This window comes from Collimonas sp. OK307 (assembly GCF_900113705.1).
Taxonomy (GTDB): Bacteria; Pseudomonadota; Gammaproteobacteria; order Burkholderiales; family Burkholderiaceae_D; genus Collimonas.
Genome location: NZ_FOQI01000003.1, coordinates 57235 through 114905, shown reverse-complemented (window position 1 = coordinate 114905; position 57671 = coordinate 57235). Strand labels below are relative to the sequence as shown.

Below are 57671 nucleotides of genomic sequence, written 5' to 3'. Positions count from 1 at the left end.
GACCAAGCTCGACACCACCGACATGGATGTCAGTGAAATCTCCCGCATCGCCGTGGAAAAGGCGCTGATCACCACGCATCGCCATGTGTTCGGCGTGTTCTTCTGGTTCCTCATGCCGGTTGGCCCGGCATGTGCCGTGATGTACCGCATCGCCGAGTATCTGGCGCGCGGCTGGAATGAACCGGATCACATGCACAATGAAGCTTTTGGACGTTTTGCGGCCCAGGCATTTTATTGGATAGACTGGATTCCGGCGCGTATGACAGCAGCGGCCTTTGCGGTAGTCGGTAATTTCGAAGATGCGATCTACGCCTGGCGTAATTTTGCCGATCGCTGGAAAAATGAGACGGACGGCATCATTTTGTCTACCGGCGGCGGCGCCATGGGCGTGTTGCTGGGCGCACCACCGGAAACCGCGATTTCGATCCTGCCGGCCGATGCGTCGACAGTGGATTCGACCGCCATGGAAAGCGAAAGCCCGCCGGGCGATATTCCCACCCCGCGCGCCTTGCAAAGTACGGTAGGCCTGGTTTGGCGTGCCCTGTTGCTGTGGATGTTCTTGTTGCTGCTGTTGTCGGCCGCAGTGTGGCTCGGGTAAATCAACGATGCAGGGTGGGCACAAAGGCGTGTCCACGCTACGCGAGATGGTGCGTAAGTCTTCTATAAGATATAATACGTAAGAATCACTTACGCAAAACTAGTAGCTTGCTTCTACCCGAGGCAAAGCAATGTCTGTAGCAAGCGTTATAGAAGAAACGAGCTGTACGCATGGCAGAACCTATCCAATCCCCTGACACCCCCTCCCGCGAATTTTTTATTCAAGGTATCACCAGCGATGGCAGGCAGTTTCGGCCCAGCGACTGGGCCGAGCGCTTGTGCGGCGTCATGGCCTGTTTTCGCCCGGAAGGATCGGGCGGCCGCAACGCGCATCTGCAGTATTCGCCCTACGTCCGGCCGGTGCTGCTGAATGGTGTGCGGTCGGTAGTCGTCAATGAAGATCTGCGCCAGATCGAACCTTTGGCCTACCATTTTGTAGTCAATTTCGCGAAAGACAACGATCTGCAAATTTTGCAGGGTTGCTTGTTGCCTGAGGCCGAAACACCGAAATCGCCCTGATTTCTCATCTGCGACGGCTGCGATTCTTTCTCTGTGGCTTTTAGTTGTCTTGTGATACTAAAAAGAAATCCTCGAGCGACGTTATCGGGTAATAAGACCGTGTAATATTTCGCCTATTGTTCGCAGTGGAGTAGAAATGTTTCGTCGTGGTTCGTCAATCTTCATACCCATTGCTTCTTTGTCCAGTTTGATATTGGGCTTGGCGATTACTCTCGGCTTGTTTGTTTCCGTTCGTCACCTCGAATACGAGAAGATGGATGCCGAATTCCGACGTCTTGCCAGTGGCCATCTTAAGTCCGTGGTGGATGGCCTGGATGGCCTGGTGCATGAACTGGAAACCGTCAATCGCCTGTTCGTCACTGTGGACGGCGTCACTCGCGAACAATTCCACACTTTTACTGCACCGATGCTGGTCCGCGCTCCTTATATCAAGTCGCTGGGTTTTCAGCGCCTGGTGAGCGCGGCCCAACGACCTGCTTATGAAGCAGAGATACGTAAACATTATCCTGATTTTTCGATTCGGCAATTAAGCGACGGCAAGCCGGAACCGGCAGCTGGGCACGATGAATATCGGGTGGTCGAATTTCTTGAGCCGATGGCCGGCAATGAAGGTGCGTTTGCCATGGATGTGGCAACCAGCAAAGTTCAGAGCGAAGCCGCGAACCGCGCACGCGATACCGGTTTGCCGGCTTCTACCGATCTGTTTGAGCAAAAGCCTAAGAACGGCAGCAAGCTGATCATGATGGTCCTGATGCCGGTTTATCAGCACGGTGCGGTCTTGGATAGCGTCGACGATCGCCGTCGTGCATTGGTCGGCTTTACCAGTGCGGCATTGCGCGCCGATGCTTTCGTCAACAATATCCTGGCCCGCGACGGCGTGCAGGCGCGTGAAGATTTCAATCTTCGGGTCTATGCCAGCGCCAAGCCGGAGGACGACACCCTGGTTTATCGCCAGGGTAACCTGGCCAAGCCGTCAAATACCAGCGACTGGCTGCCTGCCTGGTTGCTGTATGACGCGCCGCAAGACATGTCGCAAACGTTTGAACTTGCCGGCAAATCCTGGTTTATAGAGGCCTCGGCGCCGGCGCGCGTATTCACCAAGAAGAATGTCGGATCGCTCCTGGTATTGCTGCTAGGTAGTTTGCTGAGCTGGATGGGAGCCGCCTATCTGTATTTTCTATCGACGCGCTCCAAGCGGATCGAGCGGCTGGTGGACGCCCGTACCCAGCAAGTCAAGCTGGCGACGCAAATGATGAAAGAGGACATCGTCGCCCGCAAGCGCGCCGAAGATGCCTTGCAGCTGCGCGAGCGCGCCATCGAATCGAGTGCGAACGCCATCATCATTTCCAGCGCCAAATTGCCGGATTATCAGGTGGAATATGTCAATCCCGCATTCGAACGGATTACCGGTTATTCCGCCAGGGATATGATCGGCCGCAACCTGGAAATGCTGCATGGCGACGACCACGACCAGATCGGCCTGGAAGAAATTCGCGCCGCCCTGCGCGAAAAGCGCACTGCGAATACCGTGTTCCGCAGTTATCGCAAGGACGGCACCTTGTTCTGGAACGAGCTTTACGTTGCGCCCGTGAAGGATAGTTCCGGCCGCGTCAGCCACTTCGTCACGTCTCTGTACGACATCACGGAAATGAAGAGTTACGAGGCCGAGCTGGAGCATCAGGCTCGCCACGACACCTTGACCGGCCTCGCCAATCGCAATGTGCTGAGCGATCGCCTGAGCCAGTCGATTGTCTATGGCGAGCTATACGGCCACAGGGTGTGGGTGTTGTTCGTCGATCTGGACCGCTTTAAATTCGTCAACGATACGCTCGGGCACAATGCCGGCGATCTGTTGCTGAAAGAGGTCGCCAGCCGCCTGAAAGCGTTCACCCGCGAAGCTGACACCATAGCGCGGCTGGGCAGCGATGAATTTGTCTTGATCTTGCCGGAGCGTCTTGATGAAGAGCTGAGCGTGGGCTTGATTCAACGGATGATGGATGCGATTGCGCGTCCCTTGCAAATTGAAGGCTATGATTTTTTCCTGAGCTGCAGCATCGGCGTGGCAGTCTACCCGAATGACGGTACCGACCCTGACAGCTTGCTCAAGCATGCCGATATCGCCATGTATCGCGCCAAGGAAATGGGAAATAACAATTACCAGTTCTACACGGCGGCGATGAATGAACGCGCGCTTGAACGCCTGCGGATCGAGGGTGATTTGCGCAATGCGCTGGAACGTAAGGAATTACTGCTCTACTACCAGCCGCAAGTGGATTTGCGTACCGGCCGCATGGTCGGCATGGAAGCGCTGATTCGCTGGAAACATCCGCAACTGGGCATGATTTCGCCCACGCGTTTCATCGACCTGGCGGAAGAAACCGGCCTGATCGTACAGATGGGCGCCTGGGTGATGCACACCGCTTGCGAGCAGAACAAGGCGTGGCAGCGCATGGGCCTGGGGTATTTGCGGATGTCGGTGAACCTGTCGACGCGCCAGTTTTTCCAGCAAAACCTGGTGCAGCAGGTTGCCGAGATGCTGGAAGCTACCGGACTGGCGCCGCACTATCTCGAAATCGAATTGACCGAAAGCCTGGTGATGACGGATGTCGAGCTGGCCGTGGGTATTCTGAACGACCTGAAATCGATAGGCGTGCAATTGTCGATTGATGATTTTGGCACCGGCTATTCGAGCCTGGCCTATCTGAAGAGTTTCCCGATCGATGCATTGAAGATCGACCAATCCTTTGTGCGCGATATCACGGTCGACCAGGACGATGCTGCGATCGTCGCCTCGATCATCTCTCTGGCCCACAACCTGCGTTTGCAAGTGATTGCCGAGGGGGTTGAAACGCAAGAGCAGCTGTCTTACCTGCAACGTCATCGCTGTGATGAAATGCAAGGTTTCTATTTCAGCGAGCCGGTATCGGCTGCCGACATCGAAATAATCCTGCGCGAAGGAAAAGTATTACCATAAGACTTTGTTGACGGCCTGAATGTTACTTCAGTGACTGCAGTGACTGCAGTGACTGAAGTATCGCAGTGTCGGGCCTCGCCACTTTTATGGAGCTGAAATGACTACCAGCAGAATCGAACGCGATACCTTTGGCAAGATCGAAGTCCCGGATGAGAGGCTGTGGGGCGCACAGACCCAGCGCAGCCTGCATCATTTCCATATTTCCAGCGAGCGCATGCCGCCCGAGCTGATCGTGGCGCTGGCAGCCGTCAAGCAAGCCTGCGCGCAAGTCAACCTGGATCTCGGCAAGCTATCGAAAACCCAGGCCGCCGCCATCATGCAGGCGGCGCAAGAGGTGGTGGCGGGGCAACATCCGGATGAGTTTCCATTATCCATCTGGCAGACCGGTTCCGGCACCCAGAGCAACATGAACATGAACGAGGTGCTGGCCAATCGCGCTTCGGAAATTCTTGGCGGCGTGCGTGGCGAATCACGTCTGGTGCATCCCAACGATGCGGTCAATCTTAGCCAGTCATCGAACGATATCTTTCCGACGGCGATGCATGTCGCCGCTGCGCTCGGCATCGCCAACGCATTATTGCCCGCGCTGCAAAAACTGCGTGCGACCTTGCATAAGAAATCGGTGGATTTTGAGGATATCGTCAAGATCGGCCGCACCCATCTGCAAGATGCGACGCCGCTGACATTAGGCCAGGAATTCTCTGGCTATGTTGCCCAACTAGACCATGCAGAAAAAATCATCAAGGCCACATTGGAGCCTTTGTGCGACCTGGCCGCCGGCGGTACCGCGGTAGGCACCGGACTCAACGCGCCTAAGGATTTCGGCAGCCGGGTTGCCGCCCAGTTAGCCAAGACGGAAGGCTTGCCGTTCCGCACTGCCGACAATAAATTTGCTGCGCTGGCAGCGCACGATGCCTTGGTTGCGGCGCACGGCACCTTGAAAACATTGGCCGCTGCCCTGATGAAGATTGCCAACGATGTGCGCTGGCTGGCATCCGGTCCGCGTTCCGGCCTGGGCGAAATCAGCATTCCGGAGAACGAACCTGGCAGCTCCATCATGCCCGGCAAGGTTAACCCGACCCAATGCGAAGCGTTGACCATGTTGTGTTGCCAGGTGTTCGGCAACGATGTGGCGATTAATTTCGGCGGTGCTTCCGGTAATTTCGAGTTAAATGTATTCAAACCTCTGATTGCGCATAATTTCCTGCAAAGCGTGCGCCTGCTGGCCGACGGCATGGCCAGTTTCGAGCAGCATTGCGCCGACGGTATCGGCGCCAATCGCGACCGGATTGCCGAATTGATGGAGCGCTCGCTGATGCTGGTGACCGCGCTGGCGCCACACATCGGTTACGACCGTGCGGCGCAAATCGCCAAGCATGCGCACCATGACGGCAGTACGCTGAAGCAGGCGGCCCTGGCGCTCGGCTACGTGACGGAACAAGAGTTCGCCGAATGGGTGCAGCCGGCAAAAATGACTTACCCCGAGTAACTGTTGGCTGGATAACCGATGGCCGATGTACCCTGATTAATCGAGGTTAAATCATGTTACATCGCGCCATGGGAACGGAGCATCCAATACAATGACGTTAAAGGGGTAATGTCGTTTTTGCAATACAAAAACAATGTTTGTTAAAATGATCCTCCGCTACCGTTGCTTCTGCCATTTCGTCTGCTTATGCTCTTACTGGTTTTCCTGATAAAAACTGACATGCAGTGTTCATCTGCAGGTTGCCACGCATGCTGAAATGTATCCGCATGTCCTCAAGCTGGTTGAAACCATCTGCCTGTGGCGTGGTTTTAGGCTTGCTCTGCCTGAGTACGATTAGCGCCAACGCCACGTATCGGGTCGAGATCGAAGCCCCGGCTGAATTAAAGGCCTTGCTTGAACAGCATCTGGATCTGTCGCGTTACAAGGATCGCCAGGATTTGAGCGAAGATCAATTGAAATTCCTGATTGACACGGTGGACGAGCACGTCACCCAACTGACTTCGACCGAAGGTTATTTCTCACCTAAAACCACCGTTACGGTAGTGCCAGGCGAGATCAAGACGATCCACCTGAAAATCGATCCGCAACAACGCACCATGGTGTCCGCCGCCACCATCAATGTGATCGGCAGCGCCGCTACCGAGGTGCCTGAGCGTGTGCTGCAGATACAGCAGAACTGGCGTTTGCCGGCCGGCCAGCCGTTTCGCCAGGCTGACTGGGCGACCGCCAAGGAGAACGGCTTGCAGGTGCTGCTCAAGAAGCGCTATCCGGCAGCCAGGATCGCCCGTTCGGAAGCCCGGATCACGCCTGAAGACAACGACGCCGAACTCTCGGTGCAATATGACAGCGGCCCCGGATTTACATTGGGAGCGTTGCATATCACCGGCACCAAACGTTATCCGGCCAGCATTATCGAGAACGTCAATCCCTTGCAGGTGGGAGAAGAATACAGCGTCGACCGTTTGCTGTTGCTGCAGCGGCAGATCCAGAACACCCCATACTTCGGTAATGTAATCGTCAGCATTGACGATGATCCGGCGCATGCGCAAGAAACGCCAGTCAATGTCCAGGTAACCGAGTTCCCGACGCAGAGGCTGCGCACCGGGCTTGGCTATGCTTCCGATACCGGGGCACAGGTGCAGGGCCGGTACACCAATTACAATGTTTTCGGCAAAGCGTGGGTGTTCGACGCCCAGACCAAGATTGAACAGCGCCGGCAATACGGCTCGCTTGATTTGTCGATGCCGCCGGATACGCGCAGTTTCGTCAACGGCGTCAACGGTTCGTATGACAGGACTACCTTGCAAGGCGTCGATTTGCGCAGCATGAAAATCGGACTCAAGCGTGCGCGCTCGCTGGAGAATTATGATACTGCCTTGACCCTGGATTATTATCGCGACCGCCTGCAGCAGATTGACGGTGCAACCCTGCCGCCGAATACCGTGGTTCGGCCGGGAGAGCATCAGGCCCTGGTTCCCGGTTTTGCCTGGGTCCGGCGAGCTGTCGACGATCCCATTTTCCCGCGCAGCGGCCATATCTTTTCGATACAAACCGGCTTCGCCTTGAAGGGTTTGCTGACCGACCAGACTTTTTTCCGTGCTGATGGCCGTTATAAACAATATTTCCCTGTCGCAAAACGCGACGTCGTGATTTTGCGTACGGAACTGGGTGGCGTATTTACCGCCGGTTCCAGCGCCTCGGTGCCGGCTTCCTTGCTGTTCCGCGCCGGCGGCAATGAATCGGTACGCGGTTATAGTTATGACAGCATCGGCAATTCGCAAAACGGTACCGTCTATCCGACCAAGTACATGGTGACCGGCAGCGCTGAATATCAGCACTGGCTCACCCAGCAATGGGGCGGCGCCTTGTTTTACGATATTGGCAGTGCTACCGATAGTTGGGGAGAAAGGTCTACCAAGGTCGGCACCGGCGTCGGCGTACGCTATCGGAGCCCGGTCGGCACTGTGAATCTCGACCTTGCCTATGGCGTTCAGGCCAAACAATTCCGGCCCCATATTTCGCTCGGCATCGCCTTCTGATTTTTTCTTTTTTAAGCTCAAACGCAAGAGATTGAACGCATGACTCAGGCAGCAACCAACTCTCCAGAATCAACCAGCCTGCCGCCAGGTCCCGACGGCGGCCGCAGCCGCTTGCGTTGGTTGTGGCGCTCGCTTGCGGCATGCCTGATGCTGTTGATTTTGCTTGTTGCTGCGGTAATTTTCGGCGTCCGTTCAGAATCCGGCACACGGGCCTTGTGGCAGTTAGGCACCTGGGCAATGCACGGTAATTTATCCGGTCAGCTGGCCGGTGGCACTGTGGCAGACGGTTTGCAGTTGCGCAATCTGGTGTACCGTGATGCTACCCAGCAGTACACGATTGACCGCATCGATGCCAGGTGGCAGCTTAGCCGGTCACCGTTCAAGCTGACGGTCGCTTATCTGCATGTCGGTAATGTCGATGCCCGGCTAGAGCCGACACCACCGCAGCCGACCGTCATGCCGACCAGCCTGGAACTGCCGCTACAACTGGTTCTCAACGATATTTCGCTGAACAAGCTGTCTTTGCACCAAGGCCTGACCACGACCGAACTGAGTCATCTGCAATTGCACGGCGAGTCGGACCGGATACAGCACAATCTGTTCCTGGAACGGCTGGACACGCCGTATGGCAAGGCCAGCGCGAAACTCAGCTTGAACGGTGTGCAACCGTATGCGCTGAGTGGCGGAGCCGAGTTGAGCGGTGAATACCAAAAAGAAAAATATCAACTGGATGCGATCTTATCCGGCGACCTGGCGGCGCTGAATATAGACTTGAACGCGCGCGGCGACAAGTTAAGCGGCACTGCCAAGATTGCTGCAACACCGTTTGCGCCCATTCCGTTTCAGCAGCTTGAATTGAACGCGACGCACATCAATCCGAAACTGTTCAGCAGCGGTGCGCCGCAAGCCGATTTGAGCCTGCAGGTGGCGCTGAAGCCATTGGCGCCGCCAGCTGACGCTGCTGGGAGCGCATCAGCCAGTATAGATCTGGCGGCGCTGACGGTGAGTGGCCCGATCACGATTACCAACGCAATGGCAGGTGCTTTGGATCAGGATCGTTTGCCGCTGGTCAGCGCCAGCGCTGAGTTGCAGCTGGACACCCGGACCCAGCAGTTATCCCGCCTGCAGTTGAAATTATTGAAGAACGCTAGCATCAGCGGCCAAGGTGAATACCACAGCGACGGTAAAAATAAAAACAACGGTGAATTCAACTTCGACATCGCCGGCCTGGATCTGCAAGCCTTGCATGGCAAATTGAAGCCGTCGCAACTGCGCGGGCCAGTCAATATCAAGTTGATGCCCGAAAGCCAGCAAATCAGCTTGAATCTGGCAGACGCCACCTACCAGGCGAAACTGGAAACGCTGATCGACGCCAAACAGATTGCCGTCAAGACGGCGCAACTGGCGGCCGGACCGGCACATCTGGATATCAGCGGCAATTTGAGCCGCGATGCGGACATGGCTTACGCTGTGAAAGGAAATTTGCGCGATTTCAATCCTTTCCTCTGGATCAACAGCAATGCTGCCACGCAGCCGAAAGGCGCCAAATCCCACCCGCAGGCGACGACGGCAAATATCAATATGGATATCGACGCCAGCGGCAACCTGGCGCCCGAACTGAAACTGAAGCTCAAGTTCGTCATCAAGGATAGCCGCTACGATCAATTGCCGATGACCGGTAATGGCGTGCTCAATCTGGCCGGGATGCGCTTGTTGCCCAGCGACGTTGCATTGTCGGTGGCCGGTAACGAGTTGCTGGCCAAGGGCAGTTTTGGCGCCGCCGGCGATCGCCTCGACCTGAAAATCGATGCTCCGCAGTTGCAGGGCCTGGGCATCGGCCTCTCCGGCGCCGTGCATCTGGACGGCCAGGTCAGAGGCACCATGCAAAAACCGAATATACAAGCTTCGTACCGTGCCGAAAAATTAGCCTACGGCGAACATCGGATAGACAGCCTTTCAGGGCAGGCCGATGTGCAGGCAGACTTGAACGCCGGGCTGAATTCAGCCAATAACCGGCTGGCTGTCAGCGTCGAGGGGCGTGGCTTGCACAGCACCGACATGGCGCTGGATAAATTGAACCTGAACCTGGCCGGTACCTATGGCGCGCATACCTTGAAACTGGACACTAGCGGCGCACTGCGTGGCAAGCCTTTGCATCTGACCATGGCCGCGCAGGGACAACTGAGCGAGAGCAATGCAGGTTACGGCTGGCACGGGCAGCTCAGCGAATTGCAAAACCAGGGAGCGCCGCGCATCAGTCTCGCGGCGCCGTTGACGATTAATGCCGAGGCCGGCCGCCTGGTGCTTGGTGCGACGCGTTTGAATGTGGCAGATGCGCAAATCGATTTAAAGAATTTCAATTACGATAATGGAAAAATTCGTTCGGCCGGCGCCATCAACGCGCTTAATGTGGCAACCATACTTGGCTTGGTGCGCGAATTCGGCGGTCCGGAATTACCTTTGAAGACGGATCTGGTGCTGGATAGCAGCTGGGACTTTTCGCTGGCTGAGAATCTGGCGGGCTATCTGCAGATCGCCCGCCGCAGCGGCGATTTACGGATCAATCCGGGGCGCGGCGATATCAGCCTGGGTTTGTCTGAGTTGAAACTGCGTGCAGACCTGCAGTCCGGACAGGTCAAGCTGGATAGCCAGCTGGCGGCATCCAGGATCGGTACCTTGAATACGCAATTGCAGCTGGCTTTGCAGCGTAACGGCAGCAGCTGGACTGTCAGCGACAGCTCGGCTTTGTCCGGCCAGGCTAAATTGGAGGTGCCGCAGCTGAAACCCATCGGCGCGCTGATCGGGCCACAGGTGGCGCTGGACGGCAGCCTTGCGCTGGATCTGAATCTGGCCGGCCAGCTCGGCAAGCCGATGTTGTCAGGCAAAGTCACAGGCGACAAGCTTGCCGTCACCCTGTTCGACCAGGGAATCAAATTGAAAGACGGTACTGCGCGCCTGAATCTGGCCAACAACGTGGTCGATTTGCAGCAATTGGAATTCCACGGCGGCGACGGCACCATACGCGCCTCCGGCAGGCTGCAGCTGGGCCACGACAATCCCGATCTGACCGCCAGCGTGATTGCCGATCGCCTGCAACTGTTTGCCAGCCCGGATCGCCAGCTGATGGTGTCCGGTCAGGCCAAGATTGCCAACGTCAAGGAACAGTTGCACGTGGACGGCAAATTCACCGTTGACAGCGCCTTGTTCGATTTACCGAAGAGTAGTGCGCCGGTGCTGGGGGATGACGTGGTCATCGTGCGTAAGGATGTCAAAGCGCGCGCGACGCCGTTGACGGAACAGGAACGTTTAGCCAAAGCCGCAGAGAAACCGGCCGGCGGCGCGACGCCGGTGATGAATGTGGAGGTCGATTTCGGCAACGATTTCCGTTTCCGCGGCAGCGGCGCCGATATCCTGTTGCGTGGCGCGATGCAGGTTCGTAGCGAGCCTTACCAGCCGCTGCGCGCTACCGGCACGATTCGGGTGGCAAGCGGAAGCTACGAGGTATTCGGCCGCAAGCTGGCGATTGAACGCGGATTGATCAATTTCCACGGGCCGATCGACAATCCGAATATCAATATCCTCGCCATGAAGCGCAACCAGGAAGTCGAGGCTGGGGCGGAGATTACCGGCAATCCATCCAATCTGCGGGTCAAACTGGTGTCGGAGCCGAATGTATCGGATGAGGAAAAACTGTCCTGGCTGATGTTTGGCCATGGCAGCGACAGTTCCGCGCTGGGACAGCGTCAGGCCGCCGGGCAAGCGCTGGCGCTGCTGGGGAATTACGGCGGCAAGAAGATTGCTCAGGGTATCGGCTTTGACGAATTCTCGATCGGTTCCAGCGATTCCGGCATCGAGAACGAGCAGGTTGTGAGCCTGGGCAAGGCCATCACCGAGAAAATCAACCTGGGTTACGAGCAGAGCCTGACCAGCGCTGCCAGCATCTTGAAAGTGACCTGGCAATTTTCACGGCGCTGGTCGATGGTGATGCGCGGCGGCACCATCAACGGCCTTGAAGTCTTGTACAACTTGCGTTTCGATTAGGTTCTGGCCCGGGTTTTAACCCGGGCTCTACTGGATCAAGCGCGGCGGCCTGACAATTCCGCGCCGGCATCCGGCTGCAGTTTCAAGGCAAACGGCAGCGAAGCCAAAGCGATCAGGGCGATCAGCAGGAACGCCGGCCAGAAATCGGCGCTGACCAGCGTCGCGTGGCCCTGAACCTGATTCGATACCTGCAGCGCAAAGCCACCGACGGTAACGCCCAGGCCAATCGCCAGTTGCTGGGCGACGCTAGTGAGACTTGTGGCCTGGCTCATCTGGCGCTGGTCGATCTCAGCGTAGGCAATGGCATTCAGGCTGGTAAATTGCATCGAACGCACACAGCCTCCCAATAGCAGCATGAGGATGATGAAGATATGCGGCGAATCGACTTTCAACACGCCGAACAATGCCATCGACAGCGCGCCAAGCAGCGTGTTATAGACCAGCACGCTCCTGAAGCCGAATTTTTTCAGCACGGTCGTTGTCATGGTTTTGACAAAAATGGCGCCTGCTGCCGAAGCACAAGTCAGCAGGCCGGACTGGAACGGCGTCAGGCCGAAGCCTAGCTGGAACAGCAGCGGCAGCAAGAACGGCAACGCACCCACGCCGATGCGGAACAGAGAACCGCCGAAGACGTTCATGCGCAGTGTAGGGATTTGCAGCAGCCGCAGGTTGATCAGCGGATGCGGGGTACGGAACGCATGCCACACGTACGCCAGCAAACTGACCGTGCCGACCACCACGCAAATCAGCGAAACATCGCCGGCGACCAAGTGGCGGCCGGCGCTGGCCAGGCCGAACATCAGTGTCGAACAGCCGATGGCAGACAGCAGGAAGCCGATCCAGTCGAGCGGAACGGTGTCGTCGCTGCGCAGGTTCTCGATATAGCGGGTAGCCAGGTAAATGCCGAGAATGCTGATCGGAATATTGATGAAGAAGATCCAGCGCCAGTGAAAATAGGTGGTGATGAAGCCGCCCAGCGGTGGCCCGATCACCGGGCCCAGCAAAGCCGGGATAGTCAGGTAGCTGAGGGCGCGCACCAGTTCCGCCTTGGAGGTAGTGCGCAAGATCACCAGTCGTCCGACCGGCACCATCATGGCGCCGCCCACCCCTTGCAGGAAACGGGCTGAGACAAATTCTGCCAGCGTGTTGGATATGCCGCACAGGATCGAACCGAGCATGAACACTCCGATCGCACTGCGGAAAACCGTGCGCGCGCCAAAGCGGTCGGCCATCCAGCCGCTGACGGGGATGAATACCGCCAGGCTGACCAGATAGGAAGTCATCGCCAGCTTGAGCGCAATCGGACTCTCTCCCATATCATGCGCCATCATCGGCAACGAGGTGGCGATCACGGTGGAGTCCATGTTTTCCATGAACAAGGCGCAAGCCACGATCAGTGGCGTGAGGAAGACGCGGGATATGGCCATGAGGGACGGTAGGTGGGCCGGGTGGGCAGGAAAGCCTGCCAACCCTGCTTAAAAGAGCATAATTATAGCGGTTTAGACTATCCCTCACCGATCAGGTAGCATGCAGGCTGTTCCGCTGGCTATCCATCGTATTTTTCAAGAATCATGATCAACACGTCTCTCTCATCGACCGAGTGTTTCGCATTGCTGGATGACAGCAGTGCGACGGCTGCGCAGTCGCAATCATCCCGGTTGTCGTGCCTGTCGCGTTTGTATACTGGCAACGTCCGCAGTCTGCATTGTTTTGAGGCGGATCAGCTGCCGGTGCTGATCGAACAAATGCAGCAAGCCTTGCGGGAAGGTTTGCACGCGGTGACCTTGTTTACTTACGAGCTGGGGATTGGTCTGCAGCATGTCCGGCCTCGGCAGCAAGTTGTGCAGGCGCTGCCTTTGGCGCAAATTCTGTTATTTTCCAACTGCGAACATTTGAACGATGCCGAGGTAGATGCGTGGCTGGCACAGCGCCAGGCAGCGGAATCAAACCAGGCTGAAGCCGGCGCCGGCATCGCGAACCTGCAGCCCAATGTCAGCGCTGAGCAATTTGCTGCCGCCATCGCCAAGATTCACGCCTACATCGAAGCCGGCGATACCTATCAGGTGAATTACACCTACCGCCTGCGTTTCGACGTCTACGGCAGTCCTGTCGCCCTGTATCGACAACTGAGGCTGCGCCAGCCGGTGCCGTACGGCAGCCTGATCCAGCTAGCCGACGGCGCTGCGGTTGTGTCGCTGTCGCCGGAACTGTTCGTACGGCATGCTGCAGGCGTGTTGACTGCGCGTCCGATGAAAGGAACCGCCGCCGCCAGCGGCAACGCAGAGCAGGATCGCCTGGCTGCCAAGGCGCTCGCCGCGGATCCCAAGAATCTGGCGGAAAACCTGATGATTGTCGATTTGCTGCGAAATGACCTGGGGCGCATCGCCGTCCCGGGTTCGGTGCGTGTACCGCAATTATTCGAGGTGACGCAGTTCAATACCGTGCTGCAAATGACTTCCACCGTGCAGGCGCAGGTGCGTGACGATGTCAGCCTCAGCGCGGTGATCCAGGCGCTGTATCCCTGCGGTTCGATTACTGGCGCGCCTAAACATCGCACCATGCAAATCATTGATGAACTGGAGCCCGATCCGCGCGGCCTGTACACCGGTGCGATAGGCTGGTTCGATGCGGAGCAGGCGGGCCATCGGTTTGGCGATTTCTGTTTGTCGGTACCGATCCGGACCTTGTGGCTGCAAGCGGCCGCGCGGGATGGCTTATATGGCGCCAGCATTCGCCGAGGTGAGATGGGCGTCGGCGCCGGTATCGTGCACGACAGCGTGGCAGCCGAGGAATATGACGAATGTGCATTGAAAGCAAAATTCCTGACCGGCATGGGCGGCGATTTTTCCTTGTTCGAAACCATTTACGCCACCCACGCGGACGGTTGCCGTCATCTGGATTTGCATTTGCAGCGTTTGCAGGCTTCCGCGGTCTATTTCGGTTTTCCCTATAACGACAAAATATTGCGTGCGGCGCTGCAGGCGCATTGCGCGAGTTTGCCGGCCACAGGCCCTCAGCGGCTGCGGCTGACCTTGTCTGCAGATGGCAATTGCAACCTGCAGAGTGCGGAGCTGGGAAGCCTTGAAACGCCTGTCAGTGTATTGATCGCACCGGTGCCGATGCAATCCGGCGACTTGTTTCTGCGGCATAAAACCAGTGTGCGGCAGCGCTATGATCAAGCCTGGCAACAAGCGCAACAGCTGGGCGCTTTCGATATGCTGTTTTTCAATCAGGAAGGCGAGTTGACGGAGGGCGGCCGCAGCAACGTTTTCCTCAAACTGGACGGGCGTTGGTATACGCCGCCGCTGACATCGGGATTGTTGCCGGGAGTGATGCGCGGCGTGGTGCTGAACGATCCGGCATGGAATGCCAGCGAACGCAGTTTGCGCATGGAGGATTTGCTGGCCGCCGAGCAGATCATGGTGTGCAACGCCTTACGCGGAACCATGCCGGCAAGGCTGTTGCAGCTAGCTTGAATTTTTAGTTAAAAGGCGATAATCACAACCGATCCGGCCACAATCAGCGAGCCGCCGATGGCTACCGGCCAGGTCAGCTGTTCGCCGGCAAACAGCAAGCCCAGCACGATGGCGAAGGCGACGCTGAGTTTGTCGATCGGAGCCACCTTCGAGATCGGGCCGATTTGCAGCGCATGGTAGTAGCACAGCCAGGACAAGCCGGTGGCGATTGCCGACAAGACCAGGAACAGCCAGTTGGTGGGACTGACCAGCGCCGGCTTTTGCCATTCGTCGCGCAAGGTGACGATGCCGGCGATCACGAACAGGATGACGACGGTGCGGATGAAGGTGGCAAAGTTGGAGTTCATGCCGGTCACGCCGAACTTGCCGAAGATCGCCGTCAAGCCGGCGAAAAATGCAGAGCCAAGGGCAAATAGCTGCCAGCTGGAGCCGAAGTTCATGTTTTCTCCCTGAGTGGATGGTGGGTAGGCGAAAAAGTTTGCCCACCCTGCAGTTATTTCGCAGCCGGCTTACTGTCTCCGGTGGCGTCACGATCATTTAGCATGGCGTTGTCAGGCAGTTCAGCCTGATTCCAGCCGCCGCCGAGCGCCTTGATCAACAGCACACTTGCAGCATAGCGCCGATTCTGGATATTCAACGCTGACAAATCCGCACTGAATGCGGTTGCCTGTGCCGTCACCACACTGGTGTAGTTGACGGTACCCGCCTTGTACTGATTCAAGATCAGCTCCAGCGCATGATGGGCAAACTGGACGGTTTCGCCCTGGACCACGGCTTCCTGCTCCAGGATGCGCAAGGTTGCCAGGTTATCTTCGACTTCCTGGAAGCTGGTCAGCACCGCTTGTTTGTACACCGCAACGCTGGCGTCGTAGGCGGCAATTGCCTGATCGCTTTGAGCGCGTCGTGCGCCGCCGTCAAACAGGGTGGCTGCCAAGGCCGGTCCGAGCGACCAGATGCGGTTGGGGACGGTCAGCCAGTTGGCGAAACTGTTGCTTTGAAAGCCGCCCGAAGCCGACAAGGTCAGGTTGGGGAAGTAAGCGGCCTTGGCCACGCCGATCTTGGCATTGGCCGCCGCTGCCAGCCGCTCTGCCGAGCTGACATCGGGGCGACGTTCCAGCAACGAAGAGGGCACGCCGATCGGAATATCCGGCAGCACTGCAACCAACGGCGCAGGTGTAATCGAAAAGGTGGACGCCGCTTGCCCGGTCAGCAGGGCGATCGCGTGTTCCAGCTGCGCACGCAGTACGCCATTGTCCAGCGCTTGCGCCTGGGCGCTTCTGAGCTGGGTCTGAGCCTGAATCACGTCAGACCGGGCAACCACGCCGACGGCGTACTGGTTTTGCGTCAGTTGCAGCGATTTTTGATAGGCAGCTACGGTGTCGTTGAGCAGGTTTTGCTGCTGGTCGAGTACCCGCAACTGCAGATAGTTTTGCGCCAGGGTGGATTGGGCGCTGAGCCTGGCCACTTGCAAGTCGGCGGCGCTGGCCTGGGCTGATGCCTGATTGGATTCCACCGTACGGCTTATGCGGCCCCACAGATCGGGTTCCCAGCTGGCGCTCAGGCCGAGCGAATCGCTGGTCGTTACCGAACCGCTGCTGGCACTGCTGCCACTGCTCAATGAGCTGCCGCTATTGCGTCCGCCTGAACGCGTGGATGAGACGTTAGCTGAAACTGTCGGGAAATAAGACGATCTTGCCGACTCTACCAATGCTTTAGCCTGCCGGTATTGCGCTTCGGCTTGCGCCAGATTCTGATTGGAGATGTTGACTTGTTCGACCAGTGCATTCAATTGCGGGTCCTGGTAGATTTCCCACCATTTTCCGTGTAGTTCCTGGTCTTGGGGGGTAGCGGTCTTCCAATCCTTCATCTCTTTGAAGGCGGCCGGTGCAACTGTGGCCGGCCGTACGTAATCCGGGCCGACAGCACAGGCGCTTAACAGCAGCGCCGTGGCCGTCGCCGCTAACAAGGTTTTATGCATGGGTGCTTGCGTATGTTTCATATTGAATCCGTTGAATCCGTTGAGTTCGCTGTGTCCGCTAAGTAAAGTTTTTCGCCGACAATGATTTTTGCGTCTTCACAAAGCTAAGGCTACATCCATCCGTCATGCTTCGCTTGGGTCAGGCAGCGGCCGACCGCCGCGCCGTTGCCATTTGTCCGAGCTCCACAGGCGGAAGCGATCCATGTACAGATAGACCACCGGTGTCGTGTACAGCGTCAGCAACTGGCTCACGATCAAGCCGCCGACGATCGCAATACCCAGCGGCCGGCGCAGCTCGGCGCCGTCGCCATGGCCCAACGCCAGCGGCACCGCCCCGAGCATCGCCGCCATGGTGGTCATCATGATCGGTCGGAAGCGCAGCTTGCACGCTTCAAAAATCGAGTCGCGTGGCGACAGGCCCTGGGTGCGTTCAGCCTCCAGGGCGAAATCGATCATCATGATGGCGTTTTTCTTGACGATACCGATCAGCAAGATCACCCCGATCAAGGCAATCAGGCTGAAATCGGTGCCTGTCGCCAGCAATGCCAGCAGGGCGCCGACGCCGGCCGAAGGCAGAGTTGAAAGGATGGTGATCGGATGGATATAGCTTTCGTACAAGATGCCCAGCACAATGTACACCGCCAGCAGCGCCGTCAAGATCAGCACCGGCTGGCTGCTCAAGGATGACTGGAATACATTGGCGGTGCCCTGGAAACTGCCGTGCACCTCGGTCGGCACGCCGAGCCGGGCCAGCGAATCGTTAATCGAAGCTGTCGCATCGGATAAGGAAACACCTGCCGGCAGGTTGAAAGAAATAGTGGAGGCAATGAACTGGCTTTGGTGATTGACCCCGAGCGAAGTATTGGTCGGCTGGAAGCTGGAAAATGCCGCCAGCGGCATCTGCTGTTCAGCCGTGGTCGAGAGCGTCAGCGCCAGCGAAGTATTGGAGGCCAGCTGACCGCCCGCGGTCAATGCCGGCGGTTTGCCGAGGGCCGAAGTGGTGGGCGACAGGTTGGCCGTGCTGGCGGGAATGCTGACGTAAGTGTTGTGCAGGATCTGCGGGCTCTGCAGGTATTGCGGGCCCGCTTCCATCACCACATGGTATTGATTCATGCCGCTGTAGATGGTTGATACCTGGCGCTGGCCAAACAAGTCGTTCAAGGTCGCGTCGATCAGCTGCGGCGTGACGCCGCTGCGTATCGCGGTTTCACGGTCGATGGTCAAGGTGGTTTGCAAGCCCTTGTCCTGCTGGTCGGTATTGACGTCGGTCAGTTCCGGCAAGACGCTGAATGCCTCGCGGATCTTCGGTTCCCAGGTACGCAGCAGGTTCAGGTCGTCGGATTGCAAGGTGTACTGGTACTGGGCATCGCTGGAGCGGCCGCCAACCCGGATATCCTGCACCGATTGCATGAACAGGTTGGCGCCGGGAACGTGGCTGAGCTTGCCGCGCAGGCGTGCAATCACCTGGTCTGCCGTGAGCTTGCGTTCCGACAGCGGCTTGAGGGTGATGAACATGTTGCCGCGATTACTCTGGCCGCCGCCGGTGAAGGCGATCACGCTCTGCACGTCGGGGTCCTTGCGGACGATATCCACAAACTCGTTCAGCTTGACCTTCATCGACTGGAATGAAATCGCCTGGTCGCCCTGGATGCCGCCGATTACCAGGCCGGTATCCTGCTGCGGGAAAAAGCCCTTGGGAATGGCGGTGTACAGATAGACGTTGAGCACGATGGTGCCGAGCAGGATCAGCATCATCAATGGCGAAAAGCGCAAGGCCCAGGCCAGCGAGCGTTCGTAGCCGCGCAGCATGGCATTGAAGGCGCGTTCGGTGGCAGTGAAGAAACGTCCTTGCTTGCGGTGCGGTTCGTGCTTGAGCAGGCGTGCGCACATCATCGGCGTGGTGGTCAGCGATACCATTAGCGATACCAGGATCGCTACCGACAAGGTGACGGCAAATTCGCGGAACAGGCGGCCGACGATGCCGCCCATTAACAGGATCGGGATGAACACGGCGATCAGGGAGATACTCATCGACATCACGGTAAAGCCGACTTCTTTCGCTCCTTGCAATGCGGCGGCAAACGGTTTCATGCCCTTTTCAATGTGCCGTGAAACGTTTTCCAGGACCACGATTGCATCGTCCACCACGAAGCCGGTGGCAATCGTCAGCGCCATCAGGGATAGATTGTCGAGGCTGTAGCCAAGCAAATGCATGACGCCGAAAGTACCGATCAGCGAGACCGGGACGGCGACTGCCGGGATCAGCGTGGCGCGGCCGTTGCGCAGGAACAGGAACACCACCATGATCACCAGCGCGATCGACATCAGCAGCGTATTCTCGGTTTCACGCAGAGAGGCGCGAATCGTCGGTGTGCGGTCGAGCGCGACATCGAGATTGATGGCGGCCGGGATCGAGGCCCGCAGCTGCGGCAGCAGCGCCCGCACTTCATCCACCGTTTCAATAATGTTGGCGCCAGGCTGGCGGTTCAGGATCACCAGTACCGACGGCTTGCCGTTGGCGGAACCGGCGTTGCGCACATTGGCAACCGAGTCGATGACGTTGGCGACATCGCTGACGCGCACCGCCGCGCCGTTGCGATAGGCGACGATCAGCGGCATGTACTCGGCGGCGGTCTTGGCCTGGTCGTTGGCGTAAATCTGCCAGTTTTTATCGCCGTCTTCCAGCACGCCTTTAGGGCGGTTGGCATTGGTGGCGGCGATTGCAGTGCGTACATCGGCCGAGCCGATGCCGTACTTGTTGAGCGCGGTCGGATTCAATTCAACCCTCACCGCCGGCTGCGAACTGCCGCCGACGCTGACCTGGCCGACACCGGCAACCTGCGACAGCTTTTGCGCCAGGATGGTATCGGCGGCGTCGTACATCTGGCCTTGCGTCATGCTGTCCGAGGTTAGCGCCAGGATCATGATCGGCGCATCGGCCGGATTCACCTTGCGATAACTCGGATTGCTGGGCAGGCCGGTCGGCAGCAGGTTGCGGGCTGCATTCAGCGCTGCCTGGACATCGCGTGCGGCGCCGTCAATGTCGCGGCTGAGGTCGAACTGCATGGTGATGCGGGTCGAGCTGAGCGAGCTCGACGAGGTCATTTCGGTAATCCCGGCGATCGATCCGAGCGCGCGTTCGAGCGGCGTCGCCACGGTGGCGGCCATTGTTTCCGGACTGGCGCCCGGCAATGAAGCCGAGATCGAGATGGTCGGGAAATCTACTTGCGGCAACGGTGACACCGGCAGCAGCCGGAACGCCACCATGCCGGCCAGGGCAATGCCGATGGTCAGTAGTGTGGTGGCAATCGGCCGTTCAATAAAGGGACGCGAGATATTCATGCTGTGACCTGTTCTACCTTACGGCTGCGGCTGCGGTGGCGGCGTAGGGAGAAGCGTCGCGCCATCGTGGTCGTCATCGCCGTGGCTGTCGCCCTTGCTGCCGAAACGTGCCTTCATGCGGCGCGCCAGGTTGTCGAACCCCAGGTAGATGACCGGCGTGGTGAACAAGGTCAATACTTGCGATACCAGCAAGCCGCCAACCATGGTAATCCCCAGTGGTTGCCGCAGTTCCGAACCGACGCCGCTACCCAGCATCAACGGCAATGCGCCTAGCAGAGCCGCCATGGTGGTCATCAGGATCGGACGGAAGCGCAGCAGGCACGCCTGGTAAATCGCGTCACGCGGCGTTTTACCCTCGTTGCGTTCGGCGTCGAGCGCAAAGTCGATCATCATGATGGCGTTTTTCTTGACGATACCGATCAGCAGGATAATCCCGATGATGCCGATAATCCCCAGGTCGCTGCCGGCAATCATCAGCGAGAGCAGGGCGCCGACCCCGGCCGACGGCAGCGTCGACAAGATCGTAATCGGATGGATGTAGCTTTCGTACAGAACGCCGAGCACGATATACATCGTGATGATCGCAGCCAGGATCAGCATCAGGGTGTTGCTCAGCGATGCCTGGAAGGCCAGCGCGGCACCTTGGAAACTGGTCTGGATACTGTCCGGCATGCCGATTTCCAGTTCTGCCGCCTGGATCGCCTTGACCGCCTCTCCGAGCGAAGCGCCGGGCGCCAGGTTGAATGAAATCGTGGTGGCCGGGAACTGGCCGATATGGTTGATCACCAGCGGCGAAGTGCGTTCCTCAACCGTAGCGATGCTCGACAGCGGCACCTGATTACCGTTGCCGGCAACCAGGAAAATACTGTTCAGCGCCGCTGGACCTTTCTGGAACTCCGGCTTGACCTCCATCACCACCCGATACTGGTTCGATTGGGTGTAGATGGTCGAGATCAGGCGCTGGCCGAAGGCGTTATACAGAGCATTGTCGATTGCCGCGGTGGTGATGCCGAGGCGCGAGGCCGCATCGCGGTCGATCGCGATGTAGGCTTGCAAACCGAGATCTTGCTGGTTACTGGCGATATCTGCCAGTTCAGGGACCTTGCGCAGGCGCTCGATCAGCTTCGGCACCCAGATGCTCAATTCAGCAGCGTTGGCATCTTCGAGTGCGAACTGATATTGGGTGCGGCTGACGCTGTCTTCAATCGTCAGGTCTTGTACCGGTTGCATGTACAGCGTGATGTTGCCGACCTGGCGATCCAGTTCCGGCTGCAGGCGGCGGATGACGTCGCTGGCACTGATGCGTTGGTTGTGCGGCTTCAGGTTGATCAGCATGCGCCCGGCATTCAGGGTGGCGTTGCTGCCATCGACGCCGATGAACGACGACAGGCTCTCGACCGCAGGATCTTTCAGCACCACTGCAGCCAGCGCTTGCTGGCGCTCAGCCATGGCGGAAAATGAAATCGACTGGCTAGCTTCTGAAATACCCTGGATGACGCCGGTGTCCTGCACCGGGAAAAAGCCCTTTGGAATGAATATGTACAGCACCGCCGTCAGCACCAGCGTGCCGATGGCCACTATCAAGGTCGAGACCTGGTGGCGCAGAACCCATTCCAGCGCCACGCCGTAACGGGCAATGATCCGGTCCAGGAATGCGCCGCTCTTGCGATAGAACCAGCCTTGCTTTTCTTCTGGAATATGGTGCAGCAGCTTGGCGCACATCATCGGCGTCAGGGTTAGCGAGATGACTGCTGAAATCAAGATGGCCACTGCCAGCGTGATGGCGAATTCGCGGAACAGGCGGCCGACCACATCGCCCATGAACAGCAGCGGAATCAGCACTGCAATCAGCGAAAATGTCAGCGAAATGATGGTGAAGCCGATTTGCTCCGCGCCTTTAAGGGCGGCCTGCAACGGCTTCATGCCTTCTTCGATATAGCGCGAAATATTTTCGATCATCACGATCGCATCGTCGACCACGAAGCCGGTTGCGATGGTGAGCGCCATCAACGTCAGGTTGTTCACCGAAAAGCCGGCCAGGTACATGACGCCGAAAGTGCCGATCAGCGACAGCGGCACCGCCACGCTCGGGATGATGGTTGCGGGTACGCTGCGCAAGAAGATGAAAATCACCATCACCACCAGCGCTATCGACAGTAGCAGTTCGAACTGCACGTCCGACACCGAGGCGCGGATGGTGGTGGTGCGGTCGGTCAGAATCTGGACGTCGATAGCACCGGGCAGGGTTTCCTGCAGTTTCGGCAGGATCTTCTTGATGCTGTCGACCACGCCGATCACGTTGGCGCCCGGTTGGCGCTGGATATTCAGGATCACCGCGGGCGAGGTGTTGGCCCAGGCCGCCAGGCGGACGTTTTCTGCATCGTCAATCACGTCGGCGATATCGGAGACGCGGATCGGCGCGCCGCTCTTGTAAGCGATGATCAGGTTGCGGTATTCGTCAGCCGAGCGCAACTGGTCGTTGGCATCGATGGTCGAGGCGCGCGCCGGGCCGTCGAAGCTGCCTTTGGCCTGGTTGACGTTGGCATTGCCGATAGCGGTGCGGATGTCGTCCAGATTCAATCCCAGCGCTGCGACTGCGCGCGGATTCAGTTGCAACCGGACGGCCGGCCGCTGACCGCCGGACAAGCTGACCAGGCCTACCCCCGGCACTTGCGAAATCTTTTGCGCCAGGCGGGTGTCGATCAGGTCTTGCACCTTGGGCAACGACAGCGTTTTCGATGTAATCGCCAACGACATGATCGGCGTATCGGCCGGGTTGACCTTGTTGTAGATTGGTGGTGTCGGCAGATCGGACGGCAACAGGTTGCTGCCGGCATTGATCGCCGCCTGGACTTCCTGCTCGGCGATATCGAGGCTCAGGTCCAGGCTGAATTGCAAGGTGATGACCGAGGCGCCGCCGGAACTGGTCGAAGACATCTGGTTTAGGCCCGGCATCTGGCCGAACTGGCGCTCCAGCGGGGCGGTGACCGATGACGTCATGACATCCGGGCTGGCGCCAGGGTAGAGCGTCACGACCTGGATGGTCGGATAGTCGACTTCCGGCAACGCCGAAAGCGGTAATTGCTTGTAGGCGACGACGCCGGCCAGGAAAATGGCCAGCATCAACAGGGATGTGGCAACCGGCCGGAGAATAAACTGGCGTGAGGGATTCATGCGTTCTTCAGAGTCGTTTACTGACTGTTGCGGTTGGTGGCAGCGGCGGGCACGGGTGCGGTAGCCGGTGCGGTTTGTGTCGCAGGCGCGGTGGCGGCAGAAGCAGGAGCAGAAGCGGCAGGCACGGCACCGCCATTGGCGTCTTGCTGGTGGCGATGGCCGCCCTTATGGGCGCCGGCGGCTGCGTTGCCGGTGGCGGCGCCAGCCGTTGCTGCTGCAGCCGGGCCACCACGGGCCACCGGTTCGACTTTCGCGCCTTCCTTCAATTTGTCGAGGCCATCGATGACGACTGTTTCGCCTACGGCAATACCTTTTTCTATTGCGGTCGATTCACCTTCCACCGGACCTGCCGTTATCTGACGGATGGTGACGGTATGGTCGGCCTTCACCACATAGACGAAGTTACCTTGGGCGCCGCGCTGGATTGCCGCATTTGGAATCACCGTCGCGTCGCGCCGGGTATCGAGCAGCATGCGGATATTGACGAACTGGCTCGGAAACAGGGCGTAATTGGTGTTCGGAAATTCTGCCTTCAGCTTCACCGTGCCGGTGGTGCTGTCTACCTGATTGTCGATGGTCAGCAGAGCGCCGCTATCGAGTTTGTTCTTTTGGTCGCGATCCCAGACATCGGTCGCCAGCTTTTTGCCGGCCTGAATCTGTTTCATGACGCTCGGGATATTATCTTCGGGGATGCTGAACACACTGGTGATAGGTTGCAACTGGGTGATGATGACGATGCCGTTGGTATCGCTGCTTTGCACCACGTTGCCCAGATCGACCTGGCGCAAACCGAGCCGGCCGCTGATCGGCGCAGTGATGCGCGAGTAAGTGAGTTGCAGGCGGGCGCTGTCGAGCGCGCCTTGATCGGATTTGACGGTACCTTCGTATTGCTTGACCAGGGCCGCCTGGGTATCGACCTGCTGGCTGGCGATGGAATCTTGCGCCAGCAAGGTGCGATAGCGCTGTAAATCGATTTGTGCAGCCTTCAGCAGGGCAGTGTCTTTAATGAACTGGCCTTCAGCTTGCGTCACCGCCACCTGGTAAGGACGTGGATCCAGTTCGGCCAGCAACGCGCCGGCCTTGACTATCTGTCCTTCCTGGAAATGCAATTTGATCAACTCCCCGTTGACCCGGCTTTTGACGATGGCGGTGGCTTCAGGAGTGACGCTGCCGAGGCCTGAGATAAAGATCCTGATATCGCCGGTTTTGGCGACCGCTACGCCGACCGGCAATGGGCCGCCGGCGCCTGCAAATGCGCCGCGCTTGCCGCCTTTTCCACCTTTGCCGCCGCCATTGGCGGCTTGTCCCGACGGTTGCCCCGATGCTGCTGCAGCCGGATCGGCAGCGTTATGGCTGCGCCCCCAGATCAGGTAGGCCGCCAACGCCAGAACAATAACTGCAACCAGCCACAGCCAGCCGCGCTGGAATCCGCCCTGGTATTGGTTAGGACGAGCAGGACGGGGCTGGCTAGATTGGTCGATTCGAGGAGTCGGTGTAGTAGTCATCGCAGGCAGGAGGTCAGTCAGAATGTGGTCAGGTGCAATGCATGAACTTGCCGGAAACTTGCATTCGGCAAATTGTTGAAAAATAATCACATGAGTTTAGCGAGTAAATTTTACCGCCGCGTGTATTTATTAGAAATTGTTTCAAATTAACGAAAGAGCTTGTGAGGCAGTGTAGTCGCTAGCCAGATGGACGGCAATTGAGGCTGATCCGGGGGTGTAGCCGTGGAAGCCATGTCCGGCAAACGGCCAAATCGCCGAACTGCGCGTTGGTTTGAGGTTCAACCTGGCGCAGTTCGGCGATTTGGCCGTTTGCCGGACGCTGGCTCCGGCCCATGCGGGTGCCGGGCCGGGTTCAATTATGGACGACCGTCGGGGCCGCCATGATGAAAACCGCGATGACCGAAGCGGTGGTGCTCCATTTTTTTGAAGTGTTCGTCAAAGACCTTCTGCTGTACCGGTGTCAGCACAGCGTAGAATTCCTTGACGGCGGCAGTACGTTCGGCCAGACGTGTCTCGGCCCGTTTCAGGAATTCCATCTGGTGGTCCATGCGCTCAGGGGCGGTTTGCTTGGCCCATTCTTCCTTGCCAGGGCGTTGTTGCGGCGCACCAGCCGGTTTGATTTTACCCAGGAAGGTCTGCCATGCAGTTTCTTGCGCCGGTGTGATTTTCAGATCGTCGTGCCATTTGGCCTGGCGTTTTGCCATTTTCTCGGCGAATTTAGCCTTTTGCTCAGCTGTAGGGGCCTGGTGGCCGGGGGTGCCGTCGGCTTGCGCATAGGCAGTCATACCCATTGCAGCGAAGCTCAGTGCGGTCACGCCAATCAGCAATTGTTTGCGAAGCTTGAACATAGTGAAATCCTTCCATGAATGTAAGTGCAATCCGCACAGTTCGCATTGAAACGCGCTGGTGTATCGGTGGTTTTTCATGAAACAACGGCTTTGTATCGCCGTGTATGTCATCAAGTTTGCTTTGTATCTTAAAGTGTCTACATAGCTGGCAGATATGCCAATATACAAATTACTATCGTCTTTATCGCTGCGACTTGCCATAATCCTGAAAACCGCAGGCATCGCTGCTTCCAACTATCAGGGATCGATTGCATTGAATACGTTGTCATTCATCACTACTATTTTCTATTTCCGATTGGCCGCGCTTCCGGTCTCACCGCAATTGACTACCAAAAGGTCCTAGGATAATCACGCATATGGAAACTGCTGCTCATATATTGGTGGTCGATGACGACCACGAAATCCGGACTTTGCTGGCCGAATACCTGGATGCCAACGGTTTCCGCACCTTGATGGCGACCAACGGCAGCGACATGCGCAAAGTGCTGTCCGAAGCGCGGGTGGACCTGGTGGTGCTGGATCTCACCTTGCCGGGGGAAGACGGATTGACCTTGTGCCGCAACCTGCGTGCCGATTCGAATATCCCTGTGATCATGCTGACCGCACGCGGCGAGCCGCTGGACCGCATCCTGGGACTTGAGATGGGCGCCGACGATTATTTGTCGAAGCCGTTCGAACCGCGTGAATTGTTTGCCCGCATCCGCAGTGTCTTGCGCCGTACCCAGGCGCTGCCGCCGAACATGGTTTCACCGGAAGCCCAGCAGATCCAGTTCGGGCGCTGGACACTCGATCTGATCGCGCGCCACCTGGTCAACAGCGATGGTCTGGTGGTGGCTTTGTCGGGCGCCGAATATCGTATTCTCAAGGTGTTCCTGGATCACCCGAACCGGGTCTTGAACCGTGATCAATTGCTGGAGTTGACGCAGGGCCGGGAATCCGATCCGTTCGATCGCTCGGTGGATATCCAGATTAGCCGCCTGCGCCAAAAACTTGGCGATGACGCCCGTACCCCGGTGATCATCAAGACCGTGCGTAACGAAGGTTACGTGCTGGCTACTGCGGTGACGGTGGAGTCGTGATGCGTATGCCGGGTCGGGCAGCGGCAACCGTGCGCTAAAGCTTGAAAAAAGGAATTCTGTCTGTGAGAAATTTTCTTGGCTCGGTTGCGAACCGGGTATTCCTGATTCTGCTGGCGGGGATCCTGGTGGCGGCCGCCACTACCAGCTGGCTGGCCGACAATGAACGACGCAAGGCTTTCAAGGAGTTTTACGAGTTTCGCATTGCCGAGCGGGTCGAACAGATCGTTTTTTCGCTAGACAATGTCGGCCCTGACATGCGTTCCGTGGTGTTGCAGACCAGTGATAATTTTGGCATGGAAGCCAGCATGGTCAAAAATACCGAAAGTGCAATCAATGATAATCCTTCACTGACCGCGCTCCTGAAGGCCCGACTGGGCGGTGATCGCAGCGTGCTGGTGGATAAGCAAAGCAATTGCAAATTGCACACGCGCAGAGGTCTTGAATTTCGCAAGGTCGAAGAATGCCAGGTGGTCTACGTCAGCCTGAAAGACGGCGCGCTGCTGAAGCTGAAGCTGCGCATGATGCGTGGACCTGGAGGGCCGGCTGGTCGGCCGCCCGGCATACCGTACCTGTCACCTTATTTCGCATTGTTCCTGTTGTTGATCGGTGGCCTGGCTTTTTTTGTGGCCAAAATGACGGCGCGGCCGATCAAGCATCTGGCGGTTGCCGCCGGTGAATTGGGGCGCGATATCGACCGGCCGCCGCTGGATGAAACCGGGCCGACGGAAGTGCGCCTGGCTGCTACCGCATTCAACGCCATGCAGGCGCGGATCAAGCGGCAGATTCAGCACCGTACCCATATGTTGGCGGCGATTACCCATGATTTGCAAACACCGTTGACCCGATTGCGCCTGCGTTTGGAAAAAGTGGGTGAAGATGATTTGCGTCGCAAGTTGCTGGAGGATCTTGCTGTCATGCAGGGCATGGTGCGTGAGGGTTTGGATTTGGCGCGTAGCATGGATTCGGCGGAGGTGATGCAGAAGCTGGATATCGATTCCTTGCTGGATAGCGTTTGCGCTGATGCGGTCGATGCCCGACAGGACGTTACGCTGGAGGGGCGTACGCGCGCTTCGATCATGGCGCAGCCGAATACGTTGCGGCGTTGCCTGACAAATCTGGTCGATAATGCGACCAAATACGGCCGTTATGCGCGTCTGCAGGTGGCGCGTGAGGGGGCTGATATCGTGATCACTATTCGCGATGGCGGAACGGGTATTCCTGCGGAGTTCCTGGAGGCGGTGTTTGATCCGTTTTTCAGGTTGGAGACTTCGCGTTCGCGGGATACGGGGGGGACTGGGTTGGGGCTGACGATTGCGCGTAATATCGCCGAGAATCATCGGGCTACGTTGCAGTTGCGTAATCATCCGGAGGGTGGGCTGGAGGTTACTTTGCGGGTGCCGGCTTTGAATGGGATTTGAGGGTAGCTGATTGGGTTGCTGCTCCGTGGGTACGTGCGCCGGGGGTAGCCCGGCAGCTAGTCACTTTTTCTTGCTTCGCCAAGAAAAAGTAACCAAAAAGAAGGCGACCGCAAAGCCACTGCCTTCCCTTCGGTCAGGTCCCCAAATGTGTCGCGTGTCAGTCGGGTGGAAAGACCAACTCGCTGCGCTCAAACATGTCTTCCCACAATTCCCGACTGACACGCGCCACATTTGGCAGCGTCCCCATGCGGACTTCAAAGTCAAAAGCCGCGTCAAAAACAACCCCACGCAGTACACCCCGTCGCATTCGATCGGCGTCACACCCACATCCACATAAAAAAACGCCCTCCAAATGCACAAAGACATGCATAAAGCATGTCTTTGTACTGGTAGTGATCAACCGCGATCAATAAGGCACATAGTCCGGCGGTGGCCCATAGCTATTCCCCCGTTGCGGCGGATAATAATCGGGCGGCGCCGAGTACTGCGGAGGCGGTGCATACTGACGGCGATTATTCGCATAGCCACCCGAAACCGGTACCTGGTTACCCTTGGCGTACATGCATTGGGTATACACATTGTTGTACTGACGCTGCATGCCATAACTGCTGCGAGAAGCCGAGTCGCCTGCTACCGAACTGCCGGCCAGCAAACCGACGCCGCCGCCAATCGCCGCACCGGCGCCGGCACGGCCGGTTGCTGCACCGATCAAGGCGCCGGCCGCTGCGCCGATCACGGTGCCTGCTGCTGCCGTACCTACTGCATTGTCAGCTGCCGCTTGCGGTGCATACGGTCCTACTCTGTCTTGCGCTGCGCGCTGGCAGACCGCTTCATCGTTGCGGAACTGTTCATAGCTCTTGCCGGCGCCCGGCAGTGCCATTACGTTCGGGCCGGACGGCGCAGTTACGCAGCCGGTCAGCAAAACGGCCATCGAGGCCGCGATTACCTTGGTAGTTCCATTTATCATCACACACCGCCTTATTATCTAGGTTGAGCTTCGTCCGGCGTTACCTTCATCCAGCCTTTGGGACAGCGTGGAATCTGCGGGTAATAACCAGCCGGACTAGGACAGTAATACGCATAGTCCGGGGCTTTTTCTATATAGGTTTGCGGTTCAGGCGCTACATAGACCGGCGGCGGGGCGTAATAAACCGGTGGCGGATAGTAATAGGGGCCTGGACCCCAATATAACGGTCCGCCTATGGTTACGCCAAAACGCGGGCCGTAAAAGCCGCCATGGCCGTAATAACCGTAGGCAAAACTGGCCGAGCTGGTGACCATCAGGCCCGCAGCAGCAAGTACCAATAGAGCAATTTTTTTCATGATATGTCCTACGCATTTATCAGTTATCTAATAGTAATCCGGAGCGCGGCAACCGCCAAAAGGAGTTACTTCTGGTTGCAAATGTTGGCGTCAAGATCAATCATTTTAACTCTTTGATACAAACCGACAAATGCGGGTGCATTAATGTAGAGAATTGTTGCAGGTGAGCAGTAGCAGTAGCAGTAGCAGTAGCAGTAGCAGTTGCCGTCCTGCTGCCTACTTTATAATCTGCCTTAATCTGCTGATACGCAGTATGAACAGAATAGAGATAAAGAGACAGGTGACAGAAATGAAGCAGCCTTCAGCAGAACAACAATCTTCGCTCCAGGGTGTCAAGGTGATTGAACTCGGCACCTTGATTGCGGGGCCATATGCCGCCAGCCTGCTGGGCCAGTTCGGCGCCGAGGTGATCAAGATAGAAGCGCCGGGTGACGGCGATCCGCTGCGCAAATGGCGCAAGCTGCATAACGGCACATCACTGTGGTGGTATTCGCAGAGCCGAAACAAGAAATCGGTAACGCTGAACCTGAAATCGGAACAAGGGCAACAGATCGTGCGCGACCTGGTCAAGGATGCCGATATCGTGATCGAGAATTTTCGTCCCGGTACGCTGGAAGGATGGGGCCTGGGCTGGGAGGATTTGTCGAAGATTAATCCGAAGCTGATCATGGTGCGGGTATCCGGCTATGGCCAGGATGGCCCTTACCATGCGCGGCCGGGTTTTGCTGCGATTGCCGAATCGATGGGCGGTTTGCGTAACCTGGCCGGTTATCCAGACCGGCCGCCGGTGCGGGTTGGCGTCAGCATCGGTGACACGCTGGCTTCGCTGTATGGCGTAATCGGTGCGCTGCTTGCCATGCACCATCTGAACGCGAATGGCGGCAAAGGGCAGTTCATCGATATCGCTTTGTACGAAGCCGTGTTCGGCGTGATGGAAAGCCTGATTCCGGAATATGCCGAGTTCGGTTTCGTACGCGAGCGTACCGGCGCCAGCTTTCCCGGCATTTCGCCTTCGAGCACCTATCCATGCCTGAGCGACGCGCGTGGCGAGCACTATGTCATCATCGCCGGCAACGGCGACAGCATCTTCAAACGCCTGATGCATGCCATCGGCCGCAGCGACCTGGCGGAAGATCCGCGCCTGGCGCGCAACGACGGCAGGGCGCAGAATAACGACATGCTCGATGCAGCAATTACGGAATGGACCTCGCAACACGACCTGGAACATGTGCTGCAAGTGCTGGAGCAGGCTGAAGTGCCGAGCAGCAAAGTCTATACCGCAGCGGATATCCACCAGGATCCGCATTTCCGCGCGCGTGACATGATCCAGCAGCATGTTTTACCGGACGGTCAGCCGATAGACTTGCCGGGTATCGTACCCAAGCTGTCTGCTACCCCGGGCCAGACCAACTGGGTGGGCCCGGAGCTGGGCCAGCATACTGCAGAGGTGCTGGCGGCCATCGGCAGAAGTGCGGAGCAAATCGCGGAGTTGCGGCAGCAAGGAGTGATCTGAATCTAAAGCCGGGAGCCGGGCAAAGTGCTGAGCATTGCGCCTGCGATATCAGGCGGACATCAAGTAGGAAGGCGAATAATGACCTTTAAGCCATAAGGAGCATCGCTGCGGGCATGTTGTAGTTCGATCTTGCCATGCAGCCTTGCCACGATCGACTTGACGATCGACAGGCCCAGGCCGGAACCATCCTGGTCGCTGCCCGGCACGCGATAAAAAGGATCGAAAACCCGCTCACGTTCTGCTTCCCGGATACCGGGTCCGCTATCTTCCACCTCGATGCTGACCAGGCCAGGCTGCGCGTGCAGACGTATTTCCACGTTGCCGCCTGGCGGCGTATAGCGGATTGCATTGTCGATCAGGTTACGTATCAAGGCGACGATATCGACTTCCTGCGCCGCCAGCGTAACTTCAGTATCGGCTTCAACTCCGATATCGATCTGGTTGGCTTGCGCCAGCGGCAAGCTATCCTCGACCACGCGCCGTAACGCTGCTTGCAAGGACACTTGGGTGACCTGGCTAGGCTGAGGGGCGCCGGTATTTTGCGAGCGGGCCAGCGTCAGCAATTGTTCCAGCAGCGCTTTGCTGCGATTCAAGCCTTGCCGCAACGGTAGCAGGCGCGCTTTCGACGTTGGCGAAAGATCGGTTGCGGCGAGATTTTCCGCTTGCAGCGACAAGGCTGTCAGCGGCGAACGCAACTCATGCGCGGCATCGGCAAGAAAGCGCCGCTGTGCATCCATGTTGTCGGCAACCCGTCGCAACAGGCGATTGATCGAGCCGATCAAGGGCCGGATTTCATCCGCCACATGCTGCTCGTCGAGTGGACGTATATCCTGATCGTCGCGCCGGTCGACTTCTTGCGACAGCCTTGCAATCGGGCGCAGCATGCCGCGCACCATGATACTGACCAACGCAATCAATATCGGGATCAGCACCACGAATGGCATCACGGTTCTCAAGCCGCTGTCGCGGGCAATCTCGTCGCGCACCTCGGTCTGCTGGCCCACGGCCAGCCGCTGGCCGGATGCGGCCGGCTTGACAAACAGGCGCCACGGTACATGGCCAACCTTGACTGTCTGGATGCCGTCGGGCAGGTCGGCGGGCAGGCGCAGCGAGGTATCGTCGTCGCCGGCGTATTGTGCCGGCGCCAGAATCTGGACGATGACTTTCGATTCGTCGTCCTTCATTTTTCCTGTTGCGCGACGATCCGGTGTTGCCGGCGGCAAGTCGCGGCTAAGCACCAGCGCCGCAACCTGGCGCAACTGATCGTCTTGCAGGTCGTTGGCCTCATGAAAAGCCGAAAAAAAAGAGTACACACCCGCCGGCACCGCCATGGCGAGAATCACCAGGGAGAGCCATAGCGACAGCCGGAATTGCAATGAATGGCTTAGTCTTGTTTTGAAACCATCCATCCCAACCCCCTGACATTCTTGATCGACGCCGCACCCAGTTTTTTACGGATCGAATGAATCAGGAATTCCACCGCATTGCTCTCGACCTCTTCGTTCCAGCCATAGATGCGGTCTTCCAGTTCCTGGCGTGACAGAATCGCCCCGGGCCTCAGCAACAACGCGTGGAGCAAGGAGAACTCGCGCGCCGACAAGCGGGTCGCGACACCGTCCGCGGTAACTTCGCGGGTGCTGGGATCGAGAAACAAGGAACCGTTGCTCATCACCGGATTGGCGTTGCCGGCTTTGCGCCGCACCACGGCGCGCATGCGCGCCAGCAATTCGCCCATCTCGAACGGCTTGATCACGTAATCGTCTGCACCCAGGTCGAGGCCGCCGATACGGTCTTCGACTGCATCCCGGGCCGTTACGATCAGCACCGGCAAGCTGTTGCTTTGCTGCCGTAGCTGGCGCAGCACGGCAAATCCGTCCTGCTGCGGCAAGCCCAGATCAAGCAACATGACGTCGTAGCTTTCGCTGGCTGCAGCGCTCAAGGCTGCCGTGCCGTCGTGGACCCAGTCGACAGCATGGCTGGCGTCGCGCAACGCTATCTGGACTGCATCGCCGATCATGCGATCGTCTTCTACCAGCAATACCCTCATTCCCGTTCCTCTCGATGGCTCAAAGCGCGTCTCTGGCTGATTTTACCTTGCAGTTGGCTTATTTCAACATCCAGCCGCGACGGATCAGCGGCGCGAACAAACGGCCATGGATGAAGGAAACGGATTTGAACAGCGGTCCGATAAACCACTTTGCACAGCCAAAGCAGAGCACGGCGCTAAGCGCTGCAACCATTGCCGCGCCCAGCATGTCGAGCGGAAAATGGACGCCCAGGTAAATCCGGGCCCATGCCATCGGCAGGCCGAGCAAGCTCAAGATCGCGCCAGTCTTGCGCAATTGCGGATGTAGCAGAAAGCTGAAAGCCACCGACCATTGCAGAGTCAGGTGATCGCTGGGAAACGACGAATCGGGAGCGTGCGCAAGAAAATTGGTGCCGAGGTCGATCATGAACGGGCGTGGATGTTGCCAAAAAACACCAAATAACATGCTGATCGACAAACCGACGATGCCGCAAGCGACCGCTTCCAGCATCAGCTTGCGGGTTTGTTCGCCGCCGCGAAACCAGCCTAGCAGCAGGCCGCCCGGGATCAGGAAAATGAGCCATTCCGCGAATAGCATGGCGCTATTCAGTAACAATGAGGAGGGATGCGTGCTGGCATTGATCAGCAGAAACAGCGATTGATTGAATTCTTCCATGGTGCCCTTTGACAATATCTTGCTATGAAAAAGCCCCGTATCGGGGCTGGTAGCTTATGACTATTGCAGAGCAGGATAGTTGCTCAAACTTAGCTGTTACTGAGGTAGTGGAATAGTGCTGTAGGGCATGTGTCAGGCATGGCGACCGGCAAAAAAAGCCGGCGCTGACGAAAGTCATGCCGGCTTTGCCCGATGCCTGGATTCAAAAAATCCATCTGCAAAAGGGTGATCAACGCATAAATTTACAGATCAGAATTTAGTGATCATGCCCAGTGCAAATTCAGTCTGGTTCTGGAAGCCATGCGCTGAAGCCACGCGATAGCCGTCGGTGAGCTTCATGTAGTCTGCTGCCACATACAGCTCGGTGCGCTTGGATAAATGATAGCGGGTCGAGCCATAGATAGTGGATTTCTTGCCGCTTCCTGTGGCGGTCGAGCCGCTAGCGTCAGCGTACGCGTTCAGGGTGCCGGTCCCGGCCGCATTGTAAGCAGCGTTGTCGGCTTTCATTACTTGATAACCGAGTTCATAGTCGAACGAACCTTGCGGCGTGAACTTGGCCGATACGGTATACGCGTTGTCCTTACGCTTGCCGAGTGCACCTTGTTCTGCGGTGTAATGGAAATAGCCGGCGTTTAAACGCACCAGATCGAAAATGTAGCTGCCGCCCAGCGAGTAAGACTTGTGCTTTTCGAGGCTGCTGTCGATGCCGTTACCAACATCGGCCTGGTTGATAAAGCCGGAAACGATGAAGTTGGAGCCGTTGTAGCCGAGCGCTGCAGATTTAGTGGTGTTGTGCGCGAATTGACCGGCAACGTTACCAAATTGATAGCCAAGGCCGGCCACCACGCCGTTACTGAATACTTTCTTCCAGGTCACGCCATTGTCGTAGCGTGTGCCGGTAGCGCTGCCCGAGTAGAAAATCAGTTGCTTGAAGTTGTTGTTGTTGGTGTAGCCGCCTTCTTCCAGGCCGAGCTTGGAACCGTATGCGTCGCCGTAGACCTGGGAGAAATCGCGTGCCAGGGTATTTTGGCGGCCCAGTACGATCTGGCCGAAAGTAGTGTCTTGCAAGCCGACCCATGCGTCGCGGTTGAACAACACGCCAGGTGTATCCATTTCACCGGTGCCGACCACGAATTCAGCTTCCAGTTTGAAAATCGCCTTGAGTCCGCCACCGAGGTCTTCATTACCACGGAAGCCGATCCGATTGCCGCTGAACCAGGCCACCGGGATGCCGGTCAGGCGGTCGCCGGCCTTGTCTGCATGATTGACGGTGCTGATGGTGGCATCGATCAGGCCATAGATAGTGACATTGGTTTGTGCCGATGCCGTATTGATACAGCCCATGGTCCCCAGAACAGCCAGCGCTAATAGCGTTTTTTTCATTGTCGTCTCCAGATATTTTGTAGTTGGAATTACCAATCTCGCAGATCAGTGGCCCAACTATAAAATTCGCAAGCTTACTAACTGCTTTCAGCACGCCAAATGGCTGGCCGCCAACTGTGGGATTTGCGCCACAGCAAGCTCAAATAAATGTGGATTTTGAAAGCTTTCAGTAAGCTTTTCTGGAAAATGCCCGAATCTGCCTATGGCAGACGGGCCGGGTTTGCCAGGTCGGCGAGGGGCATCGGGATGTCTGGACTTTTCACGGCGGGGAAGCTGATCGTAACGATTAGTCCACTACCTGCCGGCGGGCTGGATAACGTAATCTCAGCGTGGCTGGCGAGCGCAATCTCGCGCACGATGGCAAGTCCCAGGCCGCTGCCATCCGAGCGCTCTTCGTGCAGGCGATAGAAACGTTCGAATACCCGCTCTCGTTCTTCACAGGGAATGCCAGGGCCGTTGTCTTCGACGCGCAGTACGGCGGCATCTTCGGTTGCGGCGACAGCGACAGTTACCCTGCCGCCGGCCGGGGTATAGCGCAGCGCGTTATCGACCAGGTTAGCGACCAGCTCTTCCAGCATGAATGGCGAAGCCCGAACCATGATCGGAACCCCGGCAAACTCAAGGCCCAGATCGATATTCTTGGTCTGGGCCAGGGTCGCCAGTTTTTCCAATACCCGCTGCGCCACTTCTGGCAGGTTGACGTCGGTTTGGCGCAACGGATGACCGACGCGGGTTTCGGCATTGGACAGCGTCAGCAACTGGTTGACTAGCCGGATCCCGTGCTGCACGCCGTTGTTGATGGCGCGCAGTGCTGCATCCTTGGTTTTTACGTCGCTGCTGCGCAGGCCGTAGTCGACCTGTGTGTTGAGCAGCGTCAGCGGCGTGCGCAACTGATGCGACGCATTAGCGATGAAACGCCCATGGGCTGACATATGATCGTCCAGCCGTTGCACATAGTCGTTGATAGCATGCACCAGCGGCGCCAGTTCGATTGGCACCGGCGCCGTATCGAGTTCTTCCAGAGTGCCTGGCTTGCGGCGCCGCACGCGGTCTCGCAGGCGCATCATCGGCGCCAGGCCATGGCGTAATCCAAGCAACAGCAGAAAGACAACCAACGCCAGGATGGCTAGTTGCTGCAGCACGGTGTGTTCCCACATGCGGTCTGACAACGCCTTGTAGGAATGCTGCGTCTGCGCCACTTCGATCAGGACCGACTCCTGTCCGGGAACGCCAAACATCGGCTGCGAAAAGGCGACAATGCGCACCGGATCGTCGCGGAAGCTGGCGTTGAAATAGACGGCTTCCTCGTTACGCGGTATGTGCAGCGGATTGGGTAAGTCGATCTGGCCGGCCAGCAGCCTGCCGTTGGCCGCCACCACGCGGTAGTACACCCGGTCATGCGAATCCGATTGAAACAGCTCGAGCGCGGCGGGGGGAATCACCACTTGCAATACGTCGTCCTCATAGCGTATCTGTTCAGCGATGATGCGCGCCGAGCCGAGCAGCATCCGGTCGTGAACCACGGTGGCCATCTCGATTGCGTTGGTGTAGGTAACCCAGATGTTGAAGCCGACGAACAGTATCAGCGGTACCAGCAGCCACAGCAGCAGCTGCGTGCGCAGGCTGCGAATCTTCATGGGGCTTCTTGGTGGTGCTTGAGCAGATAACCGAGCCCGCGCAAAGTGATGATGGCAGCGTCGCCATGTTCCAGTTTCTTGCGGATCCGATGGATATAGACTTCAATCGCATCCTGCGACACGTCTTCGGCCATCGCGTACAGGCTCTCCGCCAGCGCTTGCTTGCTGACGGTCTTCCCCATTTTCATGATCAGCGTTTCCAGCACCGCATGCTCGCGGCGGGTCAGGGTTAGCGCCACACCGTTTATCGAAAAGATCAGGCTGTTGCTGTCGTAACTTAGCGAGCCGCACTGCAGGATCGGGTTGCGTTGCTGGTTGGAACGGCGTAGCAGGGCGCGGATACGCGCTTCCAGTTCGTTGACGTCGAACGGTTTTGCCATGTAGTCGTCGGCGCCGTTATTGAGGCCGATGATGCGGCCCTCGACCGAATTGTTGGCTGTCAGGATCAGGACCGGTACGTTGTTGTGACGGGCGCGCAGCCGCTTCAATACTTCGCTGCCATCCAGTTTTGGCAGGGACATGTCAAGGATCACCAACTCGTATTGTTGAGTTAGCAATAAATGGTCGGCGTCGGCGCCGTTATAGACACAATCGACCGTGTATTTATTGCGATGTAAGGTAAGCGCCAGCCATTCGGATAGTGGCCTGTTGTCTTCTACCAGCAAAATTCGCATATTTTTTTCCGTCTCGGGGATTCGCCATGACAACTCTTGGCGATGAGGCGGATTATGAAAGGCGAGCCCGGACTTGGCTACCAAAAAATCGAGACACCGGAAAATTTTCAATTGCCGGGCCAAAATCGCACATGCTAGTATTGGTCCATCCAATGGACCTTTGATGTAGATGAAACGGTCCGTACGCATTGCAAAAGACACTAATTCGAGATGGGTAATATGCTTGCCGATACAGCGTTTCCTCCCCTGCGCATTGATGCCCACCAACATTTCTGGCTGCTGGCCAACCGGGCCGGACAATGGCCGCCGCCGGAACTGGCGGAAATTCATCGCGATTTTCTGCCGGATCAGCTGGAGCCGCTGCTGCGGCAATATGGCATCGGCGGCAGCGTGCTGGTGCAATCCCTGCCAACCATGAGCGATACCTTGTTCCTGCTTAACCTGGCGGAGCGGCATTCGTTTGTCCGGGCGGTGGTTGGCTGGGCCGATTTGAAGGCACTCAATGCTGAACAGCAGATACCGCTGCTGGCCAGCCATCCGAAAATGCGCGGCCTGCGGCCGATGCTGCAAGACCTTGCCGACGACTGGATTGACGATCCGCTGCTGGCGCCGGCGATCGCCGCGATGCAACGCCATCGGCTGAGCATGGATGCGCTGGTGCTGCCGCGTCACTTGCCGGCTTTGCTGAAGTTTGCCGAACGCTATCCGGATTTACCGATCGTCATCGATCATGCGGCTAAACCGCAGATTGCCAGCGCCGCACTGGAGCCCTGGCGGGCATCGATTACCTGCCTGGCGGCGTTGCCGCAGGTGTATTGCAAGTTATCCGGGCTGGTGACCGAAGCTGCGGCCGACTGGCAGGTTGCGCAACTGCAGCCGTATGTAAGCCATGTCCTGGAGGTTTTCGGTGCGCAGCGGGTGATCTGGGGCAGCGACTGGCCGGTAGTCAGGCTGGCGGGTGATTATGGGCGCTGGCTGGCGGCGACCGACACGTTGCTGGGCGATCTCGATCCGCTCCAGCGGCAACAGGTGATGGGCTTGAATGCGCAGCGTTTCTATCGCTTGTAGCGGCACGGGAGGGCAAGCGAAGGCGCGCAGGTATCCGATCAACGCAGGAACACCTTGTTCATGATTTGCGTAACCGGATAGGCCACCAGCGACTGCACCGCATGCGGCAGATCCAGTGGCCGCATGATCATCTTGATGGTCATGTCGGGCGACAGATGGCTGCGTATGGTGGTGTTCATCTTGCTGTGGATCTGTTGCAGCATGGCCTGGTCGTCGGCGTGCTGCGGCGCTCTGGCGCTGAGCACGTGGCGCAGGGCGCAGGCAGCATCTTCATTTTTCATTTCCAGGGTGCGACGGCGCAAGGCGCCGAAGATGCGGTGCCGGCGTAATCCCTCGTTCTGCCGGAAACGGCGGAAGTAGCGGAAGAAGTGTTTGTAGTGATTTACTTCATCCTTGGCGATGCGCGAGGCCAGGTCCTTTAATACCGGTTCATCCGTACTGCGCGACAAGGCGCTGTAGAAAGTGGCGGTACCGGCTTCCACCACGCAGCGCGCCACCATTTCCAAACCTTTGCTGGGCTCCAGTAGTTCTACTTTGCAATAGGTCGAATATTCATCGAGGAAATTCTGATAGGCGGTTTGCCAGTCGAATTCCGGCCATATGTGCTCGACATAGGTGCGCAGCGCCTGGCCGTGCTGCAATTCTTCAACTTCCCATTGCTCACGTAGCCAATTGGAAATTTCCGGCTCGTCGCCGTAATAATCCACCAGGTTTTGGGTATATAAATGGGAGCCGCTTTCGACAAACGAAGCGCATGCGACCAGATAGAAAAGGTTTTCATTTGGCCGGACTTGTGCGGTATTAATTTTTGAAAAATCCAGGTCGGCGATTTTCCAATGCGTATTTTCTTCACTACCTTTGTGCATAATCAATCTCTCCATGAGGTTGTGACTGATATAGAACTCGCTTACAGGTAAGACGCTCGCTTCTACAATAGGTTCAAGGTACACGATTTTGCCGGAATGTGTGGATGTCGAGCTCATGCTACGATTAAGGCTTATTTTGCAGCGAGGCCCATATGAACGATCAAACCAAACAAAACGTCGAATATCGCGGTTACGTCATCGTGCCAAAGCCGGTGCAGGGGCACGACGATCTGTGGCATGACGGTTATCAGATATTGAAAGCCGGGGCTAGCGTTTCCAGCCGTACCAATACGGAAAGTGCGCACACCAGCGAGGATACGGCCTACGACAGCAGTGTGGAGTTTGCCAAAATCGAGGTAGATAACCTGGTTGCGTTGACGGAATAAGATGTAACCGGCGAGAGCCGTTGTGCCTGGCAATAGTTGATTTGTACATAAATAAAATACAAAAGAGACGGGTGCTTATGCAACGATCGCTATTTTCGACATATTCCGGGTTTGCCCCGTATGCGGCGGCATTGCTAGTGCTGCTGGCAGCAACTTCAAGCCAGGCCAGGGATGTACCGCAAGCGCCGACGGTTACCTACAAGATAGCAGGTTTGAAAAAACCTGCGGAAATCCTGGTAGACCAATGGGGTGTACCGCACATATACGCTGCGAATCAGGACGACGCATTTTTTGTCCAGGGTTTCAACGCGGCGCGCGACCGCCTGTTCCAGATCGATTTGTGGCGCCGTCGCGGCCTGGGGCAGCTGGCGCAGGTATTCGGTCCCGCCTATGTCCAGCAAGACCGTGCCGCCAGGCTGTTTCTATACCGTGGCGACATGCAGCGCGAGTGGCAATCCTACGGCCCGCAAGCGCAGCATGTGGCGGATACTTTCGTAGCAGGCATTAATGCCTACGTCGATTATATCAATACCCATCCGGATAAATTGCCGTTCGAGTTCAAGCAGCTCGGTTATGCACCGGCCCGATGGCTGGCGGAAGACGTGGTACGCATCCGCAGCCATGGCCTGACCCGCAATCTGACCAGTGAAGTGGCGCGTGCCAACGTCGCTTGCATAGCCGATCTTAAATCCGATGAAATCCGCGTCGGCCTGACGCCGAAATGGGAGACGGTGATACCCGACGGACTGGATCCTTGTCTGCCGAAAGATTTACTGAAAGTATTCCAGCTCGCCACCCAGGGCGTGAAGATCACTAAAGACAGCTTGCATAGTGCGCAGAGCGATGCCGTGGTGATTGCCGCCGCGGAGAATCCGGAAGAGATCACCGAAGGCAGCAACAACTGGGTAATCGCGCCGGCAAAATCCGCCACCGGCCGCGCCATCATGGCGAACGATCCGCATCGTGCGTATTCGACGCCGTCCTTGCGTTACATCGCCCATATCAATGCGCCGGGATTGAATGTCATCGGCGCCGGCGAACCCGCATTACCAGGTATTTCGATCGGACACAACGGCAGCATCGCCTTCGGCCTGACGATTTTCAATATCGACCAGGAAGATTTGTACGTCTACCAGATCAATCCTGAGCACGCGGATCAGTATAAATACCAAGGTAAATGGGAGCCGTTCAAGGTCATCACGGAACAAATCCAGGTCAAGGGTGCGACGCCGGTTAATGCCGAGCTGACATTCAGCCGGCATGGCCCGGTAATTTTTTTCGAGCCGGGGAAAAATCGTGCCTTCGCGGTGCGTTCGGGCTGGCTGGAACCCGGCATGTCGCCTTATTTCGGCAGCATAGAGTACATGCGCGCCAAGAATTTTGCCCAGTTCAAGCATTCCTTGCTGCATTGGGGCGCGCCGACCGAGAACCAGGTGTATGCCGATACCAAGGGCAATATCGGTTGGGTGCCGGGTGGGTTGGCGCCGATCCGTCCTGACTGGGATGGCTTGCTGCCGGTGCCAGGCGACGGCCGTTACGAATGGGCCGGCTTCTGGTCCGGTGACCAGCTGCCGTCAAGCTACAACCCGAAGCAAGGATGGTTCGCATCCGCCAATCAAATGAATTTGCCGGACGGTTATCCCTACCGCGAACGCAAGCTGGGTTTTGAGTGGACCAATAATTCGCGCTTCACGCGCATCAGTGAGGTGTTGTCGTCACTGGATAAAGTCTCGCTGGAAGATTCCATGCGTCTGCAAAATGACGATCTGTCGATTCCCGCCAGGCGTCTGATGACGTTGTTGAAACCGTTATCTTCCAGCGACGCGCAGACCCAGGCGGCGCTGAACGTATTTACCGGCTGGGATTTCGTCGAGCGCGCGGATTCGCCGCAGGCGGCTCTGTTTGAAGTCTGGCTCTCGCGCCATTTAGGTAAAGCTTTCAAGGACGCGGTGTTAAGCCCGGCCGCAGCCAAAGCAATGGGCGAGCCGGACGTTGCCGTATTGCTGGATAACCTGGAGCAGCCGGCGCCGCGTTTCGGCCCTGACGCGATGCACAAGCGCGACCAGCTATTGCTGACCAGCTTGAGCGAGGCTTATGCCGAGCTGCAAAAATTGCAAGGCAGCGATGCCAACCAATGGCAATGGGGCAAGCTGCATCACAACCTGATGGAACATCCCCTGGCCGCAGCAGTGGACGACGCCATCCGTGCAAAATTGAATGTCGGACCCATGCCCACTCATGGCGGCGCTTACTCTCCCAATCAATCGACCTATCGCAGCAGCGATTTCCTGCAAACCAACGGCCCGTCGTTCCGAGTGGTGGTCGATGTCGGCAACTGGGATAACTCGCGTGCGGTAAATTCACCTGGGCAATCGGGTGATCCGGATAGTCCGCATTATCGCGATCTGGCCGACAAGTGGCTCAAGGGTGAGTATTTCCCTTTGCTATATTCCCGTGCGGCGGTGGAGAAAGCCACGATGGAGAGGATTCTGCTGCAGCCGGGCAATTGAAGTCGCAGGCAGATGGCAACCAGGGCGCTGATCAGCGCCCTGGTTTTATCCAAGCTCGATACGTTGCGTGGTCTGTGAATTAAACCAATGTAAAGCTGCCGGGTCAAAACCGGCAGTGATTTTCTGTCCGGCTTCGACCGCAGTCGCAGCCGGTACCCGCATCACCAACAGCTGATCTCCAATCGATGCATGCACCAGCAGATCGGCGCCAAGCGCTTCGACCAGTTCCGCGCGCATCGTCAAGCCAGGCTGGCCAAAGATCAACTGTTCCGGGCGCAGACCCATGATGCAATCATGGCCGGCGATGGCGTTGTGGATAAACGGCAGCTTGATGGCGTCGGCGTTGGCTAGCGTGAAGCTGCCGCCATCGTCCGCCAGGCGCCCCTGCAACAGGTTCATCGGCGGTGAGCCTATAAAACTGGCGACAAAGGTAGTGGCCGGTTTGGCATAGACCTGGGCCGGCGTGCCGATTTGTTCGGCACGGCCGCCATTCATGACGATCATGCGCTGGCCCAATGTCATGGCTTCAACCTGGTCATGCGTGACATACAAACTGGTAGTGCCCAGCGTGCGATGCAGTTTCTGGATTTCCAGGCGCATCTGCACGCGCAGTTTGGCATCCAGGTTGGATAACGGCTCATCGAACAGGAATACTGCCGGTTCGCGCACGATCGCGCGCCCCATCGCCACCCGCTGGCGCTGGCCCCCGGACAATTGGCGTGGCGTACGCTGGAGCAGGGCGCCGAGCTCCAGGATCTTGGCCGCCTTTTGCACGCGGGTTTCGATGTCGTCCTTGCTCAGGCCGCGGATCTTCAAGCCGTAAGCCATGTTCTCGTACACGCTCATGTGCGGATACAGCGCATAGTTCTGGAACACCATGGCGATGTCGCGGTCTTTCGGCTCCAGCTTGTTGACTACGCGGTCGCCGATGACGATGTCGCCCGAAGTGATTTCTTCCAGTCCTGCCACCATGCGTAGCAGGGTTGATTTACCGCAGCCGGAAGGGCCCACCATGACAATGAATTCGCCATCGGCGATATCGATCGAAATGCCGTGGATGACATCGACCGCCTTGGGGGCCTTGCCGTAGGTTTTCTTGACGTTCTCTAGGTGTACTTTTGCCATATCACTTCTCGGAATCAACCAATCCTTTCACAAACCACTTTTGCATCACCACCACTACCAGGCCAGGCGGCAACATCGCCAGGATCAAAGTGGCCATCACCATATTCCATTCCACCGCCGAATCGCCGCCGGTAATCAAGGTCTTGATGCCGATACCGATCGGATACATGTCCTGGTTGGTGGCGATCATCAGCGGCCACAGATACTGGTTCCAGCCGTAGATGAACATGATCACGAACAGCGCGATGATATTGGTGCGCGACAGCGGCCAGATCACATCTTTGAAAAACCGTAGCGGCCCGGCGCCGTCGATGCGCGCCGCCTCCGCCAGTTCATCCGGAATGGTCAGGAAGAACTGACGGAACAGGAAGGTAGCTGTGGCCGAAGCGATCAACGGTATGGTCAGGCCGGCGTAGGTATTCAGCATGCCGAAATCGGATACCACCTGATAGGTCGGCGTGATACGTACTTCCACCGGCAGCATCAAGGTCAGGAAAATCATCCAGAAGAAGAACGAGCGCCCGGGAAAGCGGAAATACACCATGGCAAATGCCGACAGCATGGAAATCGAAATCTTGCCGATAGCGATCGCCAGCGCCGAGATCAGGCTCACCATCAGCATGCGCGCCACTGGCGGCGCCGAAACGTTGCCTGATGCGCCCTTGGTCAATAGCGCGCTGTAGTTTTCGATAAAGTGTGTGCCGGGCAGCAAGGACATGGGTGCGGCGGCTGCCTGCTCGGCAGTTTGCGTGCTGGCGACGAAAGCCACATAAAGTGGAAAGGCGATGATGATGACACCCAGCAGCAGCACCAGGTGGCTGATCATGTCGAGGATGGGGCGGCGCTCAATCATGTGCGTCTTTCAGGACGTTTTCAGCGAGAATCTTCATGCGTACTGGACTTTCTTTTCGACATACTTGAATTGCACCACGGTGAGCACGATGACGATGGTCATCAGGATCACCGACTGCGCCGCGGCGCTACCCAGGTCGCCGCCCTTGAAGCCGTCGAGGAATACCTTGTAGACCAGGATTTCGGTATCCTTGCCGGGACCGCCCTGGGTGGTGGCTTCGATAATCGCGAAGGTGTCGAAAAAGGCGTAGACGATATTCACCACCAGCAGAAAGAAGGTAGTTGGCGATAACAGCGGGAATACGATGGTCGCAAACCGTTTTACCGGTCCCGCACCGTCAATGGCGGCGGCTTCGATCAGCGATTTCGGTATCGATTGCAGCCCGGCCAGGAAGAACAGGAAGTTGTAGCTGACCTGTTTCCAGACCGCGGCGATCACGATCAGGATCATGGCGTGGCGGCCGTTCAAGACGTGATTCCAGTCGATGCCGATATAATGCAGCCAGTGGGAGATAATCCCCAGCGTCGGACTCAGCATGAACATCCACAGCACGCCGACCACCACCGGCGATACCGCATACGGCCAGATCAGGAAGGTTTTGTAGATTGCCGCGCCTTTGATCACCCGATCGGCGAAGGCGGCCAGGATCAGCGATATCGACAGGCCAAGTACCGCCACCAGTACCGAGAACACGGCGGTGGTCTTGAAGGAGCCGAGGTAATTGCTGTCGGCGAACAGTGTGCGGAAATTATCGAACCAGACGAATTCCGAATAACCGCCGAAAGCATCTTGCAGCAGCATCGACTGGTACAGGGCTTGCACCGCCGGCCAGACGAAAAACAACAGGGTGACAATGATCTGCGGCGCCACCAGGGCATAGGGCAGCCAGGCAGACTTGAAGCGAGCGCGTTTTTCCACGATGGGACTTTCTATCGTCCGCGGCGATGCGGGATTTCAGGGTGAGACGAAACTGCAATTTCGCAGGGGGGCGTGTCCATGCGTGAACCAGGAAATGACCGCATATTCACTTGGTTAACGCGTGGGCAAAAAAACTTGCCCACCCTACCTGCACAACTATCTGGCGGTTACTTGTTTGTTTTCTCGAAACGTTCCAGCAGCAGGTTGCCGCGTTCCACTGCCGTATCCAAAGCCTGCTTGGGCGTAATTTTGCCGGTCCAGACGTTTTCCAGTTCTTCGTCGATGATCGTGCGGATCTGCGGCATGTTGCCGAGACGGATGCCGCGCGACTTGTCGGTCGTCTTGGTGATCATCTGCTTGACCGCAACGTCGGTGCCTGGATTGCGGTCATAGAAACCGGATTTGCGGGTGATTTCGTAAGCGGCGAGAGTGGTCGGCAGATAGCCGGTTTCCTGATGCCATTTGGCCTGCACTTCCGGCTGCGACAAGAACTTGAAGAACTTGGCCACGCCTTTGTAATCCTCGGTTTTCTTGCCGCCCATGACCCACAGCGAAGCGCCGCCGATCATGGTGTTTTGCGGCGCGCCGGGGACATCGTTGTAATACGGCAGGGTAGCGATACCAAATTTGAATTTGGAATTTTTCGCGATATCCGCATAGCTGGAAGACGAACCGGTCAGCAAGCCGCATTCACCGGAATAGAATTTCGAGGTTGCCTCATCCTTGCGGCCGGCATAAGTGAACAAGCCTTGCTTGGCCCAGTTGGCCAGGTTCTGGATATGCTTGACGTGCAACGGGCTGTTGAACTTGAGGCGGGTATCGAGGCCGTCGAAGCCATTGTTCCTGGAGGCGAATTCAACGTTGTGCCAGGTCGAGAACGATTCCAGTTCGACCCATGACTGCCAGGTCGTAGTGTAGCTGCACTTGGCGCCGCTGGCTTTCAGCTTGGCGGCGTCGGCCGCCAGCTCGGTCCAGGTGACTGGCGGTTTGTTCGGATCGAGGCCGGCCTTGGCAAACATGTCCTTGTTATAGAACATGACGGTGGTCGAGCTGTTGAATGGCAGAGACAGCAAGCCGGCACCCTTTGGCGCGGCGTAGTAGCCACCGATGGCGGGTACGTAGGCCGCCGGGTCGAACGGTTCGCCGGCCAGCTTCATGACTTCCGACACCGGCTTGATGGCGCCCTTGGAATACATCATGGTGGCGGTGCCGACTTCGAATACCTGCAATATATCGGGGGCGTTGCCGGCGCGGTACGCAGCGGTTGCCGCCGCCATGGCTTCGTCGTAGGCGCCCTTGTACACCGGGACTACCTTGTATTCGGTCTGACTCTTGTTGAATTCATCGGCCAGGCCGTTGACGCGATCGCCGAGAGCGCCGGCCATGGAATGCCACCAGGATATCTCGGTGGTGGCATGCGCTGAAATACTCATGGTCGCCAGCATGCAGGCGATGGCAAGTGCTTTGAATTTCAATTTCATCAGGGCCCCCGTAAAATTTTTTATGGTAGCGAATCGGTATGACGACCGCATGACAGCAATCGCCTCGCTATAAAGCGGGATTCTATAGGTGACCTTGCGGGCGGCGCAATGTTTGTTTTCCATTGCACAATCAATGTGGCCGTGCAGACGTTGTTTGTCGACGGCCTTGGCTGGATGTGGATGGATTCACATATCGCCATAAGTGTAATGAAAATTACCTTTAGTTCGAGGCAGGTCTCTAGCTTTCATTTTGAAAATCGGTGTATTCTCAAACACCACAATTTCAGGCTATTTTTGACCTGGAACAGATGAAAGTGTAAGTTAAATTACACAATAAAAATATCAGGAGACGCTGTGATCCCACGCCAGTTATTCAATTCAGACCACGAAGAGTTCAGACAAAGCTTGCGCCGCTTTCTGCAGGCCGAGGTGCTGCCGCGCCACGCAGCATGGGAAGAGCAAGGCTTTGTCGATCGCGATATCTGGCAGCGCGCCGGCGAACTAGGCTTCCTGTGCACCAATATGCCGGAAAACTATGGCGGCTCCGGAGTCGACCGCAAGTTCAGTACTATCGTGCTGGAAGAACTGGCAAGCAGCAACGCCTCGGGCATTGGCTGGCCATTGCATTCCGACATAGTGGCGCCTTACCTGCTGCGCTACGGCAGCGACGAATTGAAGCAAGCCTGGCTGCCGAAGATGGCCGCCGGCACCGTGATCACGGCGATCGCGATGACGGAACCCGGCACCGGATCGGATTTGCAGGCGATACAAACCACGGCGCTCGAAGATGGCGACGACTACATCGTCAACGGCTCCAAGATATTCATCACCAACGGCTATAACAGCGACATGGTGGTGGTGGCGGTCAAGGTCGGCGACAAGGCGCGTGGCGCCAAGAATGTGTCGTTACTGGTAATCGAAGCCGACCGGCCCGGTTTCAGCAAGGGCAAGCCCTTGAAGAAGATCGGCATGAAGGCCCAGGATACCTGCGAGCTGTTCTTCGAGAATGTGCGGGTCCCCAAGAGCAATATCATTGGCCAGGTCGGCGCCGGTTTCACCATGCTGATGCAGGAACTGGCTTGGGAGCGGCTACTGATTGCGATCACTTCGGTGGCTAATGCCGAGGCCATGCTCACCGCGACTATCGAGTACACGCGCGACAGGCAGGCCTTCGGCCGTACGGTGTCTTCGTTTCAGAACACGCGCTTCAAGCTGGCAGAGATGAAAACCGAACTGCAGATCGCCCGTGTGTTTGTCGATCGTTGCGTCGAGCTGGAAGTGGCTGGCGAGTTACGGGTCGATGCCGCTGCTGCTGCCAAGTATTGGTGCTCCGATTTGCAAGGGAAGGTACTGGACCAGTGCCTGCAATTGCACGGCGGTTACGGCTTCATGCAAGAATATGCGATCGCGCGCGCTTATATCGATGCCCGTGCCCAGCGCATTTATGGCGGCACCAATGAAATCATGAAAGAGATTATTTCTCGGTCGATATAAATATCTCAATAAATAATATCTCAATAAATAAAGACATAGCTATGGAAAATGAATTGCGTTACGACGGCCGCGTGGCGATTGTCACCGGCGCCGGCAACGGCTTGGGACGGGCACACGCTTTGCTGCTGGGAGCGCGCGGCGCCAAGGTGGTGGTGAATGACCTGGGCGGTGACGTCCACGGCGGCGGCAAGTCCAGTGCGGCCGCCGATCAGGTGGTAGCCGAGATCAAGGCGGCCGGCGGCATCGCGGTTGCCAACTACGATTCGGTGGAGGACGGCACGCAGATCGTGCAGACTGCACTCGATCATTTTGGCGGTGTCGACATCGTGATCAACAATGCCGGCATTTTGCGCGACAGCAGTTTCGCCAAGATGACAGAGGATGACTGGGACCTGATCTATCGGGTTCACGTACTCGGCGCTTTCCGCGTCACGCACGCTGCGTGGCCGCATATGCGCAATAAAGGTTTCGGCCGCATCGTCATGACCACCTCGGCTGCGGGGATCTACGGCAATTTCGGTCAAGCCAACTACAGCATGGCGAAGATGGGGTTGATCGGCATGGCGAATACGCTGGCGATTGAAGGCGCTGCGAAAAACGTGCTGGTCAACACGATTGCACCGCTGGCCGGTTCGCGCATTTCGGAAACGGTGATGCCGCCGCAAATGCTGGAGGCGCTCAAGCCCGAGTATGTCGCACCGCTGGCGGCGTATCTATGTCACGAAAGCTGCAAGGAGAATGGCAGCTTGTTTGAAGTCGGCGCCGGTTTCCACGCCAGGCTGCGTTGGCAGCGTACGCAAGGCCACCATTTCCAGGGGCAGGCTTTCGGGCCCGAGGAGGTGGCAGAAAAATGGCAACAGATTGGCGATTTCGATGACGTCACCTATCCCAAGAGCATAGGCGAGTCGTTGATGTCGATCGTGCAGGGCGTCGGTTCGCCATTCGGTCAGGGTAAGCCTTGATCTGCAATGGCTAATCCGCTTTTGTCCGGCATCCGGGTGCTTGATCTGACCCGTTTGCTGCCCGGACCTTTTTGCAGCTTTTACCTGGCGCAACTGGGAGCCGAAGTCATCAAGCTGGAAGAGCCGCAAGGCGGCGACTACGCCCGCGCGCTGGCGCCGGAATTATTCACTCTGCTCAATCGCGGCAAACAGTCGGTTACCCTGGATTTGCGGCAACCTGAAGCTGTCGCCATTCTAAAAAAAATGGCAGCGCAGGCCGACGTCCTGATCGAATCATTCCGGCCTGGCGTGATGGATAAACTGGGGTGCGGCTATCAGGACTTGAAGCTGGCCAATCCGCGTCTGGTATACGCAGCGTTGACCGGTTATGGGCAGACTGGCCCTTATAAAGATCGGGCCGGGCATGACATGAATTATTGCGCCTATGCCGGCTTGCTGGATCAAACCGGCGCTGCCGACGGTGCGCCGGTGCTGTCGAATTTCCAAAGCGCGGATCTGGCCGGCGGCGCCTTGACCTGTGCCCTCGGCATTCTGGCTGCAGTGATAGGCGCGCGTGCTTCGGGGCGGGGCGCCATGGTCGACGTCGGCATGCTTGACGGCACGCTGGCGCTACAGACGTTATCGCTGGCCACTATCCGCGCACTGGGCGAGAGCAGCGCGCGCGGCAACGACATGTTGAGCGGTGGCCTGGCCAACTACAACATCTACGCCTGCGCCGATGGCAAGTACGTTGCAATGGCGGCATTGGAACCTAAATTCTTCCTCAATTTCTGTAATGCTGTCGGGCGCCCCGACCTGACCGCCATGTCATTGGCGCCCGACACACAGCAGTCGCGGCCGGCAGGCGCAACCCTGAGGACTGCCCTGAGCGAATTGTTCAAGACCCGCTCGCGCGATGAATGGGAACTGCTGCTGGCAGACCGTGACTGCTGCGTGTCGGGCATTTATACTCCGCAGGAGGCGCTGGATAATCCACAAGTCAAGGCGCGCGGCCAGATCAGGATGGAAGATGGTAAGCCTTTATCGGATTTGCCGATCAAGTTCAGCGATGCGGTGGGGATCGGTAGTAGCGGCGAGTGCCCGGCATTGGGAGCGGATACTTTCGGCGTGTTGGCACAGCTGGGATTGGATGAAGCCACCTTGGCGGCATTGTCGGCCAGCGGTGCGATTTAAAGGTGTGATTTGAAACGGATTTGAATATTTAAATAACCAGAGGAAATGAAATGACAGTCAACGACATCATCAAACTCATGCCGTCAGGCTTGAATACGGTCGCCGCGGCGGATATGGAAAAAAGCATTCAATTCGATATTTCGAGTCCGATGTACTTGTTGATCGATCACGGCACATGCACCGCGCATGAAGGCGTGCTCGATACCGCAGACGTGGCGCTGACGATGGCGGATGAAGATTTGAAGGCGTTGCTGAAAGGGGAGTTGAACGGCGCCATGGCGTACATGAGCGGTAAGCTGAAACTGAAAGGCGACATGATGCTCGCCCAGAAGATTCCTGCTTTGTTTGATGCCAGCAAGATTGCCTGATTCATCTTGGTTAGCTGAGTTGCCTGCGGCTCCTCATCGGCATCGATGAAGAGCCGCTTCATGTCACTCGAAGTGTTTGCCTTGTTCCGCCATTTTCACCAATATTGCCGCCGGCGTGAAATGGCTGCCGAATTGCGCTGAGAGCTGATTCGCCCGTTCCACAAAGTTGGCGACGCCATAAGCGTTGATATATTGCAGTGCGCCGCCTTGAAATGGTGCAAAGCCCCAGCCGAAGATGCTGCCGATATTGGTGTCGGCGACAGTCAGCACCACCTTTTCCTCATAGCATTTAGCCGCTTCATTGGCTTGCACAAACATCATGCGTTCGATCAAGTCTTTTTGCGGCAACTGCGTTGCCGCGAGTGGAAAGGCTTGCTGCAAACCGGGCCACAGATGTTTGCTTTCATTCTCGGGATAATCGTAAAATCCTTTGCCGGCTTTTTTTCCTTTGCGGTCTAGTTGCTTCACCATTTTTTCCAGTCCCGCATCAGCCGGATGGCCGGCAAAAGGCTTGCCTGCTTCCGCGAAATCCTTGCGGGTCTGTTCCAGGATGTGGAACGACAACGACAGGCTGACTTCGTCATGCACCGCCAGCGGGCCAACCGGCATGCCAGCCTGCAAGCCGGCCATTTCGATGGCGCGCGGGTGCTGGCCTTCCATCAGCAGTTGCAACCCTTCCATCACGTAAGTGCCAAATACCCGTGAGGTGTAAAAGCCGCGTGAATCGTTGACCACGATCGGGGTTTTCCTGATCTGCTGCACATAGTCGAAACCACGCGCCAGCGTTTGCTGGCTGGTATGCTGGCCGACGATGATTTCAACCAGCGGCATCTTGTCTACCGGTGAAAAGAAATGCAGGCCGATGAAATTTTCCGGGCGTACGCTGGCTTGCGCCAGACCGGTGATCGGCAAGGTTGAAGTATTCGATGCAAACACCGCATCTGCACTGATTAACGCTTCGGTTTTCCGGGTCACCTCTGCCTTGACCTGACGATCTTCAAAGACGGCTTCGATAATCAGGTCGCAGCTCGCCAGATCGTTGAAATCCACGGTCGGCTTGATACGGTTCAGCAAAATTTCCTTGCCTTCCGCAGTTTGCTGCTTGCGCCGGATCGCCTTGTCCAATAGTTTGGCAGAGTAGTCCTTGCCGTTTTCCGCAGTTGCCATGCTGTTATCCAGCAGTACCACTTCTATACCTGCCTTGGCCGAGGCGTAGGCAATGCCGGCGCCCATCATCCCCGCGCCGAGTATCCCGACTTTACTGACTTTGGAAGGAGCAATGCCTTCCGGCCGCGACTTGCCCTTGTTGATGGCGTTGAGCTGGAACCACAGCGTGCCGATCATGTTCTTGGCGACTGGCGACAAGGCGCAGTTGACGAAGTAGCGCGATTCGATTTCGCAGCCGGTATCGAAATCGACAATGCCGCCTTCAAACACGCAGCTCATGATGTTGGTGGCAGCTGGATAGTTGCCGTAGGTCTTGGCGCTTGCCATCGAGGGCGCGATAGCCCACAGCTGGCCGTTGCCCGGGCTTCTTGAATCGCCGCCCGGCCAACGGAATTTCTTGTCGTCCCACGGCTGCCTGGCCTTTGGATTGGCAAGGCACCAGGCTTTGGCTTTCGCGAGCAAGTCCTCTTTGTCGTTCGCCAGCTCTTGCACGATTCCTTGTTGCAGCGCTTCTTCGGCGCGTAGTTCCTTGCCTTCCAACATCAGCTGCAATGCGCTCTGGATGCCGATCATGCGTGGCAAGCGCTGCGTGCCGCCGCCTCCTGGCAGCAGGCCAAGTTTTACTTCGGGCAGGCCGAATTTGGCTTTCGGATTGTTGATGGCGATGCGGTAGTGGCAAGCCAATGCCAGCTCCAGGCCACCGCCCAGCGCGGTGCCGTTGAGTGCCGCCACCACTGGCCGGCCGCACAATTCAAGGCGACGCAGGAAACCTTTGAATTCCTGCACCATGTCGAAAGCAGTTTCAGCTTCAGTGATCTGAAACAGTTTTTCAATGTCGGCGCCGGCGACGAAATCCGCCTTGCCCGAGGTGACGATGACGCCGGCGATGGCGGGATCTGCTTCAATACCGGCAATCGCGTCCATGAACGGTTTGGTCAACGCTTCGTTCAAGACATTCATCGAACGTCCCGGCATGTCGAGGGTCAGCGTGACGATATTGTCCGCATCTTTTTGGGAATTTACACTCATGATCTGGCTCTCGTTAAATTCGTTCGATGATGGTGGCGATGCCCATGCCGCCGCCGACGCACAGCGAGATCAAGGCTGTCGCCTTGCCGCTGCGTTCCAGTTCGTCGAGCGCGGTGCCGAGGATCATGGCGCCGGTCGCACCCAGCGGATGTCCCATGGCGATGGAGCCGCCGTTGACGTTGACCCGGGATGGATCAATATCGAGATCGCGGACAGCGCGCATGACAACCGCGGCAAACGCTTCATTGATTTCAAACAGATCGATATCCTTGGCCGCCATCTTGGCCTTGGCTAGCGCCTTGCGCGCGGCCGGGGCGATGCCGGTCAGCATGATGGTCGGCTCCGAACCGGTGACGGCGGTGGCGACGATCCTGGCACGTGGCTTCAATCCCAGTTTCTGGCCGATCTCTTTGCTGCCGACCAATACCAGCGCAGCGCCATCGACAATGCCGGAAGAATTACCGGCATGATGGACATGGTTGATCTTTTCGACAGTGGTGTATTTACGCAGCGCCGTCGCATCGAAACCCATCTGGCCGATTTGTTCGAAGGCCGGTTTCAGAGCCGCCAGGTTTTCTATCGTGGTTTGCGCGCGGATGTACTCGTCATGATCCAGTATCACCATGCCATTCAAATCCTTGACCGCAATCAGGGATTTATTGAAACGGCCTTCGACGCGGGCACGCGCAGCTTTCTGTTGCGATTGCAGGGCAAAATTATCGACATCGCTGCGTGAAAAATTTTCCAGTGTCGCGATCAGGTCCGCGCCAATGCCTTGCGGTGCAAAGCCGGTGATCTGGTTGACCCGCGGATCCATGAACCAGGCACCGCCGTCCGAACCCATGGCCCAGCGCGACATGCTTTCAACGCCGCCCGCCACCACCAGTTGTTCCTGGCCCGACATGACTTTCATCGCCGCCAGGTTGACGGACTCCAGGCCCGAGGCGCAAAACCGCGATTGCGTCACCCCCGGCACCGACTGGTCCCAGCCGGCATACAGCACCGCGGTACGGGCAATGTCCGCACCTTGTTCGCCGACCGGCGTCACGCAGCCGAGCACCACGTCATCGACCTGCGAGGTGTCAAGGCGGTTGCGTTGTTCCAGCGCTTGCAGCAGTTGGGCCAGCAGATTGACCGGTGTTACCTGGTGCAGGCTGCCGTCTTTCTTGCCTTTGCCGCGCGGGGTCCGTACGGAATCGAAAATATAGGCTTCAGTCATAGCGTCTCCGGCTTGTATGTTCTGGTAATTGAAATTACACTTTGCTTGGTGTCTGGTGCATACTGGTTACCCACTGTAATTAAAGCCATGGCCAGCGTCAATTGGTAACTCACTCTAAACCGGCCTGTCGGATGCGTATGACCGGCATGTAATGCAAGTGTGTAATATTCGTTACACATATATCATAATCACAATAAACCCATGTCATCGGAAAAACAGAAAATCGTGCTGGACCGCGCCTTGCTCAAGCCTCTGATCAGAGAGAAGATCGAGAGTGCAGTGCTGGATTTATTCTCGGAGCGCGAATTCCACAGCGTCAGTTTCGGCGAGATCGCCAGCGCCGCCAGCGTCTCTCTGCAGACAATTTATAAATACTACGGCAGCAAGGAAGCGCTGTTGTTTGCCTGTCTGGAAACCTGGCTGGGCATATTGGCCTCGCGCATGCTTGATCACTTGCAGGGCATTGAGAGTTGCCAGGATAAATTGCGCAAGGTGTTCTGGGTCGTGCTGGATTTTTTCGACCGAAATCCCAAAGTCAGCCAGCTCATCATGAGTTCGCTGCAGATCAGTGCATGGGGGCGCGACCGCACTTTTCGGCAACCGGAAATGATGGAAGTATTGATGAAGACCTTGACCGATGGCCGCGCGCAGGGCGTGTTGACTGATGAGGTGGATGAAAAAATCCTGCTGGATTATTTCATAGGCATCCTCGAACGGCTGGTGCACATGCATACGATGCGCGGCGAAAAGGAGCCGCTGGCGCTACAGGCGAATGCACTGTTCAAAATGTTGTGGCGGGCGATCGCCAGGCCGGAGCAAGTTTAAGCAAATCCGTCTCGCGGATAAAAAAATAGCGCCGGCTGTAAAGCTGGCGCTATTTTTTATGTGACGTCGATCAGTTCTTAATCGACGTCAACGGTAACAAATTTGTCTTAAGCAAAGTTCTTCGAAGCAAATTCCCAGTTCGCCAATGCCCAGAATGCTTCCAGGTATTTTGGACGGGCATTGCGGTAGTCGATGTAGTAAGCATGTTCCCATACGTCGACTGTGATCAAAGGCTTGGCATCGGTGGTCAGCGGTGTGGCTGCGTTGGAAGTCGACACCAGGCCGAGCGAACCGTCAGCATTCTTTACCAGCCAGGCCCAGCCGGAGCCGAAAGTGCCGACTGCAGTCTTGGTCAGTTCTTCCTTGAATTTGTCGAACGAACCCCACTTGGCGTTGATGGCATCTGCCAATGCGCCGGTTGGTGCGCCGCCTCCTTGTGGCGACAGGCTGTTCCAGTAGAAAGTGTGGTTCCAGACTTGCGCTGCATTGTTGAAAATGCCGCCGGAAGATTTCTTGACGATCTCTTCCAGAGTTGCATTTTCGAATTCTGTGCCAGGAACCAGATTGTTCAGGTTAGTCACATAGGTCTGGTGATGTTTGCCATAGTGAAATTCCAGGGTTTCCTTGGAGATGTGTGGAGCCAATGCATCCAGAGCGTATGGGAGGGGCGGGAGTGTGTGTGCCATATTGTGTCCTATAGTTTTATTGGGATAACAAAGAAGCTGTTGCCTATACATCTAGTGAAAATAAACAGTTTCCAGGGAACGGCTATTGTAAAGCGCTTAGCAGATCCATGCAGCATGCTTACGAATTCTTCTTGTCTTTACTTATTACAAATCGATCTTAATCGAGCGTAGCCTGCACACTGTCGATGCCGACCTTGGCGCTGCCTTCAGCCAATTGCACCGTGACGACATGGCGTGGCTGCAATGCCTGCGGCGTACGGATCACATGGCCCTTGGCGTCCGAGATAATGGCGTAGCCACGCTCCAGCGTGCGTTGCGGATTGAGCAGTTCCAGCTGCGCATTCAGCGCTGCCAGCGCCTGGCGGCCATGCCGGCTTTGCATCGCCATGGCGCCGCTAAGGCGTCGGCTTTGTTCCAGCAATGCATTGCGTGGCGCCACTGTGCTGGGGATTTGTCCGGCCAGGCGCGTGCGCAGGTTGAGCAACGCGTAGCGCGATTGCGTCAGCGGGATGCGGGTGGCGTGTAGCAACCTGGCTTGCAGGCTGTGCAGCTTGAGGCGTTCATGGGCGATGGTGGTCGCCGGGCTGGTCAAGCGACGGCTCAGCCAGTCCAGGGTCTGGCTGGCTTCGCCGAGCTGGCGCCGCAAGGCGCGAGTCAGGTCATCGGCATGGGTCTCCAGCAATGCCAGCCAGTCGGCACGCGGCACCGTTGCCAGTTCGGCGGCAGCGGTAGGGGTAGCGGCACGCAAGTCGGCGGCAAAATCGGCAATCGTGAAATCGGTTTCGTGGCCGACGCCGGATATCACCGGCATCGGCGCGGCGACGATGGCGCGTGCTACGGCCTCATCGTTGAACGACCAAAGGTCTTCGATACTGCCGCCGCCGCGGCACACCAGCAGCAGTTCGCATTCGGCGCGTGCGGCAGCGGTATTGATGGCGCGCGCGATCTTTTCTGCGGCGCCGTCGCCTTGCACCGGGGTTGGATACAGAATTACACGTACATGCGGCGCACGCCGTGCCAGTGCACTCAGGATGTCGCGCAGCGCCGCCGCCTGCAAGCTGGTGACGATGCCGATACAGCGTGCGAATTGCGGCAGCGGCCGTTTGCGGGCCGGATCGAACAAGCCTTCCGCATTCAGCTTTTCTTTCAGGCGTAAGAACGCTTCATACAGATTACCGACCCCCGCGCGCCGGATCGCTTCGACGTTGAGCTGGTAGTCGCCACGCGCGGCATACAGCGTTACCAGCGCCCGCACTTCAACCTTGTCGCCGTCGCGCGGGGTGAAGCCGGCATGCTGGGCACGGCCCTTGAACATCACGCCACGCACTTGTGCCGCGTCGTCCTTCAGCGTGAAGTACCAGTGGCCGGAGGCGTAGCTTTTGAAATTCGATATCTCACCCGAGACCCAGGCCAGTGGAAAACTGCGTTCCAGCATGCGCGCAACAGCTTGATTCAAAGCGGACACCGTGAGTACTGGCGGTCCGCTGGAATGGTTGTCGGTGGTGCTGGAAAAATTCATACGGGCTTTCTGGGAGTCTTGATTTGCGTGTGATTATTCGCGGCTGATTCGGCGGCCTGCCGACATTGTAAAGCACGGTCGCTGAACATCAATGGAAAAGCGAAACAAATCAAGGACTTGTCCTGATTGCAGTGTGCTTGCACACAAGCTTATCCACATAATCTGTGGGTAACTCTGGCATTGCGCGGGTTTGTGGATATCCGCAAACCAGGTCATGATAAAACGACCATGAAAGATGAGAAAAATTGTCGTCGCTATCCGTAATATGCGGTTTCAGGCGCATTTGAAGCGATTCGCAACAGTAGCGAAAA

At 57.3% G+C, this 57671-nt stretch carries 42 protein-coding genes (1 of these 42 running past the window's edge); 18 read left to right on the top strand and 24 right to left on the bottom strand.

Annotated features, from left to right (window positions below):
• The 6 genes from BM205_RS06110 to BM205_RS06085 form a co-directional block, all read left to right on the top strand.
• Nucleotides 1-598 carry the 3' portion of a CobD/CbiB family protein gene (locus BM205_RS06110; protein ID WP_092413545.1) on the top strand. Its footprint begins 359 nt before the window's first position, so only the last 598 of its 957 coding nucleotides appear in the window; its start codon lies off the left edge, out of view; it ends in the stop codon at nucleotides 596-598.
• A gap of 170 nt (nucleotides 599-768) precedes the next feature.
• Nucleotides 769-1116: a DUF3579 domain-containing protein gene (locus BM205_RS06105; RefSeq protein ID WP_092413543.1), complete on the top strand. Its 348-nt coding sequence runs from the start codon at nucleotides 769-771 to the stop codon at nucleotides 1114-1116.
• Nucleotides 1117-1252: 136 nt separating this feature from the next.
• Nucleotides 1253-4090 (top strand): bifunctional diguanylate cyclase/phosphodiesterase, encoded by a 2838-nt coding sequence (locus BM205_RS06100; protein WP_092413541.1) that lies wholly within the window; start codon nucleotides 1253-1255, stop codon nucleotides 4088-4090.
• Nucleotides 4091-4187: 97 nt separating this feature from the next.
• On the top strand, nucleotides 4188-5579 hold the full coding sequence (gene fumC / locus BM205_RS06095; RefSeq protein ID WP_092413539.1) for a class II fumarate hydratase: 1392 nt from the start codon (nucleotides 4188-4190) through the stop codon (nucleotides 5577-5579).
• A 266-nt stretch (nucleotides 5580-5845) separates the two neighbouring features.
• Nucleotides 5846-7618, top strand: coding sequence for an autotransporter assembly complex protein TamA (locus tag BM205_RS06090; protein WP_254783765.1), 1773 nt, complete (start codon nucleotides 5846-5848; stop codon nucleotides 7616-7618).
• A gap of 39 nt (nucleotides 7619-7657) precedes the next feature.
• Nucleotides 7658-11659 carry a translocation/assembly module TamB domain-containing protein gene (locus BM205_RS06085; protein WP_254783764.1) on the top strand — a complete coding sequence of 1334 codons (4002 nt, stop codon included), beginning with the start codon at nucleotides 7658-7660 and terminating at the stop codon, nucleotides 11657-11659.
• Nucleotides 11660-11694: 35 nt separating this feature from the next.
• On the opposite strand, the gene BM205_RS06080 is transcribed toward BM205_RS06085, so the two are convergent.
• Complete coding sequence (locus tag BM205_RS06080; RefSeq protein WP_092413536.1) at nucleotides 11695-13086, bottom strand: MFS transporter; 1392 nt, start codon at nucleotides 13084-13086, stop codon at nucleotides 11695-11697.
• Between the two features lie 144 nt (nucleotides 13087-13230).
• Here BM205_RS06080 and pabB point away from each other — a divergent pair, with 144 nt between their 5' ends.
• Nucleotides 13231-15135, top strand: coding sequence for an aminodeoxychorismate synthase component I (pabB, locus tag BM205_RS06075; protein WP_092413535.1), 1905 nt, complete (start codon nucleotides 13231-13233; stop codon nucleotides 15133-15135).
• 8 nt (nucleotides 15136-15143) lie between these two features.
• Here pabB and BM205_RS06070 read toward each other — a convergent pair whose 3' ends face one another.
• The 6 genes from BM205_RS06070 to BM205_RS06045 form a co-directional block, all read right to left on the bottom strand.
• Nucleotides 15144-15575: an EamA family transporter gene (locus BM205_RS06070; RefSeq protein WP_092413533.1), complete on the bottom strand. Its 432-nt coding sequence runs from the start codon at nucleotides 15573-15575 to the stop codon at nucleotides 15144-15146.
• Nucleotides 15576-15628: 53 nt separating this feature from the next.
• Complete coding sequence (locus tag BM205_RS06065; protein ID WP_139227219.1) at nucleotides 15629-17134, bottom strand: efflux transporter outer membrane subunit; 1506 nt, start codon at nucleotides 17132-17134, stop codon at nucleotides 15629-15631.
• A gap of 102 nt (nucleotides 17135-17236) precedes the next feature.
• Nucleotides 17237-20455, bottom strand: a complete 3219-nt coding sequence (locus tag BM205_RS06060) for an efflux RND transporter permease subunit (RefSeq protein WP_092413529.1) — start codon at nucleotides 20453-20455, stop codon at nucleotides 17237-17239.
• Nucleotides 20456-20473: 18 nt separating this feature from the next.
• Nucleotides 20474-23629, bottom strand: coding sequence for an MdtB/MuxB family multidrug efflux RND transporter permease subunit (locus BM205_RS06055; protein WP_092413527.1), 3156 nt, complete (start codon nucleotides 23627-23629; stop codon nucleotides 20474-20476).
• Between the two features lie 17 nt (nucleotides 23630-23646).
• Nucleotides 23647-25134, bottom strand: a complete 1488-nt coding sequence (locus BM205_RS06050; RefSeq protein WP_092413792.1) for an MdtA/MuxA family multidrug efflux RND transporter periplasmic adaptor subunit — start codon at nucleotides 25132-25134, stop codon at nucleotides 23647-23649.
• A gap of 356 nt (nucleotides 25135-25490) precedes the next feature.
• Nucleotides 25491-25982 carry a Spy/CpxP family protein refolding chaperone gene (locus tag BM205_RS06045; RefSeq protein WP_092413525.1) on the bottom strand — a complete coding sequence of 164 codons (492 nt, stop codon included), beginning with the start codon at nucleotides 25980-25982 and terminating at the stop codon, nucleotides 25491-25493.
• A gap of 356 nt (nucleotides 25983-26338) precedes the next feature.
• Here BM205_RS06045 and BM205_RS06040 point away from each other — a divergent pair, with 356 nt between their 5' ends.
• Entirely contained in the window at nucleotides 26339-27061 is a 723-nt protein-coding gene (locus tag BM205_RS06040; RefSeq protein ID WP_175511182.1) for a response regulator, read from the top strand.
• A 62-nt stretch (nucleotides 27062-27123) separates the two neighbouring features.
• The gene (locus tag BM205_RS06035; RefSeq protein WP_092413521.1) at nucleotides 27124-28479 is read left to right on the top strand and encodes an ATP-binding protein; all 1356 of its coding nucleotides are present in this window, start codon (nucleotides 27124-27126) and stop codon (nucleotides 28477-28479) included.
• 406 nt (nucleotides 28480-28885) lie between these two features.
• On the opposite strand, the gene BM205_RS06030 is transcribed toward BM205_RS06035, so the two are convergent.
• Both BM205_RS06030 and BM205_RS06025 read right to left on the bottom strand, forming a co-directional pair.
• Nucleotides 28886-29446, bottom strand: coding sequence for a glycine zipper family protein (locus BM205_RS06030; RefSeq protein ID WP_170851100.1), 561 nt, complete (start codon nucleotides 29444-29446; stop codon nucleotides 28886-28888).
• Between the two features lie 14 nt (nucleotides 29447-29460).
• Nucleotides 29461-29802, bottom strand: a complete 342-nt coding sequence (locus BM205_RS06025) for a hypothetical protein (protein WP_092413517.1) — start codon at nucleotides 29800-29802, stop codon at nucleotides 29461-29463.
• A gap of 289 nt (nucleotides 29803-30091) precedes the next feature.
• Between BM205_RS06025 and BM205_RS06020 the strand changes: the two genes are divergently transcribed.
• Nucleotides 30092-31315 carry a CaiB/BaiF CoA transferase family protein gene (locus BM205_RS06020; RefSeq protein WP_092413516.1) on the top strand — a complete coding sequence of 408 codons (1224 nt, stop codon included), beginning with the start codon at nucleotides 30092-30094 and terminating at the stop codon, nucleotides 31313-31315.
• A gap of 59 nt (nucleotides 31316-31374) precedes the next feature.
• On the opposite strand, the gene BM205_RS06015 is transcribed toward BM205_RS06020, so the two are convergent.
• The 6 genes from BM205_RS06015 to BM205_RS05990 form a co-directional block, all read right to left on the bottom strand.
• Nucleotides 31375-32724 carry an ATP-binding protein gene (locus BM205_RS06015; RefSeq protein ID WP_092413514.1) on the bottom strand — a complete coding sequence of 450 codons (1350 nt, stop codon included), beginning with the start codon at nucleotides 32722-32724 and terminating at the stop codon, nucleotides 31375-31377.
• Entirely contained in the window at nucleotides 32700-33362 is a 663-nt protein-coding gene (locus tag BM205_RS06010) for a response regulator (RefSeq protein WP_092413512.1), read from the bottom strand. Before BM205_RS06010 ends, BM205_RS06015 begins: the two co-directional genes overlap by 25 nt.
• A gap of 58 nt (nucleotides 33363-33420) precedes the next feature.
• Nucleotides 33421-34017 carry an undecaprenyl-diphosphatase gene (locus BM205_RS06005; RefSeq protein WP_175511181.1) on the bottom strand — a complete coding sequence of 199 codons (597 nt, stop codon included), beginning with the start codon at nucleotides 34015-34017 and terminating at the stop codon, nucleotides 33421-33423.
• A gap of 249 nt (nucleotides 34018-34266) precedes the next feature.
• Nucleotides 34267-35400 carry a porin gene (locus tag BM205_RS06000; protein WP_092413508.1) on the bottom strand — a complete coding sequence of 378 codons (1134 nt, stop codon included), beginning with the start codon at nucleotides 35398-35400 and terminating at the stop codon, nucleotides 34267-34269.
• A 200-nt stretch (nucleotides 35401-35600) separates the two neighbouring features.
• Nucleotides 35601-37037 (bottom strand): sensor histidine kinase, encoded by a 1437-nt coding sequence (locus BM205_RS05995; RefSeq protein ID WP_092413506.1) that lies wholly within the window; start codon nucleotides 37035-37037, stop codon nucleotides 35601-35603.
• Entirely contained in the window at nucleotides 37034-37711 is a 678-nt protein-coding gene (locus BM205_RS05990) for a response regulator (protein ID WP_092413504.1), read from the bottom strand. Before BM205_RS05990 ends, BM205_RS05995 begins: the two co-directional genes overlap by 4 nt.
• Nucleotides 37712-37930: 219 nt before the next feature.
• On the opposite strand from BM205_RS05990, the gene BM205_RS05985 reads away from it, so the two are divergent.
• Complete coding sequence (locus BM205_RS05985; RefSeq protein WP_175511180.1) at nucleotides 37931-38779, top strand: amidohydrolase family protein; 849 nt, start codon at nucleotides 37931-37933, stop codon at nucleotides 38777-38779.
• Nucleotides 38780-38817: 38 nt separating this feature from the next.
• Here BM205_RS05985 and BM205_RS05980 read toward each other — a convergent pair whose 3' ends face one another.
• Nucleotides 38818-39645: a ferritin-like domain-containing protein gene (locus BM205_RS05980; RefSeq protein WP_092413502.1), complete on the bottom strand. Its 828-nt coding sequence runs from the start codon at nucleotides 39643-39645 to the stop codon at nucleotides 38818-38820.
• A gap of 152 nt (nucleotides 39646-39797) precedes the next feature.
• On the opposite strand from BM205_RS05980, the gene BM205_RS05975 reads away from it, so the two are divergent.
• The gene (locus tag BM205_RS05975) at nucleotides 39798-40031 is read left to right on the top strand and encodes a hypothetical protein (RefSeq protein ID WP_092413500.1); all 234 of its coding nucleotides are present in this window, start codon (nucleotides 39798-39800) and stop codon (nucleotides 40029-40031) included.
• A 77-nt stretch (nucleotides 40032-40108) separates the two neighbouring features.
• Nucleotides 40109-42541, top strand: coding sequence for a penicillin acylase family protein (locus BM205_RS05970; RefSeq protein ID WP_092413498.1), 2433 nt, complete (start codon nucleotides 40109-40111; stop codon nucleotides 42539-42541).
• 45 nt (nucleotides 42542-42586) lie between these two features.
• Here the strand turns inward: BM205_RS05970 and BM205_RS05965 are convergent, their stop codons facing one another.
• From BM205_RS05965 to ugpB, 4 genes are all read right to left on the bottom strand, one after another.
• Nucleotides 42587-43666 carry a sn-glycerol-3-phosphate import ATP-binding protein UgpC gene (locus tag BM205_RS05965; RefSeq protein ID WP_092413496.1) on the bottom strand — a complete coding sequence of 360 codons (1080 nt, stop codon included), beginning with the start codon at nucleotides 43664-43666 and terminating at the stop codon, nucleotides 42587-42589.
• Between the two features lies 1 nt (nucleotide 43667).
• Complete coding sequence (gene ugpE, locus BM205_RS05960; RefSeq protein ID WP_092413494.1) at nucleotides 43668-44519, bottom strand: sn-glycerol-3-phosphate ABC transporter permease UgpE; 852 nt, start codon at nucleotides 44517-44519, stop codon at nucleotides 43668-43670.
• 33 nt (nucleotides 44520-44552) lie between these two features.
• Nucleotides 44553-45437 carry a sn-glycerol-3-phosphate ABC transporter permease UgpA gene (ugpA, locus tag BM205_RS05955; protein WP_092413492.1) on the bottom strand — a complete coding sequence of 295 codons (885 nt, stop codon included), beginning with the start codon at nucleotides 45435-45437 and terminating at the stop codon, nucleotides 44553-44555.
• Nucleotides 45438-45604: 167 nt separating this feature from the next.
• Nucleotides 45605-46918 carry a sn-glycerol-3-phosphate ABC transporter substrate-binding protein UgpB gene (ugpB, locus tag BM205_RS05950; RefSeq protein ID WP_092413790.1) on the bottom strand — a complete coding sequence of 438 codons (1314 nt, stop codon included), beginning with the start codon at nucleotides 46916-46918 and terminating at the stop codon, nucleotides 45605-45607.
• 354 nt (nucleotides 46919-47272) lie between these two features.
• On the opposite strand from ugpB, the gene BM205_RS05945 reads away from it, so the two are divergent.
• From BM205_RS05945 to BM205_RS05930, 4 genes are read left to right on the top strand one after another with little or no spacing between them, the layout of a single operon-like run.
• On the top strand, nucleotides 47273-48412 hold the full coding sequence (locus BM205_RS05945; protein WP_092413490.1) for an acyl-CoA dehydrogenase family protein: 1140 nt from the start codon (nucleotides 47273-47275) through the stop codon (nucleotides 48410-48412).
• A gap of 41 nt (nucleotides 48413-48453) precedes the next feature.
• Nucleotides 48454-49374 carry an SDR family oxidoreductase gene (locus tag BM205_RS05940; RefSeq protein WP_092413488.1) on the top strand — a complete coding sequence of 307 codons (921 nt, stop codon included), beginning with the start codon at nucleotides 48454-48456 and terminating at the stop codon, nucleotides 49372-49374.
• 6 nt (nucleotides 49375-49380) lie between these two features.
• On the top strand, nucleotides 49381-50547 hold the full coding sequence (locus tag BM205_RS05935; protein ID WP_092413486.1) for a CaiB/BaiF CoA transferase family protein: 1167 nt from the start codon (nucleotides 49381-49383) through the stop codon (nucleotides 50545-50547).
• Nucleotides 50548-50597: 50 nt separating this feature from the next.
• Nucleotides 50598-50915, top strand: coding sequence for an SCP2 sterol-binding domain-containing protein (locus BM205_RS05930; RefSeq protein ID WP_092413484.1), 318 nt, complete (start codon nucleotides 50598-50600; stop codon nucleotides 50913-50915).
• A 63-nt stretch (nucleotides 50916-50978) separates the two neighbouring features.
• On the opposite strand, the gene BM205_RS05925 is transcribed toward BM205_RS05930, so the two are convergent.
• Nucleotides 50979-53111, bottom strand: a complete 2133-nt coding sequence (locus BM205_RS05925) for a 3-hydroxyacyl-CoA dehydrogenase NAD-binding domain-containing protein (RefSeq protein ID WP_092413482.1) — start codon at nucleotides 53109-53111, stop codon at nucleotides 50979-50981.
• A gap of 13 nt (nucleotides 53112-53124) precedes the next feature.
• Complete coding sequence (locus BM205_RS05920; RefSeq protein ID WP_092413480.1) at nucleotides 53125-54330, bottom strand: acetyl-CoA C-acetyltransferase; 1206 nt, start codon at nucleotides 54328-54330, stop codon at nucleotides 53125-53127.
• A gap of 201 nt (nucleotides 54331-54531) precedes the next feature.
• Here BM205_RS05920 and BM205_RS05915 point away from each other — a divergent pair, with 201 nt between their 5' ends.
• Complete coding sequence (locus tag BM205_RS05915) at nucleotides 54532-55155, top strand: TetR/AcrR family transcriptional regulator (protein WP_254783763.1); 624 nt, start codon at nucleotides 54532-54534, stop codon at nucleotides 55153-55155.
• A 107-nt stretch (nucleotides 55156-55262) separates the two neighbouring features.
• On the opposite strand, the gene sodB is transcribed toward BM205_RS05915, so the two are convergent.
• Both sodB and xseA read right to left on the bottom strand, forming a co-directional pair.
• The gene (sodB, locus tag BM205_RS05910; protein ID WP_092413478.1) at nucleotides 55263-55841 is read right to left on the bottom strand and encodes a superoxide dismutase [Fe]; all 579 of its coding nucleotides are present in this window, start codon (nucleotides 55839-55841) and stop codon (nucleotides 55263-55265) included.
• Between the two features lie 157 nt (nucleotides 55842-55998).
• Nucleotides 55999-57360, bottom strand: coding sequence for an exodeoxyribonuclease VII large subunit (xseA, locus tag BM205_RS05905; RefSeq protein WP_092413476.1), 1362 nt, complete (start codon nucleotides 57358-57360; stop codon nucleotides 55999-56001).
• Nucleotides 57361-57671 lie beyond the last annotated feature (311 nt).

Coding starts and splice junctions, on each gene's coding strand:
- BM205_RS06105 (WP_092413543.1), top strand. CDS start 769: ATGGCAGAACCTATCCAATCCCCTGACACCCCCTCCCGCGAATTTTTT.
- BM205_RS06100 (WP_092413541.1), top strand. CDS start 1,253: ATGTTTCGTCGTGGTTCGTCAATCTTCATACCCATTGCTTCTTTGTCC.
- fumC (WP_092413539.1), top strand. CDS start 4,188: ATGACTACCAGCAGAATCGAACGCGATACCTTTGGCAAGATCGAAGTC.
- BM205_RS06090 (WP_254783765.1), top strand. CDS start 5,846: ATGTCCTCAAGCTGGTTGAAACCATCTGCCTGTGGCGTGGTTTTAGGC.
- BM205_RS06085 (WP_254783764.1), top strand. CDS start 7,658: ATGACTCAGGCAGCAACCAACTCTCCAGAATCAACCAGCCTGCCGCCA.
- BM205_RS06080 (WP_092413536.1), bottom strand. CDS start 13,086: ATGGCCATATCCCGCGTCTTCCTCACGCCACTGATCGTGGCTTGCGCC.
- pabB (WP_092413535.1), top strand. CDS start 13,231: ATGATCAACACGTCTCTCTCATCGACCGAGTGTTTCGCATTGCTGGAT.
- BM205_RS06070 (WP_092413533.1), bottom strand. CDS start 15,575: ATGAACTTCGGCTCCAGCTGGCAGCTATTTGCCCTTGGCTCTGCATTT.
- BM205_RS06065 (WP_139227219.1), bottom strand. CDS start 17,134: ATGAAACATACGCAAGCACCCATGCATAAAACCTTGTTAGCGGCGACG.
- BM205_RS06060 (WP_092413529.1), bottom strand. CDS start 20,455: ATGAATATCTCGCGTCCCTTTATTGAACGGCCGATTGCCACCACACTA.
- BM205_RS06055 (WP_092413527.1), bottom strand. CDS start 23,629: ATGAATCCCTCACGCCAGTTTATTCTCCGGCCGGTTGCCACATCCCTG.
- BM205_RS06050 (WP_092413792.1), bottom strand. CDS start 25,134: ATGACTACTACACCGACTCCTCGAATCGACCAATCTAGCCAGCCCCGT.
- BM205_RS06045 (WP_092413525.1), bottom strand. CDS start 25,982: ATGTTCAAGCTTCGCAAACAATTGCTGATTGGCGTGACCGCACTGAGC.
- BM205_RS06040 (WP_175511182.1), top strand. CDS start 26,339: ATGGAAACTGCTGCTCATATATTGGTGGTCGATGACGACCACGAAATC.
- BM205_RS06030 (WP_170851100.1), bottom strand. CDS start 29,446: ATGATAAATGGAACTACCAAGGTAATCGCGGCCTCGATGGCCGTTTTG.
- BM205_RS06025 (WP_092413517.1), bottom strand. CDS start 29,802: ATGAAAAAAATTGCTCTATTGGTACTTGCTGCTGCGGGCCTGATGGTC.
- BM205_RS06020 (WP_092413516.1), top strand. CDS start 30,092: ATGAAGCAGCCTTCAGCAGAACAACAATCTTCGCTCCAGGGTGTCAAG.
- BM205_RS06015 (WP_092413514.1), bottom strand. CDS start 32,724: ATGGATGGTTTCAAAACAAGACTAAGCCATTCATTGCAATTCCGGCTG.
- BM205_RS06010 (WP_092413512.1), bottom strand. CDS start 33,362: ATGAGGGTATTGCTGGTAGAAGACGATCGCATGATCGGCGATGCAGTC.
- BM205_RS06005 (WP_175511181.1), bottom strand. CDS start 34,017: ATGGAAGAATTCAATCAATCGCTGTTTCTGCTGATCAATGCCAGCACG.
- BM205_RS06000 (WP_092413508.1), bottom strand. CDS start 35,400: ATGAAAAAAACGCTATTAGCGCTGGCTGTTCTGGGGACCATGGGCTGT.
- BM205_RS05995 (WP_092413506.1), bottom strand. CDS start 37,037: ATGAAGATTCGCAGCCTGCGCACGCAGCTGCTGCTGTGGCTGCTGGTA.
- BM205_RS05990 (WP_092413504.1), bottom strand. CDS start 37,711: ATGCGAATTTTGCTGGTAGAAGACAACAGGCCACTATCCGAATGGCTG.
- BM205_RS05985 (WP_175511180.1), top strand. CDS start 37,931: ATGCTTGCCGATACAGCGTTTCCTCCCCTGCGCATTGATGCCCACCAA.
- BM205_RS05980 (WP_092413502.1), bottom strand. CDS start 39,645: ATGCACAAAGGTAGTGAAGAAAATACGCATTGGAAAATCGCCGACCTG.
- BM205_RS05975 (WP_092413500.1), top strand. CDS start 39,798: ATGAACGATCAAACCAAACAAAACGTCGAATATCGCGGTTACGTCATC.
- BM205_RS05970 (WP_092413498.1), top strand. CDS start 40,109: ATGCAACGATCGCTATTTTCGACATATTCCGGGTTTGCCCCGTATGCG.
- BM205_RS05965 (WP_092413496.1), bottom strand. CDS start 43,666: ATGGCAAAAGTACACCTAGAGAACGTCAAGAAAACCTACGGCAAGGCC.
- ugpE (WP_092413494.1), bottom strand. CDS start 44,519: ATGATTGAGCGCCGCCCCATCCTCGACATGATCAGCCACCTGGTGCTG.
- ugpB (WP_092413790.1), bottom strand. CDS start 46,918: ATGAAATTGAAATTCAAAGCACTTGCCATCGCCTGCATGCTGGCGACC.
- BM205_RS05940 (WP_092413488.1), top strand. CDS start 48,454: ATGGAAAATGAATTGCGTTACGACGGCCGCGTGGCGATTGTCACCGGC.
- BM205_RS05935 (WP_092413486.1), top strand. CDS start 49,381: ATGGCTAATCCGCTTTTGTCCGGCATCCGGGTGCTTGATCTGACCCGT.
- BM205_RS05930 (WP_092413484.1), top strand. CDS start 50,598: ATGACAGTCAACGACATCATCAAACTCATGCCGTCAGGCTTGAATACG.
- BM205_RS05925 (WP_092413482.1), bottom strand. CDS start 53,111: ATGAGTGTAAATTCCCAAAAAGATGCGGACAATATCGTCACGCTGACC.
- BM205_RS05920 (WP_092413480.1), bottom strand. CDS start 54,330: ATGACTGAAGCCTATATTTTCGATTCCGTACGGACCCCGCGCGGCAAA.
- BM205_RS05915 (WP_254783763.1), top strand. CDS start 54,532: ATGTCATCGGAAAAACAGAAAATCGTGCTGGACCGCGCCTTGCTCAAG.
- sodB (WP_092413478.1), bottom strand. CDS start 55,841: ATGGCACACACACTCCCGCCCCTCCCATACGCTCTGGATGCATTGGCT.
- xseA (WP_092413476.1), bottom strand. CDS start 57,360: ATGAATTTTTCCAGCACCACCGACAACCATTCCAGCGGACCGCCAGTA.